Raw genomic sequence first — 54,241 nt, 5'->3', positions numbered from 1 at the left:
TGAGAAACGAAAATCGAGGTCCTCGCACACCATACGCCACAAACCGGACCGAACCATGATGGGCTCCGCCTCCATCCGAATCAGAATCGCATCGATCGCACCGACCGGAAAAACCAACCCCGCCGCTTCCACCACCGCCGTCACGCATGTACGTCTACCGCAATCCAACCTCCGTGTCCAGAGGCCACAAGTCGGGCAGGGTCAGCTCCCGGCTGACCCACTCCTGTGCGGCATTGGTGTTCGCCCTTCTGCTCTTCTCGCAGGTAGCGATAGCGAGCCCACCGAGACTCTTCCCGTGGTCCGGTGACACGCAGCCGCTGGGCGTTAGAACCCCGCTCGTCCTCATTCACGGCCTGTCGTATGTCGGCGCGCAGGCCTACGAACGCGTGTGGGACGACTTTGTCACCTACCTTCACAATGACACACGCCTACTCGACGACTACAAGGTGTACTTCTTCGCCTATGACACGGTTGACCCCCTCTTTCCTGGCTTTCCTGGCGGGGCCTTGCTTCCCAGCGATCCCCAACACATCGGCGAGTTGGGGGCGTCCCTGCTAAGGCAAATCGTCGCGTTCGATCAACCGGCCGTCCCGTACGGATTCAAGGAACGCCCCATGGTGATCGTCGCACATTCCATGGGCGGTCTTGTCGCGCGGTCGTTCATGCAAGAACAGCACTTCACCGAAACGGACCCTGGCGGGGTAAGGACCCTGCGGCTAATCACCCTGGGCACGCCGCACCATGGCACGCCACTGGCGAACTTCGGCTATGCCGCGGGGCCTGCGCAGAATCGGCTCTTCGGGGCTGGACAGGGATTCCTGGCCGATATGCGCTGGGACGAATACGACCTGGTGCAGGTTCTGGGCACGAACGACTGGCTTCGTTGCTTGAACAATCACTCCTCTATCCATCGCTTCGATGACACGAGCGCAGCGTGCAACGGAGACGATGGATTCTACTCAAAGATCGTGGCCTACGGAGCCGAATCAACCAACTTCTCTGGTGATCTGCAGCAGGGAAGCCTGTGGCTTGGATGGGGTTTCCCGCCGGGTCTAGGCTACCTCTACTTCGACACCGATGGGGCCGTACCAATCGAGAGTGCGACATTTCGCACTTGGCCGATCATGCAGAGCCGCGAGTTCCAAGATTGCGACCACAACGAGCTGCCTTCCAAGAGGTGTCCAGGCGTCTTCAGTTGGCTGGAAGAGGACCTCCGCAATGCCCGGCCTGTCCTGTGGCAGAATCGACCACCTTTCCGCTCGATGGTGGCTGGCCATCACTACGACGTGGGTTGGCGCGTCAACTGGGGACGCTGGGTAACCCACGCTGATGTGCATTGGAGTACCGCGGCTTCAGGTGCGGATCCTGCAGACCCGAATGCCCCGTGTTCCGACTCTGTCACGCCTGGATGCCACACAACGTCACAGGCGACCGAGCAGAACCCGCAATCGCCCGGACTGTTTCTGAGCACAATCACCGCGCCGGGTGTCACTCAACCAACTCGCTTCCTATATCGGGTCCACGTCGTGGTAGACGGCGTCGACCTCTGGAGCGAGACCACCTGGGGTTGGTCCTACCCTTCGCCGCCACCAAGCCCCGGCGTTCCGGTGGTCCAGCTAGATCGCAGCTCAATCATCTTCGATGCGCAGGTCGTGAATACCGCGAGCGCATTGAAGATAGTCCAGGTGACGAACGTCGGCACCGCGGATCTGCAGATCGACGGAGTGAGCCTGACCAACACCGGGGACTTCCTCATGGCGGCTGATGCATGTTCCGGCCGCACGATCTCACTGCAGGACACATGCCGTATTGCGCTGCAGTTTTTGCCCAAGACAGCCACCTACCGCACTGGCACGTTGACGATCAGCAGCAACGCGGCGACTAGCCCGGACCACGTGTCGTTGGGCGGGAGCGGTGTGGCGCCAGCGGGACCGCAGGTTAGCCTGAGCAGTTCGCAGCTCACCTTCGGGAATCAGCAAATCGGTACACCAAGCGCGGCACAAACGGTGGTCGTCAGGAATGTTGGTACACTCCCGCTGGCTGTGACGGAAGCTACTATCGTCGGCACGCACGTCAGTGACTTTCAGAAGACCTTCGATACCTGCACCGGCTCGACGATCAACGTTGGGGCAGCTTGTTCGGTTGCGGCGATCTTCGTTCCTACCGTCATCGGGAATCGGACTGCTGCACTTCAGTTCTCCGATAACGCGCCGGGTGGCCTACGGTCGGTCGCTTTGACAGGCACGGGTACGAGCCCGACGGGGGCCGCGGTGACGCTGTTTCCAACAAGCCTCGGGTTCGGTGATCAGGAAGTGGGGACCACAAGCCCGACCCAGACCGTCACGGTGCGCAATGTCACGGCGAGCACTATGACGATCGTAAACATCTTTCGCGGGGCGGGCGACCCGGACTTCGATGTCACGAACGGACCCACCTTGCCGCTGTCGCTCCCTTCCGGCGGCGCAGCAACCTTCGGGGTGGTATTCACGGCGCAAGCTATGGGCGTTCGGAGCGGTTACATCACGGTCGCCTACAACCCAGGCGGTGGGCCGCAAACGGTAAGTTTGCCTGTTCGTGGGACCGGAATCGCCGGACCGTCGGCCCCTGCGCCAGCCATCACCTTCAGCGTGAGTGGTCTGGCCTTCGCCAGTCAGCTGGTTGGAACAACGAGTGGTACGCAGAACATTACGGTCAGGAACACCGGCACCGCCGAGTTGCGCATTACGAACATCTATCCTGCCGGTCTGAACCCGACGGACTTCGATCGGGATCCAAATTGCATGGGCAATTGGGCCCCGAACGCGACTTGCACCATGGGCGTTCGCTTTCGACCTCAAGCAGGCGGAACGCGCAGCGCGAACCTCATCTTCGAGAGCAATGCCAGTGGGAGCCCGCACTCAATTCGGTTGAGTGGAACCGGCACACTGCCTGGAAACCCAGCGGCCACACTCAGTCCGCCGAGCCTAGACTTCAACGGTCAGCCGGTTGGCAGCATGAGCAGGATCCAGCGCTTCGACCTCACCAACAACGGCCTGTCGCCCCTCCACATCACGAGCATGGTGCTGACCGGAGCCAACACTAGCGACTTCAGTGTTTCCTTCTACACCTACAACTGCGGCTGGGTCACCCCACCAACGACGTTCGGTGTGGGTGTGACCTGCTCGCTTGACGTACGATTCACGCCGACCGGCTCAGGGCCGCGGACAGCCTTTTTGACGATGACGGATGACGCCCCAGATAGCCCTCAAGATCTTCAGCTGACTGGAATGGGGACATCCCCCGTTACCACTGGCCCAGTAGTGGAATTTCCTGTCCCCACTTCGAGCGCCAAACCCTTCGGCATCACGTCCGGCCCCGACGGAAATCTCTGGTTTACGGAAGCCGACGCCAACAAGATTGGGCGGATCACGCCGAGTGGCAGCGTTGTCGAATTTGCCACGTTGGCTGATTGCCCAGGGCGGGCGAGCACCGGGTTCCCCTGCTCCATTACTACTGGCCCCGACGGGAATCTGTGGTTCACGGACGACAACTGCGCCCAGATTGGTCGCGTTACTCCGTTTGGTGCGGTCACAAAGCTCGATTTGCCTACTGCCGGCAGTGGAGCAAGGTTCATCGTCACCGGTGCAGACGGGAACCTGTGGTTCTCCGAGGGCTTCGGGAACCGGGTTGGACGCATTACAACATCGGGGGTGATCACCGAGTTCTCGATTCCAACGGGAGGCGCGAACCCGGCAGGGATTGCGCTCGGCAGCGATGGCGACATCTGGTTTGGCGAGCAGGGAGCGAAGAAGATTGGTCGCATCAAGACCGGCGGCACGATCGATGAGTTTCCCCTTCCCGGGGCGCAGGGTGGGCCCCACGCTCTCACCTTGGGTCCAGATGCGAACGTCTGGTTTGTTGAGCAGGGCCAGTCTCCGGGAAACGTGGGCCGGATTACGCCCGACGGAAGTTTCGCCGAGTTCCCAGTCTCGCTCGTCTCGCCATACCTGAGCAGCCCGCTTGGGATCGCGTCAGGGCGAGACGGCGCAGTGTGGTTCACCGAACAGGAAGCGAATCTCATCGGTCGTCTTACACCGGATGGGCAACTGGCGGAGTTCCAGATTCCCACTACCAACAGCAACCCGCTTGGAATCACCAGCGGGCCCGATGGGAATATTTGGTTTACCGAGGGCGTTGGCAAGATTGGCCGCATCACTCTGCCTCTCACTCCAGCTACAACCTTGAACGCGAGCGCGCTGCAATTCGGTACCCAACTGGTGGGCACGGCCAGCGCGCCCCAGTCGTTGATCGTAACGAACACCGGCAACGGGACGTTGAACATCGGCACCGTGGCGCTCGGGGGGAGCAATCCAGGAGATTTCTCAATCGTCACGAATGGCTGCTCAGCGGCGAACCTTGCGCCGGGTGGCAGCTGCGCACTGAGCGTACGGTTCCTACCGGGAACTGTTGGTAGCCGCAGCGCCAGCGTCACAATCAACCACAATGCACCGGGCAGCCCGCAGATTGCGCTCCTGAACGGAACAGGAGTGGCGGCTTCTCCCACCCCCACTCTGACCCCGTCGCCGACGTCACCGCCAACAGCGACGCGAACGCCCAGCAACTCTCCCACGGCCGTGTTTACGAGAACGCCCACGACCACTCCGACCGCTACGTCGACAAGAACCCCCACAAAGTCTCCAACATCGACCCGCACGAGGACGAACACGCCAACCCAGACAGGCACCCGCACGCCAACGCCGACACCGTCCTCGACCTTGACACGCACGATCACTGCGACGCGAATCCCTTCGCCAAGTCGTACGCCCACGTTCACTCTGCGCCCCACGCGGACACACACGCCGACGTTCACCTCCAAGCCATCGGCAACACCGACGCGGACTGCAACGAAGCGCCCGACTTCGACGCCGACTCGCACGCCTACGGCAACCCACACACGGGCGCCGTCGATGACGCCCACGCTCACGCCAAGTCGACGACCGAGCCGCACACCTACCGCGACACGAACGCCCTTCGGGTTCTGCGGGCAGGCGCGAGGGACTTGCACGCCCGGGCCCACCAACACACGACGCCCGTCGCCAACCCCAACGCCGTCGTGGACTCGCCGGCCCACGTTTACGCAGACGGCCACGTGGACCCGCCGGCCTTCCGCAACGCCGACGCGCACGTTCGTTGGCTACTGTGGAACCGCCCATGGCACCTGCACGCCAACACGAACCCCGACGGCAACGCCGAGTCCTCAGGCATGACGCACACGGAGCCGGTCGCGCCGCTGCCGGCTGCGGGTCTGCTGCAGTGCTGTTTCGCGGTGGAACCGGCGGCGGCGCCCGGTTCGTACCCGATTACCGATCAATGCGAGGCGGTGGACGAGTTCGGCAACCTCGTGCCCGTCACTTGCGGTCCGGGTGCAATCACGATCGAAGAACCGACCCCGCCGCCATCGCCATCCGAAACGCCGGCAGCGACGGAGACAGGGACCGTTACGCACACGCCCTCGCCGACGTGGATCGCCACCACCACGGTAACATCGACACCAACGATCATGCCGACACCGACCGCAACCGGGCCCCCTGCGAGCACCTGCGTCGGCAACTGCGATGACGATGAACAGGTCACCGTCGACGAGTTGGTCAAAGGCGTCAACATAGCCCTCGGCTCGCTGCTGCTCTCTGATTGCCCATCTTTCGACACTGACGACAGCGGTACCGTCACCGTGGATGAACTCGTGCGGGCGGTGAACAATGCGCTGATTGGATGCGGGGGGTGAAGAAGGTCTGGCGTTCGGCGTCGGGCGATGGGTGCCGGCTACTGGCGAGGCACGTAAGTCGGCAAGCGGAAGGGGCAAGGGAGACAGGTGAAGGGTGATGGGGATCAGGGCGATGCGGTCGGCAAATTGAAGGCGTGGATTGTGGGATCGTGGCCGCACTTGCCTGGCCCGAAGTGAACCGGTAGCCTTGCTCGGGATGAAGTCGCTGGAGCTTCCCGCGGAGCTTTTCACCTGCACCCCGGAAGGGACGTGGCGCTTGGCCGGTACCCGGGTGTCCGCTGCGAGTGTTATCCACGGGTTTTGGGCCGGCGCTACCCCGGAGCAGATGTGCCAGGATTTCCCCTCCCTCTCCCTCGGCCAGGTATACGCCGTGGTCGCGTACTACTTGTCTCACCGCTTGGAGCTTGATCGGTATCTCAAACAGGAACACCGGGTTGCGGAGCGGCTGCGGCGACGGCTCAAACGGCAGCACCGCGGCTTCCTCGCGGATCTGCGGCGGCGCATGCTGGCGCGCCGGCGCACCCAGGCACACGCGGCGTGAGCGCGGTCCGGTATCTATTCGACGAGGACTTCAACGGAAGGATTGTCCGCGGTCTACATCGGCGGGCGCCGCGCCTCGACGCACAGACCGTGCAAACCGCGGGCCTCGCACAAGCGCCGGACGCCGATGTCCTGCAGTGGGCCGCAGCGAAACGTCGGGTGCTCGTCTCTCACGACCACCGAACGATGCGAGCACGCGCTGAAGAGCGGCTTGGCCGCCAGCTGCCCATGACCGGTCTCGTTCTCGTCCCGCAGGAGTACCCAATCGGCCGCGCTATCGACGACCTCGCGCTTATCGCCGAGGCCACAGCCGCCAACGAGTGGGATGGCAAGATCGTGTTCCTGCCGCTGTGAGTGGGGCACAAGCCCAGGATCATCCCGCACGCCAACGGCATCTTTCACGGCCACCAGCATCCCCTCTGTGGCAGCCATTCCGTGGATAAACCCCGACGCCAATGATCACGCCGGTGTCGAGTGTCGGCGTGCATCGGCGACCATGGCTCCAGCAACACCGTCACCGTCGATGAGCTGGTGAAGGGCGTCAACATCGCCCTCGGCTCGCTGCTGCTCTCCGACTGCCCGTCTTTCGACACTGACGACAGCGGCACCGTCACCGTGGATGAACTCGTGCGGGCCGTGAACAACGCGATGAGCGAATGTCTGTGAGGAAGTTGGGCTAGGAGTTGCACGAGCCGCTCCCGGGGGGGCTCTTCGGGCTCGTCACAGTGAACGCTGGTGCCCGTCCTCTCGCAGGAATTCTACGCCTGCGGCTGCTCCAACTCACTCCACTGGAGCCGTGGACCGTCGAGCACGATTGGAAGGATATTGAGAATGTTGCGACCGAGAATACCGTACTCCTGGTCGATCAGCAGGAACTGCCCCCGAAACGTACGTTCCATGAGGGTGAGCTTCAAGTGCACCGCGGAGGCGAAACTCGTCCTTCCATCGAAACCGACAAGCTCGTACTGCTTACCGGGAATGTGCGCAACACCCAGCCGAGTCGCAGCGGCACGCGGAATCAACGTAACATCAGCCCCCGAGTCAAGCAGCATAGGCACCCTCGCCCAGGTCGCGCCGGTTTCGCCATGACTCAGATCGACCTCCGCAACCGGCGCAGGAGGTACGAAGCGGTTGTGGTCATACGCGGGCATCGGATCGCGTTCCAGTCACTTCCATTGTGAAGTCAGCTGCGTCCTCAGGGTGCGCAAGGCGAGGGCTCAGCATCCGTGGTGCCGTAGCAGATGCCGCGTCCGGGACGATGACGTATACCCTCGCGCCGTCCGGCAAGGCGGTGGTGCTTGTCAGACGGATCAGCCCGTGGTCGACGACGCCCTCAATTGCGATGACACTCATATGCAACCTCTCCGGGTGTGGCTTGATCGATCTCCTGGGATCGTACACAACACAGTATAAGCGCTGGCCAGGACCAGCGGCAAGCGGTATGGCTGTTTGTCCTCTCGGCAACGGTGCCATTCTCCTTCGCCGGATTCGCGGTTGTCAAACCGGCGATGTGCGCGCGTTCTCATGCCGCCTCCGCCAGCGGCTGACTCTCGAAGCGCAACTGATCGCCGGCGCAGTCGATGAGCACGCGACTGTTGTCGCGCACCTCGCCTGCGAAGATCTTGCGGCCGAGCGCCGTCTCTAGTTCCCGCTGCAGCAACCGCTTGAGCGGCCGGGCGCCGCACGACGGATCGTAGCCGGTGCGGGCGAAGTATTCGCGCGCCGCATCGGTCAGCTCCAGCACGCCGGCCACACCGAATTGCATCGGCGACTGCAGCGCGGACAACATGGTCACGGTCGACGAGCTGGTCAAAGGCGTCAACACCGACCTCGGCGACTGTCCCGTATTCGACGGCAACGGCGACGACGTCGTCACCGTCGACGAGTTGGTGAAGGCGGTGAACAACGCGCTGAGTGTGTGAGGGGGGTGACGAAACCGGTCGCGTGCTCGGTGTCGGGTGACGGAGGCTGCCGGGGCTGGAGGCTACTACGCGGCCTCACCGCGGAGTTCCAGGCTGAGATCTACCCGATCATAGGGAACAACCGGAGCCTTCGCTTTGCCGCGCGCGCCGCTCGGGCGAAACTCCACGAGGCCGACGCTCGCGAGATAGCCGAGGTCTTCGTTGACGTTCTTGGGCTCGCGCTTCACCATCGCTGCCAGCTCCCGGACCGACTGCGGCCGCTTCTCCCCGATCACCCACAGCAGTTCGAGCCGCTTTGGAGTCAGACATCGCCGAAAGGTGGCAATGTCCCGAAAGTAGAGCGCGTCCTCAGCCGGCGGTTTCTTGCCGGCTCCGAGGCGTCTGAACACGTCCCGGAGTTCTCGCTTGTTTTCCGCCCAGTCTTTGATGCCGATCTTGATGCGGCGCACTTTCATAACTCGCCTCGCAATACTGCCTCTACGTCCGCCACGAAATCGTCCCAGAGCTGCGCGGGGGTCGTGAACCGGTACCGCCGCTGCCGGCCCCTTACGTGACGATGGTGGGACTTGCCGGGATGGATGTCGTAGAGGACAATCACGTCGTTCGTCTTCGGGTTTCCCAAATAGCAGCGGTAGCGAATTCCCTGCGGATAATGCGGACCACCGCGCACCTCTCGAATGATCACCTCCAACAGAAGGTCGTCCGTGAGCTGAACCTTGCGATGGAAGGGCCCTTCGGAGAGGTCGATCATTTTGATGGTATGCTATACCCATACAGGTTTTGGGACAAGCTTCCGCAACACCAAGTCAGCCGCCGCCGAGTTGGCCGAGGGCGGCAACATCGCCCTCGGCCAGCAGCCGCTGGATGATTGCCCGTCTTTCGACACTGACGACAGCAGCAGCGTCACCGTGGATGAACTGGTGCGGGCCGTGAACAACGCGCTGACGGGATGCGGGGGAGGAGACAGTACGCACGCAGTAGGCAGAGGGCAGTAGGCAGGTGGGCAATCGGCAACGAACTGGCACAGAGCCGAGGCCGCTCTCCTCCCGAGAGTTCGCGCCCCATGATCGCTTCGATCTCAGCAATCAGCATGCGAAGTTGCGGCACGGAATACTCGGCGTTTGAGGGCACGGCCAGGCGATGTTCGCCATGGACCATGAAGTGATGGCGCGTGCCCGCATACGGTCCGTCGAAACCAAGGGCGCGGAGTCGCCGAACCAAATCGCGCCGCTTACACGGTGTCCATCGAACTCAAGCTCGGTCACGGCAAGGGACGCAATTTGTCATCTTCCAGGCGCGGCGCCACTTCTTCAGCTGCTTCTCCCGCACGATTGCGGTCTCTGCGCAGCCCTGCGCTTCGTAGTAGATCAGCTTGTCAACGCCATACTTGGGAAAAAACCCTCCACTACCTTACTCTTATGCTGCCACACCCGGCGTTGCCAGCTCTGAGGTCACCCCAATGTACAGCGTGCCGTTCCGTTTGCTGGCCAGGATGTAAACGACGCTTGGTCGAGGCGTGGGCGGAACTCCATCAGGCCGAATTGCTGGCGGACTGGCAGTTGCTTCAAGCTGGGCGCAGGCCGCGGCCGATTGCGCCCCTGGCGTAGGGAAGAAATGATGGAGCATCGCATTTGTCGCGTCGACTCGTTCGAGATCGTCGGTCCGTACACGCTGCGCGTTCGATTCGACGACGCGACCGAACAGACGATCAACTTCGAGCCGGTCCTCGCTGGTGAGATCTATCAGGCACTCCTTGATCAGGCGGTGTTCAGGCAGGTGCGCATCGATCCCGAGGTCCACACGCTGGTGTGGCCGAATGGTGCCGACTTCGACCCCGAGACGTTGCATGATTGGCCCCAGCATGCGGAGCAGTTGATTGAGCTGACGCGGCGCTGGGGAGTCAAGGCTGCTTAGAGACCATCGCACGAATGCGGCGACGTCGATTCGTCACAAGGGGCACGCCCGAGGCATCGTGTGAAGGTGAGACCTGCCTGGCCGCGCCGCCGCCGGGCGGACCCCGTGGTTGAGGGGACGGTCATCCTCGAGCTCAAGTCCGTGGCGCATGCCACGGCCGCTCGCCGCGAACAGATCCAGCCCTGCTTGCGCCTGACGCAGTGACAGCTGGGGTTTCTGCTCAACTTCGGCGAGGCCCGGAGGTCATGCGCCGCTGTGGCTCCACGCCGCGTCCGCCGGAAACCGAGTTCCGGGGGCGGCAGAGACGGAGCTGCCGGCGGGCAGCGTTGCCCCGCCGCTGATCCCCTCACCACTTGTGAAAAGCAGCGCTAAGAGCGCCGCTCCAGCGGCACGTAGTCGCGCACGGCGTGCCCGGTGTAAACCTGGCGCGGGCGGGCGATGCGCTGCTCGTCGTCGAGCAGCATCTCGGTCCATTGCGCAATCCAGCCGGGGGTGCGCCCGATCGCGAACAGCACCGGGAACATGTCGGTCGGGAAGCTCATCGCCTGGTAGATGATGCCGGAGTAGAAATCGACGTTGGGGTAGAGCTTGCGCGACACGAAGTATTCATCCGCGAGCGCGATCCGTTCCAGCTCGACGGCGATGTCGAGCAACGGATTGCGCCCGGTGACCTCGAGCACTTCGTCGGCAATGCGCTTGATGATCTTGGCGCGGGGGTCGTAGTTCTTGTAGATGCGATGGCCGAAGCCCATCAGCCGCACTTCGCCCGCCTTCACCCGCTTGATGTAGGCCGGAATGTTGGCGACGCCGCCGATCTCTTGCAGCATGCGGACCACCGCCTCGTTGGCGCCGCCGTGCAGCGGGCCGTACAATGCCGCGGTGGCGGCGGCCACGGCCGAGAACGGATCGGCGTGCGAGCTGCCGACGCAGCGCATCGCGTTGGTCGAGCAGTTCTGTTCGTGGTCGGCGTGGAGGATGAAGAGCACGTCGAGCGCGCGCTCGATCACCGGATTGGGCGTGTACTTCAGCTCGGTCTTCTTGAACAGCATGTTGAGGAAGTTGCCGGCGTAGCTGAGGTCGTTGTCGGGATAGGCGTAGGGCATGCCCACCGAATGCCGGTAGGCGAAGGCCGCCAGAGTCGGCATCTTGGCGATCAGACGGTGAGCCTGGGTCTTGCGCGAGTCGTCGTCGAAGATGCGCTTGGCATCGGGGTAGAAAGTCGACAGCGCGCCCACCGAGCTGACCAGAATACCCATCGGGTGGGCATCGTAGTGGAAGCCGTCGATGAACTGCTTGATGTTCTCGTGCAAGATCGTGTGGGTGGTGATGTTGTGCGTGAAGGCCTTGAGTTGCGCGCCCGCGGGTAGCTCGCCATTCATGACCAGGTAAGCAACCTCGAGGAAGGTACTCTTCTCCGCCAGCTGTTCGATCGGGTAGCCGCGGTAGCGCAGGATGCCGCGGTCGCCGTCAATGTAGGTGATCGCGCTGCGGCAGGCGGCGGTGTTACCGAACGCCGGGTCGTAGCTCATCAGTCCGGGGCTGTCGGCGTCGTTCTTGATCTGGGCCAGATCCGCGGCGCGGACGGTGCCGTCCTTGATGGCAACGGTGTACTTCTTGCCGGTACGGTTATCGATGATCGTCAAGGTGTCTTCAGGCATCGCAACCTCCTTTACCTTACTCTTACTGTGTTTTAAGGACAGGACAACTATGCCGGCGAATTTTCATGCAGCCCGGCACGCCACTGTGGCGGCCATCCCCCTGGAAGCACTCGAGGCGCGGCGCGATCGCAGCTTTAGGCGGCTGCCGGCGTTGCAGGTGCGCAGCGCCCGGCGGGCGTTGGGCTTCATCGAGGAGGTCGGCTTGGCCTCGTTGTTTGCCGCCCGCAGCTTGAATTTGCCCTGCTTGTGGGTGGCGGTGTGTGGGCGGCGCGACCCGCGGTTCCCGCAGCACAGCCACCACGATAGCGAGGTGGGCCTGGCCTGGGAGCTGAAGGACCAGCTGCCGGCGGCCGGCAAGGTGTTCTACGGCAAGTTGATCCGCAAGAAACCCACGTTCGTGGCCTGGGACATCTTTCCGGCCGTCTATCGGCTCTTCGGGCCCGAACAAGACTATCTGCGGGCGTACCGCGACGGGTTGCTGTCGGCGGCGGCCAAGGCCGTGCTCGACTCGCTCGACCGCGATGGTCCGCAAGACACCTTTGCCCTCAAGCTGGCGAGCAACCTGGCACGCCCACGCCAGCGGCGCGTTTTCGATGCCGCCATGGCCGAGCTGCAACAGCGGCTGTATGTGTCGATGCGCGAGGTGCGCTACGATCCCTTCACCTACGTTTGGGACCTGGTGGCGCGGCGCTACGGCGAGCGTGTGGCTCCGGCGCGGCGGCTCGGACTGGAGGCGGCTGCGGTTGCCCTCGCCCGCCGCTACCTCCAGGCAGTCGTCTACGCTAGCTTCAATGACTTGGCCGGGGTGCTGGCAAGCCGCCAGCTCGCCACCCGCGCCGTCGCCAGCTTGCAGCACGAGGGGGTAGTGCGGAGCGACTGCCGCATCGAGGGCTTGGGCGGCAAGTGGCTGGTGGCCAGCCCGACAAGCCGGCACGGGTCGTAGCCGCTTTCTTAAGCTTCTCCGCGGTGGCTGGCGTTGGGCCATGCTTCACGCTCGCGGCCGCCAGCTCTGCAGCACGCGCATGTAGTTGCCGCGCATGAGGGCGCCGGGGTTGGGGCAGCGCTCGAGATTCATGCTGCCGCGCATTTGCGCCAGCGATTCGTATTCGTGAGCTTCGAGCCACTGGCGCATGCCGCTGAGCACTACGCCCAGATGCGCGGGGCCGTGCCGCAACAGCGCCGAGACCAACTGCACCGCGTGCGCCCCGGCCATCACCGCCTTGAGGGCATCCTCCGCCGAATGCACTCCTCCAGTCACTGCCAGTGAGGCGCGCACCCGCCCCGACAGAATCGCCAGCCAGTGCAGGCGCAACAGTAGCTCGTAGGGCTCGGAGAGGTGCAGGCGCGGAATCACGTCCAACTCCTCGAGGTCGATGTCCGGGTGATAGAAGCGGTTGAAGAGCACCAGGCCATCGACACCCAACTGGTCGAGCTTGCGCGCCAGATGCGGGATGGCCGAGAAGAAGTGCGCCAGCTTGATCGCCACCGGGATGCTGACCTCGCCCTTCACCGTGCCGGCGATCTCGTACACCCGCTGCTCGACGCTCTCGCTGGTCTCGGCCGGATCGGTGGCGACGTGGTAGACGTTGAGTTCGAGCGCATCGGCCCCGGCCTGCTCGATCAGGCGCGCATACTCCAGCCAGCCGGTCGCGCTGTGACCGTTCAAGCTGCCGATGACCGGCACGGCTACCGTTTCCTTGATCCGCCGGACTTGGTTGAGGTAGCGCTCGGGGCCAAGCGAATACTCGTCGGGGTGAGGAAAATACCACAGCGCCTCGGCGTAGGACTCGGCGTAAGACTCGACGTGGTGGACAAAGCCCAGCTGGTCCTGCTCGATCTGCTCCTCGAACAGCGAGTGCATCACGATCGCCGCCGCCCCGGCGTCTTCCAGGCGCTTCACGGTGTCGAGGTCGTCCACCAGCGGCGAGGCGCCGGGCATGAGCGGGTGGGGTAGTTCCAAGCCGAGGTAGGTCGTGGATAGATCCATGGCTTCTCCTTCGTGAGCGGCGCGCCCTCCCTCACGGGTCGCGCTTCACAGGCACGGCGAGCTTGGACAAGTGCTCGTAGATCGCGAACCTCCTGCTAACCTCCTCCTGGGCGGCCGCCAGCAGTTGGCGAAAGCGGGCCGGGTCTTGCTGTTCGACCATGCGGAAGCGGGCTTCGTTACCGACGTAGTCGGCTAGCCTCGCTTTGGGCGCGGCGCAGTCGAGCTGTAGTGCCGCCTCGCCCGCAACCAGCCGGCGCGGATCGAAGCGGTAGAGCGGCCAGTAGCCGGAGTTGACCGCCAACTTGTGCTGCTCGGCACCGAAGGCGAGGTCGTAGCCGTGGGCGATGCAGTGGCTGAAGGCAATGAGCAGGGAAGTGCCGGGATAGGACTCGGCCTCTTGGAAAGCGCGCACCGTTTGCAGGTCCTTGGCGCCGAAGGCGATGCGCGCGACGTAGACGCTGCCGTACGACATCGCCATCAGGCCGAGGTCTTTCTTGGGGTTGCTCTTGCCGGCCGAGGCGAACTTGGCGGCTGCGCCCAGCGGGGTGGCCTTCGACTGCTGGCCGCCGGTGTTCGAGTACACTTCGGTGTCGAGCACCAGGATGTTGACGTCACGGCCCTGGGCCAGCACGTGATCGAGGCCGCCGAAGCCGATGTCGTAGGCCCAGCCGTCGCCGCCGACGATCCACACGCTCTTCTTCACCAGATAGTCGGCGAGCATTTCCAAGCGGCGCGCCTCGGGCCGAGCGATGCCGGCCAACTGCCGGCGCAACGCGGCCACCCGTTGGCGCTGGGCCGCGATGCCGGCCTCACTGCTCTGGTCGGCCGACAGCAGCACGCGCACCAACTCCTCGCCCAACTGCGGCGCCAACTGTAGCAGCAGGCCGCGCGCGTGCTCGTGGTGCTGATCGAGGGCCAGCCGAAATCCCAAACCGAACTCGGCATTGTCCTCGAACAACGAGTTCGACCACGCCGGACCGCGCCCGTCGCGGTTGGTGGTATACGGGGTGCTCGGCAGATTGCCGCCGTAGATCGACGAGCAGCCGGTGGCGTTGGCAATCAGCGCGCGATCGCCGAAGAGCTGGGTGAGCAGCTTGATGTACGGCGTCTCGCCACAACCGGCGCACGCCCCCGAGTATTCGAACAGCGGTTCGAGGAACTGCGACTGTTTGACATCGATGCGCATCTCCGTGCGGTCGGGCTCCGGCAACTCGAGGAAGAAGGCGTAGCGCAGCCGCTCAGCCTCGCGCAGCGGCGCCTGCGGGTGCATGTCGATGGCCTTGTGCTTGGGATTGGACTTGTCTTTGGCCGGGCACACCATCACGCACAGGGTGCAGCCGGTACAGTCCTCCGGCGCCACCTGCACGGTGTATTGGAAGCCAGCGGGAAACTCGTGCGCGCGGTAGTCGGTGGCGAGAAAGCTGGCGGGCGCCGCCGTCAGGTGCTCGGGCGCGTACACCTTGGTGCGGATGGCGGCATGCGGGCACACCAGCGCGCACTTGTTGCACTGAATGCAGATGACCGGGTCCCACACCGGGATTTCGAGCGCAATGTTGCGCTTCTCCCACTTGGTGGTGCCCAGCGGCCAGGTGCCGTCGACCGGGAAGGCGCTCACCGGCAGCAGATCGCCCTTGTTGGCGAGCATTACCGCGGTGACCCGGCGCACGAAATCGGGCGCCTCGTCCGGTACGATTGGCGGCAGGCTGTGGCTGGCGGTTGCGGCTGCCGGCACGCTGACCTGGTATAGGTGCGCCAGGGTGTGGTCGACGGCGGCGAAGTTCTTCTTGACGATGATGTCGCCCTTCTTCTCGTAACTCTTGCGGATGGCGTCCTTGATGTGGGCGATGGCCTGGTCGCGCGGCAGCACGCCGGAGATGGCGAAGAAGCAGGTCTGCATCACCGTGTTGATGCGCCGCCCCATGCCGGTGTCTTTGGCGACCTTGTAGGCGTCGATGACGTAGAACTTGAGTTGCCGGTCGATGAGTTGCTGTTGCACCTCGCGCGGCAATCGGTTCCACACCTCATCCGGCCCGTAGGGTGCGTTGAGCAAGAACATCGCGCCGGGCGCGGCGGCTTCGAGCACGTCGTACTTCTCGAGGAAGTTGTACTGATGGCAGGCGACGAAGTTGGCGCGCCGCACCAAGTAAGTCGAGCGGATCGGCTGCGGGCCGAAGCGCAGATGGGAGATGGTGATCGCCCCCGCCTTCTTGGAGTCGTAGACGAAGTAGCCTTGCGCCCAATGGCTGGTTTCCTCGCCGATGATCTTGATCGAGTTCTTGTTGGCGCCGACGGTGCCGTCGGAGCCGAGACCGAAGAACACGGCGCGCACGACATCGTCCGGCTCGATGTCCCAGTCGGGATCAACCGCCAACGAGGTGTGGGTCACATCGTCGACGATGCCGACGGTGAAGTGGCGTTTGGGTTCGTGCTTCTTCAGCTCGTCGAACACCGCACGCACCATGGCGGGGGTGAATTCCTTGGAAGACAGCCCGTAGCGCCCACCGATCACCGCTGGTTCTCTTGCCCCTCGTCTCAGGCCGAGGTCTTGGGCCTCGCGTAGCGCCGCGACGACATCGAGGTAGAGCGGATCACCCAACGCCCCCGGCTCCTTGGTGCGATCAAGCGCGGCGATTGCCCGCACCGACGCCGGCAGCGCAGCGGCAAAGTGTTCGAGTGAGAAGGGGCGAAACAGCCGCACCTTGAGCACGCCGACTTTCTCGCCGCGCTCGCACAGCCACGCCGCGGTCTCGTGCGCGGCCTCCGCGCCCGAGCCCATCAGCACAATCACGCGCTCGGCCTCGGGATGTCCGGCGTAGTCGAACAACCGATAGGCCCGCCCGGTCAGCGCGGCGAAGCGGTCCATGCTTTCCTGCACCAGCCCGGCACAGGCCAGGTAGAAGGGATTGGCGGCTTCGCGTGCCTGAAAGAAGGCGTCGGGATTTTGTGCGCTGCCGCGCAGGACCGGGCGGTCGGGCGTGAGCGCGCGCCGGCGGTGGGCCGCGACCAGCTCCTCGTCGATCATCGCGCGCAGGTTGTCATCGGTCAGCTCGGTGATCTTGCCGAGCTCATGCGAGGTGCGAAAGCCATCGAAGAAGTGCAAGAACGGCACGCGCGCGCGCAGCGTGGCGGCGTGGGCGATGCAAGCGAAATCGTGCGCCTCCTGCACCGAGCCGGAGCACAGCAGGGCGAAGCCGGTCTGGCGGCAGGCCATCACGTCGGAATGATCGCCGAAGATCGATAGCGCGTGCGTCGCCAGGGTACGGGCCGACACGTGCATACAGAACGCCGTCAGTTCGCCGGCGATCTTGTACAGGTTGGGGATCATCAGCAGCAGGCCCTGCGAGGCGGTGAAGGTGGTGGTGAGTGCGCCCGCCTGCAGGGCGCCATGCACGGCGCCGGCGGCGCCACCTTCGGACTGCATCTCGGTGACCAGCGGCACCGCGCCCCAAATGTTGGCCCGGCCGCTGGCTGACCACTCGTCCGCCAATTCCCCCATCGGCGACGAGGGGGTGATGGGATAGATGGCGATCACCTCGCTAAGCCGGTGCGCCACCGAAGCGGCGGCCTCGTTGCCGTCGCGGATGACCATGCGTGATACGGGCTGTTCGGACATCGTGTGCGGCCTCTTCTGCCCCGCTGGGTTTTCCACTATCAGATTCCGGCGCGCTGTGCAGGTGCGCTAATCGTGCCCGCGGGTGAGGCGCTTGATTTCTTAGGGTTCGCTCCGCTGCCGCTCCACCGTCTTCGCAGGCGCGGGAAGAATCCGGGCTTGTACTGGCGGCGGTGGCCAGTTAACACGGGCGGCATGAGGCCAGTAGGGCAGCGCCGCCGGTGGTCCGGTCTGCTCGCGATAGGAGCCATAGGTCTGGTTCTGGCGGCGGCAGCGAGTGCGCCCGGCGCGGAAACCGATGGCGCCCGGCTATATCGGCTCTATTGCGCCTCGTGTCACGGGCCGCAGGGCAAGGGGGATGGGCCGGATGCCGTCATCTTCGCCGCCGCGCCGCGCAATCTACACGAAGGCTTCTTGGGGAAGTATGCCACCGACGAGCTGGTCGAGCGTATACGCGAGGGGCGGGCGCTCAACTTGGCGTTCGACCCGACCGCGCTGCGGGCGCGGGCCAGCGCGGTCGAGGAGGTCGTCGCTCACTTACGCCGCTTGCCGGCCATCGACTGGCCGCGAGTCGAGCCGGGGTGGCAGCTGTACGTGGAGCGCTGCGAGATCTGCCACGGCCAGACCGGCCGGCCGGGGGCCACGCTCCCGCCCGGGGTTCACCCGCCGCGCGACTTATCCGATCCCGCTTACCAGCGCTCGCTCAGCGACCGGCAGCTGGCGGTGGTGGTTCGCCACGGGCGCAAAGGCATGCCGGCGCTGGCGCCGCAGGTGACGGAGGCGGAGGCGAAGCTGCTGGCCGCCTTCGTGCGCGTGCTCTCGCCCGGCTTTGCCGAGTACTCGCGCAGCTGCGCCAACTGCCATGGCGACGATGGGCGCGGGGTCAAGAACCTCGGCGAGGTCATCAAGCTGCCCGAAGTGGTCTTCGACCGCCAATACTTCAAGCAGCGCGACCCGGAGCAACTGCGCAGCCGAGCCTGGCACATGCTCGCCCAGCAGAAGCCGGCGATGCCTCACTACCGTTGGACGCTCAGCGAGGCGCAGGCACGGGCGATCGTGGAGTTTCTCAAGCTGAGCCGGTAAGCGCCTCACCCTTCATGCGCCGGCTGGTACGCGTGGTTGGGCTCCGCGGCGGCGGGCTGCGCTACCAGTCGCTCGATGGCATCGAAGAGTGCTTGGGTCTCGATCGGCTTGGAAACGTAGGCGTCCATGCCGGCCGCAAGGCAGCGTTCTTGGTCGCCTTTGAGCGCGTGGGCGGTGAGCGCGACGATCGGCAGGTGCTGGCCCGTGGCCCGTTCGCGGGCGCGGATCTCGGCGGTAGCTTCAAGGCCGTCCATCCCCGGCATCTGCACGTCCATCAGCACGAGGTCGAACGTCTCGCGCTCCAGCGCCGCCAATGCCTGCCTGCCGTCGCCGGCCAGCGCCACCGAGTGGCCGTGCTTTTCCAGCAGGCGCACGGTAAGGCGTTGGTTGACGATGTTATCTTCGGCCAACAGGATGTGCAGCCGCGCCGCCGCCTGGGCCGCACCGAGCGGCGGGGCGGCGCGGGGTGCGGGTGGAGCCAGCTCCGCGCCGGCGGGCGACACGGCCACGGCGAAATGGAACGTGCTGCCGCGGCCGACCTCACTCTCGACCCAGATCCGCCCGTCCATCAGGGTCACCAACTCGGCGGAAATGGCCAGTCCCAAGCCGCTGCCGCCGTACTTGCGCGCCGTCGAGCCGTCGACTTGCTCGAAGGCATTGAAGATCGCCTGGTGTTTTTCCGGGGGGATACCAATCCCGCTGTCGGTGACGCTGAAGTGGAGGCGCGACGAAGCGGCCGGCGCCGGTGCGGGTTCGGCGCGTACCACGATGACGCCGCTGTTGGTGAACTTGATGGCATTGCCGACGAGGTTGACGAGCACCTGACGCAGCCGGCGGGCGTCCCCCACGAAGCGGTCGGGCAGCGCAGCCGCCACCTCCTCGCGCAGCTCCAATCCCTTCTCCTCGGCGCGTGCGCGCAGCATCTTGACGGTCCTGGCCACCAGCTCGCGCAGGGAGAACGGGTACGCCTCCAGCTCGAAGCGGCCGGCCTCGATCTTGGAAAAATCGAGGATGTCGTTGACGATCGCGAGCAGGGCATGGCCGCTGTCGCGGATGGTGAGCAGATCCTCGCGCTGCCCTTCGCTCAGCGAAGATTCGAGCAACATCTCCGTCATGCCCAGGATGCCGTTCATCGGGGTGCGGATCTCATGACTCATGTTGGCGAGGAATTCCGACTTGGCGCGGTTGCCGGCCTCGGCGGCGGTCTTGGTCTTGATCAGTTCGCGGTTGACGGCTTCGAGGGTTTCGGTGCGCGCCCGCACCCGGTCTTCCAGCGTGCGGCCGTGGCTTTCCAGTTGGGCATGGCTGCGCGCCAGACTCGCCACCATGGTGTTGAACGCACCCGCCAAGGCGCCGAACTCGTCCGACGAAGCGATCTTGACCCGCGTGTTCAGCTCGCCGCCGGCGATGGTTTCGGCGGCTTGCGCCAGCAGCTTGAGCGGGCGGGTGACCGCGGTGGCCAACCACGCCGCGCTGAGAATGCCGATGGCGGTGATCAGCAGGGTAACCGAGATGGCGGTGACAACAACGCGGCGGCGAATCTGGTGCAACGACGCTGTCGATAACCCCAGCAGTACAGTGCCGATCTGGTGCTGCTCGGCCGTGGCCCCGGTGGACGTGCGGCCGCTGAAGAAGCCGAGTTCTTCCCGCTGCGGCCGAGCGGCCGCGGTGTAGACGGGCGCTTCGAATTGCCACACCAGGGCGCCGAGGCTGCGCTGCCCGTCCGGCGCCGCTGCTGGCGCGGCCGCCTGGGATGGACCGGCGGGAACGGGGCCAACGGAGGCAAGGTGCACGCCGGCGGCGTCGAGGAAGCTGCAATACACGACATCGCGCTGGCTGCGCCCGCGTTCGCCGAGTTGTTGCAAGCTGTCAACGTCGCCGCTGAGAATGCCCAGCTCGGCATCGTAAGCGATGTATTCGGCCATCGTTTCCCCGCGCACGACCAGCCGGTTGTGCAGCTCGGTGAGCTCGCGCTCGACCAGCATCCAGCTCAGCACGCTACAGGCCGCCACCAGCAGGGCGGATATGGCCAACGCCAAACGAGGCGCGAAGCCCCAATGCGATCCCACCCAGCCCGGCAACCACCGCAGGCTCACCGCACTACCTCGCTGGCTTCCGCCTCGACGGCGGCGGGAAGGGTGATCCCCAAATGGCGTGCGCTGCGCAGATTGAGCGCCAGCGCCACCTTGCGCGGCACGGTTGCGGGAATGCTGGCGGCATCCTCGCCGCGCAACACACGCAGCGCGCTCTCGCCGGTCTGCGCTCCGATGTCGGCGTAGTCGCAGGTCAGCGCCGCCAGCGCCCCGGCGCGCACGTGGGCGGTCGACAGCCCGAACAACGGCACCCGGTGCCGCAGCGCCTCCAAGATGAGCGGTGAGGTCGTTTGTGGCGTGAAGACGTGGCTGTCGGCCACGCTCCAAATTACCTCGACCTGCTCCATCAAGGTGTTGAGAGCGGCCACCGCACGGGCCGAATCCTCGACCGGCAGCGCGACCAGGCTAAAGCCCTGCTGAGCGGCGACGACGCGCGCGGCCTCGATGATCGGCCCGGTCTCGGCCGGATGATAGAGCACGCCGACCCGACGCGCGCCGGGAAACACCCGCCGCAGTTGGGTGAACTGCACCGCCAGGGGCACGTCCAGTGTGGCGCCGCTCAGCTTACGCCCGCCGGCAGCCGTGAATCCGCTCTGCTCCGGGTAGAGCACCATCGAGAAGATGATGGGTGTACTGGTCGCCTCGGCCAGGGCCGCCGCCGTCGCCTGCGAGCCGATGGTGATGATCAGCCGGGGATTGGCGCGGCGCACCTCGGCCAGCAATGCCGCCGCCGCGGCCTCGTCGCCGTCGAGGTCGAAGGTGATGATCTCGGGCGCCGGCAACCCACGCCGAACCGTTTCCAACACGGCGTCCGTGGCCTGGTTGAAAGGTAGGACCGAACTGCTCTTGATGATGGCAATGCGCGGAAAGAGGTCAGCCAGCCCCACGTGCGCCGCCAGCACCATCGCCAGCAGCACCAGATTGCTCACACGCCAGCGCACGGTTGCCTCAGAAGCCGTATTCCAGTTGCAGGCGGAAGGTGAAGCCGTCTTGTCGGATCCGATCCTGCACGTGTTCCGATCCGCCCGGGTCGGAGTAGCGCTGGTCAAAGAGGTTGTAGAAACCAGCGCCGACACCAAGGCCGCGCACCGGCGTCTGGTAGCGCAGGTGTAGGTTGGCAACGGCGGCAGTGCCGACTTGGCGCCCGGCCAGCGTTTGACGCGGCCCGAGCAACTGCAGCTCGAAACCGGTGTCGATTCCGGCCGGCCACGTAAACAACGCGGCGACATTGCCCAGGTGCTTGGGCGAATTCGGCAACAGCTGACCGCCGGCGGCGCGCACCTCTTGCAGGCTGTAGCTGGCGCGCAGGTTGACGGCATCGCTCAGCGGCACGCGCAGCTCGAACTCGGCGCCGTTGGCGCGGGCGGAGGCGAGATTCTGGAATTGCACCCGCACCAGGTTGGGATCACCGGTGTCGACGTAGGCTTGGTCGATTAGGTCCGACATGTCGTAGTGATAAAGGTCGACAGTGGCCTGCGTGCGCCGCCACAGCGTTTGCTCCCAGATCACCTCGTAAGTGGTAATCCGTTCCGGCTTGAGTTGCGGGTTGCTGAGATAGCCGTAGTCTTGGCTGAGGATTTCGAAGTACTGCTCGTAGACGCTCGGCGGCCGGAAAGCGCGCCCATAGAGCAGCTTGAAGCGGGTGTCGGCCAGCGGACTCCACAGCGCGGCGGCGCGGGGGCTGACTTCCTCCAAACGGTCGTAATAGCGGTCGAAGCGCAGCCCGCCGACAAGAGTGAGCTGGGGCAGCACGACGAATTCATCCTGGGCATACAAGCCCCAGGTGGTCAGCGAGCGGCGGTCATCGACGAAGTGCTCACCCGAGGGCAGCACGAAGTTCTCCATCGTCGCAGCCGGATGGTAGGTGAACTCGCTGCCGGCGATCAACGAGTTACCGGGAAATAGCTCGCGTTGCGCTTGCACCTCGCCGCCCAGCCAGTGGCTGGTGCCGAAGTCCTCACTGGTGACACGGTCGGCACCGCTGCCATAGGCGTAGGTGCCGTGGTAACGCAACCCATCGTAGAAGACGCGGCTGGTGACCAGCACGCCGAACCCCGGCTCCTGGGTATAGCGCAACTCGGCAAAGTCGCGCCCGTCGACGGTCTGGTTGTCCGGGTCATTAAAGGTCGCCGCGTACGATCCGGTCGGGAGATACTTGTCGCGGCGGTTGACGCCGCCTTGCAGCGACAAGTTGCCCGAGCGCGCGCTCAGGAAGAAATTGAGGGCGCGCTCGGCGTCGGCCTCGCGCGCCACGCCGTTGTTGGTCGTCGGGTCGTTGTACTCCGGGTAATAGAGTTGCCGGTTGCCGTCGAGTTCGAGCACCGAGCCGCTGGCGAACACGTCGAGGCCGTTGCTGAAGACGTGGCCGAGGGAGACCTGGCCGCGTTTGCGCCCGAGGCTGCCGGTTTCCACCACCGCGTGCGCACCGGGTTGCTCCTGGCCGGTGGCGGTAACGACGTTGACCACGGCAAACACGGCGTTGCCGCCGTAGAGCGCCGAGCCCGGGCCGCGCACGACTTCGATGCGCTCGACCGCTTCGAGATCGATGCCGAACTCCGGGCCGACGTAGCCCATGCCGTAAACGTCGTCGTTGTAAGTGTGGCCGTTGACCAGAATCAAGATGCGGTTGTTGTAGTCGCTCGGGCGCAAGAAGCCGCGGGCGCCGATGTAGCTGTAGTTGCGGTCGTAGCTGCCGTAGAAGCCGCGCACCGAGCGCAGGGCCTCGGCCAGCGTGCGGTAGCCAAAGCGGCGAATCTCGGCGCGCGTGATGACCGTCACCGAGGCCGGCGCTTCAGCCAGCGATTGGCTGTGCTTGGCCGCGGCGGTGACCTGCGGCTCTTCAAACAACAGCATCTCGGGCCGCGGTCCAGCCGCGGCCGCCACCCCCGCCGCTGCGCACATCACCTGCCCCAACAGCATGAGGCGGACACACGGGTGGGCAATCGAGCGAAAGGGACGCAGGCTCATGCGGCTAGCCAGCAGCAGCACCCATGCCGGATGATGTGCGCAGGCTTTTGCGCCGCCCGCCGACACAGCGAGCTGGCGAGCGGCGTCATCGGCTGGTCGAAATCGGGCAGTTCGCTACCGGGTGGTCAGGCGACCAATCACTCGATAACCTCACTTCTCGCCGACCGCCATCAGCGCTAGGCGCTCGGCCTCGTGCATACCGCGGCGCAGGGCGGCACAGCGGTCGAGAACCTCGACGCGATGGCGAGCACCCAGCCTCTCGGCGACGGACTGCGGCGCCATGACGTAGGTGGTGGCCGCGGCTGAATCACGGATGGCGGCCTCGAACCCGTCAACGGCATCCGTGCGCACGAGCGGCGCGTTCAGATAGTACGCGATCTGATGCTCCGGCAGCTGCACCAGGTACAGCGGTTGCGAGGGTGGAATGATCCGGTTGGCGCGTTCGGCCAGCTCGGCGTACGGCCGCCACGAGTCGTGCGCGGCCATCAACCAGCCCTGAACGAGGACGCCGGCCAACCCGGCGGTGGCGAACCAGGTGGCCAGCTGCCAGTGTACTTGGCCGCGCCGCTCCAGAAACAGCGCCGCCACCAAGCCGATGGCAACCAGCCCGACAACAGCAGCAGCGCGGCCGGCGAGCGCCGCCGGCAGTAGCCCATAGACCGCGGTGACTCCGGCCGCGCTACCGCAAGCTATCACCAGCAACTGGAGCGCGAGCCGCGGCCGGGCCTCGCGCTGGCGCCAGGCGGCGTACGCGCTCACCCCTTGGCCGGCGAGCACCGCCAGTGGCGGCAACGCCGGCGCCAGGTAGTGCCAGTGCTTGAACGCACTCGCAGTGACGAGCGCCAACCCGGAGATGAACCAGGCATTGAGAAAGCCGAGAAGCTCCCGCCGCTGCGAGTCGCGGCGCAGCGCGAAGTAGCCGATGGCGCAGAACACCGTCCACGGCAGCATGAGCCACAGCACGGTGTACAAGTAAAAGAGCGGGGACGACTCGCCGCCCATTGCGCCATGGAAGCGGCCCCAGTTGTCCCGCAGCCAGCGCTCGAGCACTGCCGGCTGCTCCCGGTAGGCCAAGATCGGCCACGCGCCCAGAAGCACCCCGGCCAGCGCCAGACCGGCGGGATCGACCAGGAAGCGCGCCGTCCGGCGCTGTCGCAACACCAGCAGCCCAACCGGGATCCAGATGAAGGCGAGGCCGATCGGGCCCTTGGCGAGAAAAGCGAGCCCGCTGGCAAGATAGAACGCCCGCGCCGCCCACGGTCGGGCGCGGTACTCGCCCGGCGTTTCCACCTTGACGAGGTTGGCGCGCGCAAACACCGATAGCGCCGTAGCCACCGCGGCGCACAGCAGCATGTCGGGAGTGGCATCGGCCCCCAGCTTCAGCGAGTAAACCGTGGTCAGCTGCACCACGCCGGCCAGCAGCGCCGGGCGACTCCCCAACCAGCGCGCCGCCAGGCTTGCGACGGCTAATGCCGCCACCACCGCCGCCACCGCGCTCGGCAGCCGCGCCACCCACTCACTGTGACTACCGAACAGCGCCATTGCCAGCGCGATGGCCCAGTGCATCAGCGGCGGCTTGTGACCACAGAGCACGCCGGCAAAGGTCGGCACCAGCCAGCGCCCGGTGGCCAGCATCTCTTTTGCCGGTTGCGCCAGCCAGACTTCGTGCGCACTGAGCGTCCGGCCGCCGGCGAGAATGATCAGGTAAAGCGCGGCGCCGTAGGCCACTATGAGCAGCGCGGCCGGCCAGCTGAGGCGCTCGCGCGCGACTGGCCGCGGCGCCGGCTCTACCGCGAGCACCGCTCCTCCCGCTGTACCCCGACCGCCACCCACATGCCGGCCAGAGATAACAGCGCGAACCACGCCGGCAGCCCCCAAGCCAGGGTCAGATCACCGAGCGCCTTGCCGATCACACCCTTAGCCGTCAGTGGGCCGGTTATCAGCAACCCGGTCAGAAGCGCGCCCAACCACAAGTTCCATCGCTCCACCACGAGCCGGGCGATGATGAATGCCGGCAGCAGCACGACCACGTAGTGCGCCTTGCTGCTCTGGGGGCTGAGCAGCAGCATGAGACAGACGACCGCCCCGGCCTCGATCCCCAACCGGATTTCGCCGAACGCGCGCGGCGCTCGCTCAGCCGCAGCGGGGCGCGCCACCAGAGCGGCCGGCTTCCGAAACCTCCACGCACTGAGGGCGAGCAGAAGCGCACCGGTGCTGTAACTCAAGACCGCGGCCCAGCTCCCGTGAGTTGGCGCGATCGCAGGCCGTGCCTCGAGCACTTGACTCGACAGCGGCAGACCGAAGCGCAGCAGGCGATTGAAGAAGCCCGCCAGCGATTGGTTGAGCAATACGTCGGTAAACCAGTGCCCGGCCGCCCACTGCCCCGAACTCAGGCAGTTGAAGTACCAATCGGCAAGGTAGAGCCGGCCGTTCGCTTGCGGCCACAACACGTCTGGCATCAGGTTCAGCAAGACCGCCACCGTGACGAGCACGGCGGCAGCGCGGCGGTAGCCACGCCAGGCCAGGTAAGGAGCAAACAAAAGCGGCGGGCCCTTCATGGCGGCGGCGAGGCCGAGGCAGACGGCGCCGCTGATTTCATGACCGCGCCAGAGCCGCCGGCAGCCTACGAACAGCAACGCCGCGATGACCATGTCGAACTGCTGATTTTCGAGCGGAGCCACGAAGAAGCGCGCGGCGAGAGCGAAGCCGAGCAACCAGATCGCCGGCCACGGCGGCGGGAGCGGACGCCGCAGACTCGGGCCGCCGGCGAGCTGCCAGACGCAAACGAATGCCGCGATGGTGGCGACGATGTTGACCAGGTACCAAATAAACAGCGACACTGCCGGTGACAAGCCCGCCCAGGGGACAGCCAGCATGGCCATGGCGGGCGGGTACATGTAACCCTCACCGTGGATCGGCTCACCGGCGCGCAGCGCCCGGGCGGCGCGCACGAAGCAGCTGTACCACTGGCTCTGTTCCGGCTGGTGCATGAAGACGAAGCCGTAGATCACAAAGAAGACCACCCCGGCCAGCGGCAGGAGCAATGCTTGCCGCAGACTGCGACTCTCCGGCGCTGTGGTCATCGCGGCGGTGCCGCCCCGTCCCCGCTCAGGCGGCCGACGATCACCTGCATCTCGGCGGCCCGGTCGCGGCTGCGCGCCACGGAAATCACCGCCACCGGTTGCCAGGCGAAGCTCGGCTCGATCCGGCGGTCGTCTGACCGGTAGAAGCAGAAGAACGTTTCAGGCTTCGCCAGCTCAGCCGCGACCCCGGGGTCGGACCACTCCAGCAACGCAATCGGGTCGCGGTAGTAGTACGCGAACAGGTGATGAATCGGCCCGAGGCTGAGCAGCCGATGGCCGCGCGGCAACTGCTGCTTGAGCCGCGCCACGCTCGCTTCCGTGTCAACGCTAGTGTTGGCGAGAGCGTTCACGACCACGCCCGTGTAGCTCAGGCCGAGGAAGAGCGCCACCGTGACCAGCGCAGCCAGGCGTGGCGGCGCGCCGCCGCGCGTCGTCTTGCGCATCACCGCCGCCGCCGCCGCGCAGAACGCCGCGTACGTCAGGGCCAGCGGCCACGGCTGCGCCCAACGGAAGAGCGCGGGAGTCGTAACCAGGCTGACTCCCAATACCGCGGCACCGCAGAGCGCCATGCCGCCCGTCATGATGCGAGCGAAGCGCTGCCAAGCCGAGGCCGCCCATGTTGCCTGCGCGCCCGCCCGCTCCACCACCACGGCGGCCAAGAGCGCTGCGATCGGATAGAGCGGCATCAGGTAGCGCGGCCGCGCCCCCGGCGGCAGCCAGCAGGTGACAAACGCGAGCGTCAGGGCCAGCAGTAAGAAGCGCGCCTGGGGCAGGCTGGCGCTCAGCTCCGCCCGCGCGCGGGGCACCACGTAGCAGGCGAGCAGAGCCGACCACGGCAACGTGGAAACCAGCACTTCCAGCGGAAAGCTGATGCCGTGGCCGGCAATGCGCGCGACGCCGGCCTCGGTGAAGCGTATGCCGACCTCGTTGAACCAGATCGCACGAACACCGTCCCAACCCACGGCGCGCGCATGCATCAGCTGCCACGGAGCCAGCAGTGCAACGAAGACGACCAGCCCGGCGGCGTGTGAGCGGCTGAAGAGAAACCGCCAACGGCCCTCGAGCAGGAGAAAGAGCCCGGTGCTGCCGATGAAGTACAGCGGTGCTTGCACTCCCTTCGTCAACGCCCCCAGCGCCGCTAGTCCGTACCCGACCATCCAGGTGACGGCCGGCGGCCAGCCGCGCACGTAGCCGAGATGCCACAACAGCAGCGCAGCACTGACCATGAAGCTGAAGAGCGCCTCGGTTTCCCCGAGCCGGCCGAGTTCGAGCACCTGCCCCATCGTCGCGAACGCCAGGCCCGCAGCGAGCCCAGCGAGCGGACCCATGAGCGCGCGAGCACAACCGTACAGCAACGCACCGGTGCCGATCACCGCCAGCACGCTGGGGAGCCGAATCGCCAACGGGCTGAGCCCGCCGGTCAGGCGCGCGCTGCCCGCGATCGCCCATTTCTGCAACGGCGGCCGATCGTGGTACGGCTGCCCCTGCTGGCGCGGCACGATCCAGTCGCCGGTGGCCATCATTTCGGCCGCCACCCGTGCGCGCCGCGATTCTTCGCCGCGCAGACTCGGGCTGGTGATGCGCGTGCAGTAAATGGCGGCGATAACGGCCACCAGCCAGAGCAGTTCGCGCTCACGCCACCACCGACGCGCGCGTGCCGGATCACGCCGGTACAAATGCTCAACGATCGCCGCCCCCGAATAGATCGGCACCAAGGCGTGGAGCACGCCCAGCACCTCGCCCGGCAGCAGGCCGGCGGCCACGCTGTCGTTGCACACCAGCACGCCGATGAGCGCGTAGTTGAGCACCCCGCCGCGGTGACCGATACGGCTGCGGCCGGCGGGCGCGGGCCAATTTCTCGTCTGACTCAGCCAGAAGTCGCCGGCGTAGACGCCGAAGGCGGCCGCGACCGCCGCCGGCACCCACCATGGGGTTACCCCACGCGCTACGTAGGTTGCCAGCGCGGTGAGGACGAACAAGATATCCGCTCCGTGATCGAGCACCCGGCCCCGAATGCTGGTCGCGCCGGCCCGCCGCGCCAGGTGCCCGTCCAGCAGATCACTGGCAGCGATGATGAAGAACAGCAGAAGCGCGCCCCAGCGCGCGCCGGCGGCGCCGGGCGCCCGCCACGCCAGCACGGCGAACAGCGGTGTCACCACCACCCGCAGTGACGTCAGGGCATCGCCGGCATGGTGCCAAAGTCGACAGCGCGCCGCCATCGCTACTGCTGCCGCCGCTCCTGTTCTCGGTGCCGCCCAATGGCGGCCGCCTGTTCGGCCAAGGCGCGCTGCTCCTGCGCCAGCGCCGGGCGCAGAGCGCGCCAGTCGGCCTCGCTAACGCGGGCCGCATCCACCTGCCGCAGCAGCGCCTGGTAGCGATCGAGCAAGGCGGCAAAGGCACGATACGACTCGCGGCCGGCATCGCGCTCGAACTGGCGCAGGAAGGTACGGCCCCGCTGCGCCGGGTAGTTGAACTCGGCCATGTCGGCCGCCGCCGGCGTGCGCCCGGCCTCGGCCAGCGCGCTGAGCTTGTCGACCATCTGTATCAGCACCGTCACATGGACCGTCAGAATGTCTCCGTAGCTGCGCCACAAGCAGCCCGCTAGCGCGACCACCAGAAACGCCGAGAGCACGCGCCGCATGCGCGGACCATAGCCGCTTGTCACTACCGGCACAATTCAATCCCGCCGGGTCGCCCCCGCCGTTGGGGCCAGCGTCGGGGTGCGCGACAAATTTGTGGGTAACGTGGTTCGGTGTTATGGCCGTCATTCCCGCGAAAGCGGGAATCCAGTTTGGCCTTTGGCGCTATGGACAAGCAGTTCTGCGTTTACATCCTGGCCAGCAAACGGAACGGCACGCTGTACCTTGGGGTGACTTCACAGCTGGCAACGCGGGTGTGGCAGCATAAGAGCAAGGTAGTGGAGGGTTTTTCGGCCAAGTACGGCGTTGACAAGCTGGTCGACTTCGAAGCGCACGGCTGCGCAGAGACCGCAATCGTGCGGGAGAAGCAGCTGAAGAAGCGGCGCCGCGCCTGGAAGATGACAAATTGCGTCCCTTTCGGCCATGGGCCTCGGCCTGACAGTACACAGTACTGTCAGACTGGTGAGTATTTGCCCGGTCGGCTGCACGTTACCCACAGATTTGTCGCACACCCCGCCGCGGGCGAGTCTCGCCGGGGAACTTTTTTCGCCTGCGAGTTTCTGTTAGGTCCTGTGCGTTCGATGAGTTGGACGGAACTCGATACAGTAGAGCAGTCAGCGGGTGCGCGGTCGGCTGACTTCCTCGGCATCTGCTTGCCCCGGAGCTTTGGGGCACCGGAGGCCGAGTGGCGGGCGGTGCGCCACGGCGCCGGCGTGCTCGACGCCCGTAATCGGCAACTGCTGTCGCTAATTGGCGGCGATCGGGTCGCCTTCCTTCACGGGATGATCACCAACGACGTGAAGCGGAGCACCGCCGGTAAAGGCGTTTACGCGGCGCTGCTCACCATCCAGGGGCGCATCGTTTCGGATCTGTACGTCTACGCCTTGGCGGACCGGCTGCTCCTGGATGTGCCGGCCTGGCGGCGCCAGGCGGTACGCGAAGCACTCGATCATTTCATTATCGCCGACGACGTCGAGTTCGAAGAAACCGATCTAGCGCCGCTGCTGGCGATCGAGGGTCCGGACGCCGCTGACGTGCTGGCGGCCGCCGCTGGGCAAGCGCCGGGCGAGCCGGCACCCTTCGACCACAGCGAGATCACGATTGCCGGGGTAAGCGCCCGCTGCGTTGCGGTCAGCCAAACGGGCGAGCCCGGGTTTCGGTTGCTAGGACGGCCCGGCGACGCCGCGGAGTTGTGGCGGCGGTTGTCGGCGGCGGGAGCGTTGCCGGTTGGGCTCGACGCGCTCAATGTGTTGCGCCTGGAAGCCGGCATTCCATGGCATGGCGTCGATATGGATGCCGAGACGCTGGTGATGGAAACCGGCTTGGAGACCGCGATCAGCTTCAACAAGGGCTGCTATCTCGGCCAGGAGGTGGTCGAACGCGTGGCGGCGCGCGGGCACGTGAACCGTAAGCTGTGCGGCCTGGTCGGGGACGGTGAGGTGCCGCCGCCCGGCGCCCCGCTCTTGCACCATGACCGGGAAGCGGGCCACCTTACCAGTGCCGCTCACTCGCCTGCCCTCGGCCGGGTCATCGCGCTCGGCTATGTTGAGCGCACGAGCTGGGCTCCGGGGACGGTGCTACGCGCCGGCCGCCAACACTTGACCATTACCGCCCTGCCGTTCTATCGACGAGGCGACTAACGAACGTTCACCAGCGGAGGAGATGTATTCATGGCCAACCAACTGGGCAAACGCTACCTGTGCGAAGCCTGCGGCACCGAGGTGCTGTGCAACAAGCCCGGCCCGGGCGCAGTCGAGTGCTGCGGGCAGGAAATGAAGATCAAAGAGGCCAAGCCGCTGCCGTCGAGCGACTAACGGTCGCCCTTGCGCGTGGCTGCTCGAGCCGGCATTTGCCGGTGCGGCGGCCACCCCGCGCTCTCGGACACCATCCCAATGCCATCTTCCACACCCGCGGTGCTGTACGAGAAGGACGGTCCGGTGGCAATCGTGTCACTGAATCGCCCCGAGGTGCTCAACGCTTACAACGTCGCCATGCGCGACGGCTTGTTCGAGGTCTTGGCGGCGGTGCGTGACGACCCCGAGGTGCGAGTGATGGTGTTGCGCGGCAACGGGCCGGCGTTCTCGACCGGCGGCGACGTGCGCGAGTTCGGCGCCGCCCCGTCCCCGGTGGTGGCGCGCGCGGTGCGCTTCCAGCGCGACGTCTGGGGCACGCTCAAAGCCCTTCCCCAACCGACCATCGCCGCGGTCCACGGCTACGCCGTCGGCGGCGGTTTCGAGATGGCGCTGCTCTGCGACATCTGCATCGCGGCCGCCGATGCCCGTTTCGGGCTGCCGGAAACCGGCCTGGGGATGATTCCTGGTGTGGCCGGCACTCAAACCGCCACGCGGCTGTTCGGTGTGGGCCGAGCGCTTGATCTCATGCTCACGGGGCGGCGGTTGAGTGCGAAAGAAGCACTGGCGTTCGGCCTGGTGGCAGGCATAGTAGAGCCGGCGCAGTTGCGCGCCGCGGCCCTCGCGCTGGCGCATCGCCTGGCGGCGCTCGCACCGGCGCTGGTTGCAAAGACCAAGCGCGCCGTCAACGAAGGTCTCGATCAGCCGCTGAGCGCCGCTCTCGCACTAGAGGCCCGGCTGGCGGAGATGGTGCCGGCGCACCACTGAGGCCCGCAGAGGAGGTTTCGTGAACACGTCCAATTTCGTCAGTATTCCGGCGATGATGTTTGCCGACCAGGAGATCCTGGTCTTCGAGAACGAGCGCCGCACGTACGGAGAGTTGTGGGAGCGTATCCAGCGCTTGGCCAACGCGCTCGAAAGCGTCGGAGTCGGCCGCGGCGATCGGGTGGCGGCGCTGCACACCAACTCGGCCCACTACGTCGAGGCCTACTTCGCCGCCGCCGCCCTCGGCGCCGTGTTCATTCCGGTGAACTATCGCGCCAAGCTGCCCGAGCTGGAGTACATGCTCGCCTCCGCCGACACCAAGGTGCTGTTCGTCGGCGATCGTTATCTCGAGGCCGCCCAGCATATGCTGCCGAGATTGCCGACGATCAAGACCTGCATTGCCATCGAAAGCCGGCAGGCGGGCATGTTGCACCACGACACGCTGGTCGCCGAGGCCGCGCCCGATTTCACCGAGCGTGAGATCGAGGACGATGACACCACCATCCTCATGTACACCAGCGGCACCACTGCCCTGCCCAAGGGCGTGATGCTGACGTTCAACGATTTCACCGCCTATGTTACGGCCAACGTCGAGTTGGCCGACGGCACGCCGCGCGGGGCCTCACTGCTGTGCGTGCCGCTCTACCACATCGCCGGCGCCACCAACGTCATGACCAACCTCTTCACCGGCCGCAAGCTGGTGCTGACGCGGCAGTTCGACGCCGCCGAGTGGCTGCAGACGGTCGAGCGGGAACAGGTCACGCACGCGTTCCTGGTGCCGACGATGGTCAAGCAGCTCATAGATCACCCCGAATTTCACCGGTATGATCTCACGAGTTTGCAGAACCTGTCTTACGGCGGCGCGGCCATGCCTTTCCCCGTCATCCGCCGCGCCCTCGAGATGTTCCCCAAGACGGTCGGTTTCGTCAACGCCTTCGGACAGACGGAGACCACCTCGACCCTGACCGTGCTCGGCCCTGATGACCACCGCCTCGAAGGCGAGCGGGCACAGGTCGAACTGCGCCTCAAGCGGCTGGTGTCGATCGGCAAGCCGCTGCCCGACGTCGAGGTGCGCGTGGTCGATGACGGCGGTCAGCCACTGCCGAGCGGCGAAGTCGGCGAGTTGTGGGTGCGTACGCCGCGCGTGATGAAGGGCTACGCCACCAATCACGGCACCAAGGCCGCCTCGGCCTTGGTCGAGGACGGCTGGCTGCCGACGCGCGACATGGGCTGGATCGACACCGACGGTTACATCTTCCTGGCCGGGCGCAAGGACGACATGATCATCCGCGGCGGCGAAAACATCGCCCCGGCCGAGGTCGAGTCGGTGCTGTACTCGCACCCGGGCATCGAGGAAGCCGCGGTCATCGGCATCCCGGACCTCGAGTGGGGACAAAAGGTCTGCGCGGTAGTGGTGCCGCGCCCGGGCACAACCCTGTCGGCCGGCGAGGTGACCGAGTTCTGCCGCCAGCGCTTGGCCAGTTTCAAGAAGCCCGAGGTCATCCACTTCATGGACGAGCTGCCCAAGAACCCGATGGGCAAGATCCTCAAGAAGGATTTGCGCGGTCAGTTCGCGAGCTGAGGTTGAGCAGCGAGCACGGCAGCCTCGGGCAAACTCGGGCAGCGACAAACAGCAAGGATGACCCGTAAGGCAACATCAAAGCCGGCGGCCGCGCCGCTGCTCTTCAGCGTGCGCGACAGCATCGCGTGGCTGACGCTGAATCGCCCGGCGGCCGGCAATGCCATCACCCAGCCGCTGGCGCAACAACTGATCAGCGCGGCCGAAGCCATCGAGCTGGACGACAGCATTCGTTTGGTCGTGCTGGGGGCGGCCGGCAAGTCGTTTTGCGTTGGGGTCGAGGACGGCGGCGCGTGGGAGCGGCGTTGCCGCTGGGTGGCGGCCATCGGCAGCCTTAGCGTACCGGTCATCGCGGCCGTCAACGGCGATGCCATTGCTGAGGGTTGCGAATTGGCGCTCGCCTGTGATCTGCGGTTCCTGTCGCCGCGCGCACGCTTGCAGCTGCCGCAGTTGGCGCACGGCCGGCTGCCCTCGCAAGGCGGCACCCAGCGCCTTCCCCGCATCATCGGCCGCATGCGTGCGCTCGAGTTGTTGCTCAGCGGGCGTGCGGTAGAGGCCGCCGAGGCCGAGCGGATCGGGCTCGCCACCCGGGTGTTGGCAGCAAGCAGCTTCGCCGCCGACTTGCGCCGGGCGGTGGCGCAATTGGCCGCCCGCGGTCCGATCGCTTTGCGCTATGCCAAGGAAGCGGTGTTGCACGGGCTCGACCTCCCGCTCGACCATGGCATCCGACTTGAGGAAGACCTCTATGTCTTGCTACAGACAACCGCCGATCGCGCCAAAGGCGTGCGTGCCTTCTTGCAAAAGCGGCGGCCGGCGTTTCGCGGCGATTAACCCGAGGCCGGAACGATGAACTCGTTCGGCTGTGAACGTAGAGAGAGGAACGATGGCAAACCAACTAGGCAAAATGTACATCTGCAGCAAGTGCGGCTCCCAAGTCATTGTCACGAAAGCGGGTGCCGGCACGATCAAGTGTTGCGGCCAGGAGATGGAGCAAAAGAAGTAGGCGGCCGCCGGGCGCCGCGGCGCCCGGATGCACAATGACCAAGACCGTCAACCTTTCGCTGGCCGCGCCGCTGGCCACCTACTGTGTGCGCGCGCACAACATCGCCGCGCACGCCGAGAACAAGATTCACGATAACGCCGTGGCCAGGCAATACGGCTTCTCCGGCGGTTTGGTGCCTGGCATTTGCGTCTACGGCTATCTCACCCGACCGCTGGTGGCGCACTTTGGGCTGGCGTGGCTAGCTCGCGGCAGCGCCAGCGTGCGCTTGCTGCAACCTTGCTACGAGGACGAGGAAATCACCGTCCAGGCGTTGCCGCTGACGCGCCACCCCGGCGAACCGATCACCTTCGAACTTACAGCCGAGCGGCCCGACGCCACTGTTTGCGCTCGCGCTACGGCCGCATTTGCGGCCACCGCCGTACCGCCGCCCGGACTCGAGCACTACCCGCTTGCGGCATTGCCCAGCGAGCGGCCACCAGCCTCGGCGGTCGCGCTCGCTCCGGGCAAGGTGCTCGGCACCGTCATGCTTGAACTCGACGCGGTGCAGTGCGCCGCTTTCGCCGGCAGTGTCCGCGACGATCTCGCGCTCTACCGCGGCCCCGACGGCGTAGCCCATCCGGCGCTGCTGCTCGGTCTCGCCAATCAGGTCCTGGTGCAGAACGTCAAGCTCGGCCCCTGGATTCACACCGCTAGTGAGGTCACGCACTACTCGCTGGCGCACTACGGTGACAGCGTCAGTGCGCGCAGCCGCGTGCTCGAATGCTACGAACGCAACGGGCACCAGTTCGTGGTGATCGACGTCCTGGTTGCCGCCGAACCGCACCGCCCGCTCCAGCGCATTCGTCACACGGCGATCTACCAACCGCGGGCACTGGCACAAACGGCGCCGTAAGCGCCGCCGGGGCCACCTTTGCTCTGCGGCTCCGCTTGGGCGGCGCGACGCGGGCTACACGGAGAGCGTGCGGCTGACTTCTTGCGAGCGCCAGAACAACACCTCGGCGCCCTGTTCGAAGACGCGGAAGCGCTCGTCCTTGGTCTGACCCAGGTGATAGCGGTGAAAGATTTGCTGTAGCACCACCGCCATCTTGAACAAGCCGAAGACGTAGTAGTAGGGCACGTTGGCGACGTCGATGCCGCGGCGGCGGCAGTAACGTTCCACCGCTTCACCCCGCGTCATGAAACCCGGCACCATCGACGGCATCACAACCTGGCCGGGGTCGGGGATTGGGTCATCGGCTTCCAGCCACGCCACCAGCAGCGTGCCGAGGTCGGCGAGCGGGTCGCCCATCGTGCACATGTCCCAGTCGAACACCGCTTCGCAGCGACCCGGGTCTTGCGCATCGAGCATCATGTTATCGAGCCGCCAGTCGTTGTGCAGCAGCGCCGGCGCCGGTGATGGCGGCAGGTGCTCGCCTAGCCAGCGCGACATCTCGTCGGCCAGTGGCACCTCCTTCGTCTTGGCGCGCTCGTAACGCCTCATCCAGCCGTCGATCTGCCGGCGCATGAAGCCTTCCGGATTTCCCAGCGTGTGCAGCCCGACCGCCGCCGCGTCGGTGCTGTGCAGGTCGGCCAGCGCGTCGATGACCACCTCGCTGATCCGCCGGTTGATCACCGCATCCTCGCCGCCGCCGAACTGTGACGGAATCGCTCGGCGCACGACAATGCCGCGACGCCGCTCCATGATGAAGAAGGGCGCACCAATGATCGTCGGATCCTCGCAATAGACGTACGCACGCGGGGCGTAGCGGTAGCCCCGGTACAGTACCGAGAGCACGCGGTACTCGCGGCCCATGTCGTGCGCACCGGGCGCCACCGGCCCAAGCGGCGGTCGGCGCAAGACGTACTCCACCTCGCCGTAGCGCAGCAGGTACGTCAGGTTGGCGTGACCGCCGGCGAACTGGACGACTTCCAGCTCGCGCTCGGATTCAGGCACACGGCCTTTCAAGTACTCCGCCAGCCGCGCGTGATCGAAATCTTCACCCTCACGAATGGCGATGGTCTCCGGGGGATCCGTGGCCGCCGTCGCTGCACGCTGCATCTGCGCCATAGCCGAACCTGTTCTTCGCCTCCGTTCTTAGAACCAATCCATCGACTTAATCAACGCGGGGCGAGCCACGCCTCACTCGCCGCCGGCACCACCGTGTCCGGCCTGCCACTCGGCGCGGGTGTTCACGCGCGGAAACGGCTCCTCGGGCACCGGCACGCCGAGCGCGGTGCACAGCGGCAGCCAACCATCTCCCGGTTGCCACTCGATCAGGCGGTGGGACGGGACCGCTGCCCGCACTGCGGCGTAATGACGCTCGTAGGCGGCGATGGCAGCGGCGCGATCGTTCAATGCCAGGGTGAAGCGGGTACTGAAGACGGCATCGATCATGTTCCGCCACGGGCCGGTCTCGCGCACGCTCACCGGGAAAATTGTCTCACTCGCGCTTTGCCACCACGCCTGGGGATCGCGCGCGGACAGCAGCACCAGCGCCTCGGGAAACGCGGCGCTCAGCTCGGGCCAGAACGACGCTGCCGGCCAATCGACGGTGGCCGCGTAGTCCGCCAGCAGTGCCCGCCAGTCGGGCATCGTACCCCGAGCCGCCGCGTGCCACGCCGGCACGTGTTCCGGGTGCGCGAACACCTCGATCATGTGGTAGCAGCGCGCACCCAGCAGCTGCTCCAGCGCGAGCTTGAGTGACATCGTCCCGGTGCGCCCCAGTCCAGCGCCAATGACCCGTAGCTCCATAGCGCTCCTCCGATCCCACCGACCAACCCGTCACCGCTCAACCCGCGAGCGCGGATCGCACCCCAGGCGATATCCAACGCGGCTGTTTCGCATTCGCAACGGGCATGTCGGGCAACGCTAGTAGCATGCTGCCCCGGGACACCCAAGGGGACCCTTGGGCGCATCATCCCCGCAGTGGTTGATCGCACTGATGGCGACCTTGCCGGTGGCGGGGGCCACGTCGGCGAGATTCCCCCTCTCCAAGAGGCGGAGGACGCGCACGCCTCACAGTAGCGAGTCGCCCGGTAGCAAGCTGGCGGCGGTTGCAGTCAGGCTCCCAGACGGGCGATAATGTAAACCATGACGCGGGCCGAATTCGAAGCACTCCCAGCCGACGAGACGAAACAAATCACCGGAGACATCTCCTGGAGCGATGCCGAAGACCAATCGCCTGCCGTTGAGCGGAGCCTGGCGACTTGGACTCTGGTACCTCGAACTAAGCTTGCTTAGGCTGGTCGGCTTCAGCGGGGTCTACAGCAATCTTGAGTTTGTCGTAGGGCTCGTCGGTGCCGGCGAAGTAGGCGTGGCGGCCTAGTTGAACAGTGATCAGCGTGAGGGGTTTCCCCCGGACCCTTTCCCGACCCTTGCGGGTTGTTGCAAGGTACGTAAGGACTTCGCTATGGTCGTAGCTTGTTGCTGGCAATAGCCAAGGCAGGCGCTAGAGCGGAAGGGAGACATGGCTGGCCAATGGAAAGAGGTCGTCCGGCTGACCTTCAAGGGGGACCGGTTTCGCGATCATGCGCTGGATCTCACGGCTCTGGCCGAGTTGACCCAGTTCCAGCGGATGGTCGCCGAAACCGCCAAGGCACTGTGGCGAACGGCCAATCCGGATCGTGAGAGACTTCCGAAACGGTTCGAAGACCGTACTCGCTTGTGCCTGCGGCGAATCGAAGAAGGCAGTGCGGTGGCACCGCTGGAAGTGCTGATCGACGAACCTCAGTACGAACTGTATGAGCGTGAGCCAACGGAGGTCGACGAGGCAATTGCGCTGGCTTGGGATGTCGTTCGCGCGCTCGATCGAGATGCGCCGCTCCCCGACAAGTTTCCCCGGTCGCTGATCCCCGAATACCTAAAGTGGGGACAGGGACTCACTGACGACGAGAGCGTCGAGATTACGGCGCGCGGTAGAGAACCGACGCGGTTCACAGCCGTGTCGCGATCCCGCTTGGCCAGCTTCGCCGAACCTGAGCACGAAAGCTTCATCGATGTAACCGGCGAAGTGCTCGAAGCCGACGTCCGCCAGCGACGGTTTCAGCTGTGGCTGGACGAACGGACCAGCGTCACGGTTCCCTTTTTCCCGGATCAAGAGGAACAGGTTACAGATGCCCTGAAGGGTCACAGGACTCGTCGGCTCCGGGTAACGGGAAGCGGAGAGGTGTCGGCGCAGGGCAAGGTCTTGCGGATCACGCGCGTGGACCAACTACATCCGCAGCCGATCAGTGAGCCGAGCTATGACAGCGCTGCGCCTCCCGTTGAAGACGTGCTTGCTGGATTGGCTGCAGAGGTTCCCCCCGAGGAGTGGAGCAAGCTACCAAACGACCTTAGCGATAACCTGGACCACTATCTCTATGGCTGGCCTCGGCAATGAGGCTGGTGTTCGCGGACACACTCTACTGGGTTGCCATCGTCCGACCGGGCGATCAATGGGCGGATGCCGCCAAGCGAGCACGCGCGGCTTTGGGGCCAGCCATCATCGTGACGACTGACGAGGTGCTCACCGAGTTCTTGACGAGCCTCGCCGCGGGCGGCGAGCAGCTTCGCCGGCAAGCGGTGCGCATGGTGCGTGCGATCATGGAGAATCCCAACGTGAGAGTCCTACCCCAGTCGCGCGATTCCTTCCTCCGAGGTGTGGATCTGTATGGGCAACGCCTCGACAAGCAGTACAGCCTTACGGACTGCGTGTCGATGAACGCGATGTCGTTGGAATCCGTGACGGAGGTGCTGGCCAACGACCACCACTTTGCCCAAGAGGGCTTTACGGTACTCATGCCCACCAAGGAACCGGAATGAAGGACGGCCGCGGGTCGCGCAATGCGGTGCGACGCGAGACCCTGAAGAAACTACGTGGCGTGCCGCGACCGCTGGCCCCCGTGTACCGCACCCGGCGACCGAACCAATCCATCAAGCTGCACGAAGGTCCCCTTCAGATCACTCAAGGTAAGAATTGCGTGGAGGGGAATGGCACGATCCGGCTCGAATGGCTCCCGTTTCCTCGCATTGGATTCACCGTCACAACGCAGGCCGCTTCGCCATTCCTCAGCACGGGGCCAGCGATCATCAATGGGCCAACGATCAATCTTTGCGTCCCGGCGAACATCGACCACTTCCGTGGGGCTGCGAGTACCCGGATTGCTGGAAACATATTCCACCCTGTACGCCACGGTTCTGGGAACGGCCTTCGCCGACTTCTCATCCACTTCGTCAACTTTCGTGAGTTCATCGGTACTCCGGTAAGGCGCGTCACGCCGAAGTCCGTGACCTCGTCGAGTGACAGACTGGTCTTGGAAGCCGAGGGATGGAAAGTCACGATGGATGCCGTGCGAGGATTCGAGCAGCTTCAGGAGGCAACCTGCGCACAGAACGGCTACGCAATAACTCACCTCGCGAGCGTCGAGCGGTCGGACGGTGGCTCCTTCCCGATCACTGAGGCGGACGACTTCCTGGGCGGCCTGAACTACTTCCTGTCATTCGCCCGCGGCTTCTGGAGTCCCGGGATCTTGCGCGTAGCGTACGACGCGGGCGGTTACCGAGTCTGGTCCGAGTGGGCCGCTGGGCGGGCCACTCCTCATCGTGCCGTTCTGTCTTGGACCGACGTGCACCATCCGGAGTCGTTAGCTGGGGCTTTCCCGGGATTTATGGCCAAATGGACCGATCCCAACTGGAGGGAGGCTATCAGGCTTGCGATCCACTGGTACGTCGAAGCAAACGTGAACGCAGGCTCGCTCGAAGGCAGCATTGTCAGCACACAGGTCGCACTGGAACTGCTGTCGTGGATGCACTTCGTTGTGGGTCAAGGCACCCCCGAGAAACCGTTCGACAGGTCCCTCTCTGCTGCTCAGAAGCTCAGGGGACTCCTCACGTGCCTGGGTATTCCGACGGCGGTTCCACCGCTGCTCCCCAATGTCGCGGCGCTACCCTTCGATAAACCATCCGACGGCCCCGAGCGGTTCGCCTTCGTGAGGAACAGCCTCGTGCACCCAAAGCGGAGCGAGGAGTTCAAGGAGAAGCTCAACAAGGCAAGGTCTCTAAGCGCCTTTGAAGTGCGCGAGGACGCCTGGCGACTTGGGCTCTGGTACCTCGAAATGAGCTTGCTGAGTCTGTTCGGCTTCAGAGGAGTGTACAGCAATCGGTTACAACGGGGCGGCTATGTTGGCGCGGTGGAGTCTGTTCCCTGGGCCAGGCCATAAGCGTCGGTCGACAAGGTGCGCTGCCGCGGTGAGCAGCGCGTCCTAACCAGTACTCCCCTTACTGTGCCGGACTTCGCCTGGCAATCCGGCCGCGGTCACGAAGGAGCGCTGCTCTTCGGTCGGATGTTCTTGCGCTTGTCCTCGTGAACGACGGCGTCCACCGCAACGGCGTTGGTGCCTGCGCGCCATCGTCAGCTCACTTTGGAGTGCGGGAGCTTGCTCCCGCTTGGGCCGGGGTTGTGGGGTGGTCTGCAAGTCGCTTGGCCCGCGCGAAAGCGGCGAGCCGCCGCACTCCAGAGGGGACTGCATACCCGATTTGTATGGATTCCATGAGAACATTGTCTTGGACGGCGGCAGGGAAGAAGTGCTCTAATCCGGTCGCTGGCTAAGCGCCTCGCACGAGCACTGCCGCGGCGTTGGCGCCGTCGAAAGGATCTGGATGATGGAAACCGCTGTCGCACAATCGATTGCTCCGAAGGTTCTCCCCGACCGCACCCCGACAACGCGCAAAGAACCGCCCGCGGTCCGGGAGCGGATACCGCTCGATGAAATCGACAAGCTCAACGCGTTGAGCCCCAGGATCGAGCAATTGCGACAGGCGTACTTCGACGCCCGGCCGAGCGTGGACGGCGAGCGCGCCTGGCTCATGCTCGAGTCGTACAAGCAGACCGACGGCGAGCATCCCTCCAAGCGGCGGGCAAAGGCTTTCGCCAATGTCCTCCTGAACATGACCATCGCGATCCGCGACAACGAGCTGCTGGTCGGGGGCTCGACGCGCTACCTGCGCGGCGCGCTGCCGAACGTCGAGCTGGCGCCGCTCAACCTCGCGTGGATCTTGAATCAGCACGAGCCGCCAACAACCGCGTCGCCCACCACCGAGGCAGTGCTGGAGCCGGAAGACAAGGCCCGGCTGCTGGCCGCCTGCGATTACTGGAAGGACAAGTACGTCGCCAAGCGCGCCGAGGAGATCATCACGGCGCTGGACGGCGGGCTGTGGAAGAAGGTCGGCGAGGCCCGCATGGGCATGTGCCAGCCGTACACGCCGATGTGCTTCACGCCGGGCGCGGACTACGACAAGGTGCTGGCCATCGGCTTCAACGGCGTTATCCGCGAAGCCCAAGACCACATCGCGCGCATCAAGGCCAGCGTGAATGGTAGCGGGCTGAGCGACGAGGACAACGAGAAGATCGAGTGGCTGGAATCCGTGATCATCGTGGTCGAGGCGATGATCGCCCACGCGCGCCGCTATGCCGCCCGCGCCCGCGAGCTGGCGGCAACGGAGCAGAACGCGGAGCGCAAGCGCGACCTGGAGCGGATCGCCGAGGCCTGCGAGTGGGCGCCGGCAAATCCGGCCCGCAGCTTCCATGAGGCGCTGCAGACCTACTGGTTCATCGCCGTCGGGCACGACATCGAGAAGGCCAACACCAACGCCTTCATCGGCCGCTTCGACCAGTACATGTGGCCGTACTACGCCCGCGACATCAACGAGGGCCGCATCACCCGCCAGGAGGCGGCCGAGCTGATGGGCTGCATGTTCATGAAGTGGACCTCGATGGAGCCGTTCATGTTCATGGGCCTGCTCGGCAAGCGGTTCCATCAGGAGATCGCCCAGTCGAACTACTTCGCCAATGTCACTCTCGGTGGACAGGGCCGCGATGGGCGCGACGGCGCCAACGAGCTGTCGTGCCTGATCCTGCAGGTGGCCAAGCAGCTCAAGACGCATCAGCCCCACATCTCCATCCGCTACCACCGCGCCATGGCGCCCGAGCTGCTGCAGAAAGGCATCGAGTGCAACCGCGATCACGGCGCCGGCATTCCCGCCTGGTTCAACGATCGCCTCGGCACCGAGTACCTGCTCGATCGCGGCGTGCAGTGGGACGATGCCCGCGACTGGGCGATGGCCGGCTGCATCAATACCTCGTACCCGAAGAGCTTCGCCTGGGTGCGCAACGCCGTGGTCTCGTTTGTCAATCACGCCAAGTTGATCGAGATCACGCTGAATAACGGCGTCGATCCCCACACCGGCGTCAAGCTCGGGATCGAAACCGGTGATCCGCGCGGCTTCCAAACCTGGGACGAGCTCTACGACGCTTACCGCAAGCAGGTGGATCACTTCTACGAGTACAGCCTGAACAACTTCCGCGCCATCGAGAAGGTGTACTACGAGGACTCGAACTACTTCCCGTTCATCTCCGCCTTCCTGCAGGACTGCGTCGGCGAGGGCAAGGACGCCACCCGCGGCGGCGGCCGTTACCAGCAGCTCGAGGCGTGGTGCTTCGTCGATCGCGGCTTGCAGGACGCCAGCGATTCGCTGATCGCGATCAAGAAGGTGGTGTTCGAGGACAAGAAGGCCACCATGGCCGACGTGCTCGAGGCGCTGAAGGCCGACTTCGAAGGGCACGAAGCGCTGCGGCGCGCGCTGCTGGCGGCGCCGAAGTACGGCAACGACGAGGACGAGCCCGATTCGCTGCACGTGAAGATGTGGAAGTACACCATCGACAAGTGCCAGTCGTACCGCGACGGGTTTGGACGGCGCTTCACCATGTTCCGCCAGGGCGCGGCCTGGTCGACCTGGGCCGGCAAGGCCACCGGCGCGCTGCCCAACGGGCGCAAGGCCGGCACCTCGCTGGCCGACGCCTCCGCCTCGCCGCAGCAAGGTTGCGATGTGAAAGGCCCGACGGCAACGATGAACTCGGTCACCAAGCTCGACAACATGTTCATCGAAGGCCCGCTGCTGAACATGAAGTTCGCGCCCGGCATGCTCAAGAAGAAGGAGGGCGCGCACAAGTTCGCCGAGCTGATGGGAACGTACTTCGACAAGGGCGGCTTCCACGTCCAGTTCAACATTCTGGACAAGGCGACGCTGCTGGAAGCGAAGAAACACCCCGAGCAGTACCGCAACCTGGTGGTGCGCGTGGCCGGCTACAGCGCCTTCTGGGTCGAGCTGACGCCGGCCGTCCAGGACGAGATCATCAGCCGCACCGAACAGGTGCTGTGAGCGTACCGCAGGGGCGGCCGGCGGCCGCCCCTGCGCGTCTTGGCGACAAACCCAACCCGAGATACAACCATGAGCGTGGGGACCAGCCCGTATCGACTGTCTGGCGCTCAACCGACGGAGCCAATCGGTTCCGCCAGCCCATCCCCGCGCGTGGTTGACGGACTGTTCACCGAAGACCTCGAAGATCGCGTCGTCACCGGCCGCATCTTCAACATCCAGCGCTTCAGCACCGAGGACGGCCCGGGGATTCGTACGACGGTTTTTCTCAAGGGCTGCCCGTTGCTCTGCCCCTGGTGCGCCAACCCGGAATCACAGCTGAGCATCGCCGAAGTCGGGCACAGCGATCCGCTGTGCGATCACTGCAACCGCTGCGTCGAGGTCTGCGACCGCAAGGCGATCGCCCTCAACTCCGCCGGCGGCGTCATCATCGACCGCAGGCTGTGCGACAACTGCGCCAAGTGCGTCGAGGTGTGCGGGCCGCGCGCCCTGCGGGTGCTCGGCGACCAACGCACGCTCGACGAGGTGTTGGAAGAAATCAAGAAGGACCAGGCGTACTATCGCAACTCGGGCGGCGGCGTTACTTGCTCCGGCGGCGAGCCGCTGGCCCAGGCGCGCTTCGTGGCCGCGTTGTTCAAGCGCTGTCACGAGGCCGGGTTCCATACCACGCTGGATACCTGCGGGGCGGCGCCGAAGCGGGCGCTCGAGCGCGTGCTCGATTACACCGACCTGGTGCTGTTCGACCTCAAGATCCACGACCGCGCTGCCCACACGGCGATTGCCGGGCGCTCGAACCAGCAGATTTTCGCGAACGCCAAGTACGTCGTCAGTCGCGGCATTCGGATGATCGCGCGCATGCCGCTGATTCCCGGCTACACCGACTCGGAGGAGAACGTCAGCGCGATTGCCGGCTTCATTCGTAAGCTGGGCGCGCACGTGCCGGTGAATTTGTTGCCGTATCACCGCTTCGGCATGAACAAGTACGCCATGCTGGATCGAGCCTACGAGCCCGGCGACCTCAAACCGCCACCGCCCGAACGGGTGCAGAAGATCGTCGATCGCTTCCAGTCGCTCGGCCTCGAGTGCGAAGTCGTCACCTGAGCGCATCGGCAGAGGCCGAGTGCAGCGAGGGCAAGGATATCGACCGGGATCGAGGACTGTTCCGCTTTCTCTGCGAGAAGGTTGGGTGAGGGCGTGCGGGCGCGGACACTACTTGGATAGCGCCGCTGTCGCGGTCGTTGGCGGGGCGACGCGCTTGGCGGGCTCGATCTTCGCCAGCCTCGCCAGGTTGAGACCGAGGATCTTGGATCGGATCTCATCGGTGATCTCGGGATAGCCCCACTGCTGCCGCAGCTCTTTGGGGATCTGCAGGGTGCGAATGAAGTCGACGATCCGCTTGGTTTCGTCGAACGGCATGTCCAGGCCCATGACGATCTTGTCGGGGCCCGCCCACTGCAACGCCTCGCCGATGGCGTGATAGCCCCGGTGCGGTGCGCGGGCGTACCAGCCGACGATGCCCGACATGCTTAGATAGAGGTTCTTGTGTTTGCCCGCCAGGCCGATGAGCTCCTCGGTGTACGGCCAGCCCATGTGATAGGCGATGACCTTCAGCTCGGGGAAGTCGATCAGGATGTCGTCCAGCAGCAGCGGCCGGGTGAGCCCGTCGGGATGGGGCAGCACGTAGGCAGTGCCGGTGTGGATCGTCACCGCGATATCCAGCGCGCAGCACTTCTCGTAAAACGGCCAGAGCCGCGGGTCGTTCAGCGGCCCGTCGTCTTCCGGCGCGTAGACCTTGCACAGCTTGGCGTTGCAGTTCTTCACGAGGTGCTCCAACTCCCAGATCGCGTGCTGCACGCCGCGCCGCAGGATCGGGCCGACGTTGCATTCAAGATACATGCGCTCCGGGTACGGCGCGATCTCCTGCATGATGAAGGCGTTAGACGACAACGGCGCCGTGTAGCCGCTGATGTTCATGGCCGGCTCGCGCAGAATAAAGGTCACATCGACGCCAGCCTGGTCCATGTACTTGATCAGTTCCGCCGCGCGCGGGCGAGGCATGTCGCCGCCCTCGGCCAGGTTCCGGTCGGCCCAGGTCCGCATCACGGCATCCACGCTCTGCCACCAGCGGTGGAAGTTCGGGAAGTACCCGATCTCCGCCAGCGTCGCCTCGTTCAGCAAATGGCATTCGGTCAGAGCAACGAAATGATCCGGGCGAGCCATGCGCGTTCTCCTCTCCGATCCCGTGCGAACGTTCCGGCGGCGGCGTCGGTTGCGGATGTCTTATCGGCGCGAAAGAGTCAAGCCCCTCAGCTCACAGCCCACAACGGGTGCATTTACCCAAGATTAGATTCCTTCAACCGGCAAGCGAATGGAGGGGTGCGGCCGCCTGCCCGCCGCTGCCCCCGGCGGCGTCGTCATTCCCGCGCTGGGCCAGGGGGTCCTCGGCACGCGCCCCGCGACGACGCCCGCAAACCTCCGCGCGTAACTCCTCAGCAACGGCCGCTGCTGGGAAGCCCGCTACTTCCGCGGCCGGCACGACGCGGAACGACGGGTTGGGTTCCGCGCCCGCTCGAATTGAGCGTCGTGCGTCGACCTAGCGCGGCACCGTCGCCACGTTCTGCAACTCGATCAACATGGCGCGATGGGCCTTCTGGACCGCGGCGAGTGATGGCCCGGCCTCGCCAAGCCGGGTCACCGTCGCCTCTAGACCGGGCGCCCGATCGTCGAGCGCCTTCGCGCTCTGCTCGTAGCACGCGCGGTGCGCGCGAATGAGCTTCGGATAGTCGACGGCGGTCGCGCGCCGCTCGCCGTAGGCCTTCACGAACGCGCCGGACTCGCGGACGAGAGGTCTTGCGCAGGGAAGATTGCGGAGCGCGGCGATGCTCCCGTAGAGCTGACGCTGCCACCGCACCATCTGCGGGATGTCGGCCACATCGCCGTCGTCCAGCTCGCGCATAGTCAGCTGCGCATCCAGGCGATTGAGCAGCGTGAGGTGCGCCATCGCGACATCTTCGGTTCTCCCCTCCCCCCGCCGCACCTCTTCGAGCTGTTCGCGGAGCCCGAACACGTCCTTGGCGCCGCCAACGGTCGCGTCGAGGATTTCCCGGAGTGCTGGAACACGTGACTCAAGCTCGGCGGCGTACCGTCTGGCGTCGATGGCCCCGACCGCGTCACCCTCGCGCCCGAGGGTGCTCGTGTGCTCTCGACCGAGCAACGCGCCCGCGCGTCGCACGATCGAGTTCTCCAGGCGCCGTGCGTCGGCGATGACGGCGTCCAGCGAACCGCGCCGCGCTCCGAGCGAGAAGCCGTTGACGGGCTCGCCGTCGACGATCTCGTAGAAGTGTACCAACGCGAGATCCCCGCGCCGGCCTGGCGGCGGGCGATACGTCAGTCCAAGCCATCGGTTTTCTCCCGGCATCATGTTGCGCAGGATGAGAACGTCATCCTGCTTGAACGCGCGGGCATCCTCCCCGACGACTTCGACGCGGGCCCCCTCGAATCCCGCGAGGTACCTCGGGTCGGTTCGGTAGCGGATCTCCATGTCGCGCGGAAAGGTCGCGGCGTTGTGGGCGATCGCGTAGAACCCGACGCTGCCCGACGCGCCGCTCGCGGGCGTCGTCGACAGTCCCATGTTCCGCTGGGCCTTGTTGTTGTCATTGAGGATCTTGGTGTCGGTGGCGGGCCACCCAGGTGCAAACCCGAGCAGACTCGGTGCAATGAACGGATCGCCGACGGAAGATATCTCGACCGCGAGACACAAGTGCATCGAGCTGACCGCATTCAGGTGCCAGGGGTAGGCAACCGTCGTGATCGGGCCCGTGACGCCCGGGTCGAAAATCGTCACGGGATCGGGCGCGGCGGACGAGACGTCCGGATCACCAGACCCGGCGTCGACGTAGTTGCTGCCAGTTCCGAGCTTCGACACCAGGAAGTGTGCTCGCACCGCCGCGTCGCCGGACGTCGGCGCCGAATTTCGGCGGATGCGCGCGAACGCCCAGTTGTCGCCGATGTTGCCGGCGCCGTTGCCGGCGTCTTCGTTCTGCGGCTGGCCGTTCATGAACGTCCCGGGCGAAGGGCCGCGTCGATTCCACACGTCGCTCGTCGCATAGAAGACCGGGTGGGTCGACGGCTGGGCGCCGTCATCGCCACTCGTGGGGCTGTCGGTCCAGTCGCGCACGTAGAAGTCCGACGCCGCCAGGACCGACGAATACACTCGGATTCCCGCAGCGGCAGGCAGGCCAACAGGGGCGGTCGCGGATGCCCACGCGCTGTAGAAGCGACCCCCGCCGCACCCGCTCCCGTTGTAGTCACCGTACTTGGGACATCCATTGCCAATGAGACAGTTTTGGCCCGCGGGGCAAGCCGGGGTAGAGAAGTCGCACGGCGCCCCAGAGCCGCTGCAGCGGCCGGCTGCCTGCGGCTGGACAGAGCAGCTCTCCGAATCCACCATGGCGCGAGGCTGACATGGCCAGCCACTGGCGCACTGCGGATCGGCATTGCCGGTCACGTTGCGCTCCGGCCCACCTTGCAACGCTCCACCTTCGACCGAGGCAGTCGCAACGTAGAAGTTGGTCCGGTCGTTGTTCGCGGCGGTCGCGGCGCGCCGGTCGTACCAGGAGACGAACGCATTGCCGCCCTCGCTGCACACCCAGGGCATGAAGCGGCGGGCAGTGGCCGCCGAATGCACGGTGACTGGTGCGCTCCACGTCACCCCGCCGTTCGTTGATTCACGGACGACGACGTTTTCGTTACCCACTGCCGTGTTGGTCGCGTAGGCGACGTACACGTGGTTCGAGTTCGTATCGTCCACCGCGACAGTATGGCTCGAAAGCGTGTTACCGTCGTTGCAGCGATCTAGCCCGGGCAGCGGGCACACGACGTTGGGGACTGCCGCGGCCACCGTGACGGGAAAACCGGTCTGCTGAGTCAGACCGGCGTCACACGCGCTGTAGCGGTTCACCATGATATTCGTGCCGCTGGCGTACACCACATACACGGTACCGTTGGGAGCCACCGCGGTCCTCGGGAAATCACCCGCGGCGATGGCCGCCGGCGCCGTCCAGGCGGCGCCACCGTTCGAGGAGCAGACGATCGACGGCGTGACGAAGCCGCTTCCGATGCCCCCGCACGTCGCAGGAGGCGGGCCAGCGGGTGTGAAATTCCTCCACACCGAATAGACGCGGTCGCCGCCCCCGGCCGCGGCGTTCTGGGAGTCCGCGGCGATGTGCTCTTGGTCAGGGAAACACAGACCAGCACCGCTCTGTGGACAGAGGACCGCGTGGTTCAGGAATGCGAACGCACCCAGCGCTGGTGGGGTCGCGGAGCTGATGCCGGTCGAACACCCCGTCACGCCGCCGGCCGCGGGGGTGCCGTTCGGGAACCCGATGAACCCGTAATAGAATCTGCCGCTTGCGCCGACCGCGAGCGACGGATCGCCGTCGCGCGGAAAGTTCGCAGGAGTCCCGCCCGCGACGGGCGTGAACGTCGCTCCCCCATTCGTGGAGAAGGAGTAGCCGGGGTTGGCGGCGATCACGACGTTTTGTCCGTTGTTCGACACCGCGATCTCGAGCTCGCCGATACCGTTCTGCACGTTGACGGGCAGCCCCACGGGCGGCGTGCCCTCATCACGGAACTTGACGGGCGTCGGATCGAAGGGGAGCGCATCCATGCGCTCGTCTTCCGGCTCGGGTGTCTTCCGGAGATCGTCGAGGCGCCGCCGCGTCTCGTCCGGGACGCTCCGCGCGCTGCACACGAGCCCGCGCCCGATCGCCAGAGCTTCGTCAATGAGGTTTTGATCTGCCTCGAAAGCGAGCGTCGTCTCGAGCCGGACGACGCGTTCCCCGACCGCGACCGCCGTTGTGGCCCAGTCGGTCTGTTCCTTGCCCAACTCCGGACGGTCTTGACCGCGGACCGGGAGATTCTCCCGGTAGCGCCGCTCGAATGCGGGCCACCCACACACCTCGATGAACCTGCCCCGCTCCGGTCGCTCGCTCGCGATCTCAGCCAACCGCCGAACCGCCTCGTCGTGATCCCGGCGTGTCTCCGTCGTCATCAACGTACGCGCTGTCGTTCCCTTCACGGGTTCCAGGACGACGATCTCGGTGGCATTCGAGTAACGCACCGCCGCGGGTTGCCATCGCGGCGGCCGCCGGATCGCGATTCCCTCCGTTATCTCCAGCCGTTGCCCGTGCGGCTCCGGCTCCTGCTTCACCAAGCGACAGGACGCGGCGATCGGCAGGAGGCAGAGCAGGTAGAATACCATCGGCGTTCGACGTCGGCTCATGGATTCGACTCCTCTGTAGCCCGGGATTGCACGTCCGCTCCCGGCGACGTTATTCAGCGTGGATTCATCGGCGCGCAGGCCTCGATCCCGCAACGAACGCCCCACTCGACGCACGTCCCGTTCCAGCATCCGTAGCAGCTCACCGGCACCGCTCCCGCCGGACACCCTGGTCGAGGCGCGGTGCAGGTGTGCGGATCGCGCGTCGCGTTGCAGACGTCGTCACACCAGTCCCCACGGCCGTCACCGTCCGTGTCCTGCTGGGTCATGTTCGGCACGTCCGGACAGTTGTCCGCGCTGTCGGCGACGCCGTCGCCATCCCGATCGAGAAAGGCGTCCGCGCTCGTGACCTCGTGGGGCCGCGGCATGGCTTGCCAGACGACATCGCCGAGATAGAAGACAGCAACGACTACGACCGGTCGTGCAACAAGGTTCATCGCTTCCTCGGGAGCGCGTTTAACGCTTCTAGTACTGCCTCACCTACTCTCTTGTCAACAACACGACATCGCACTCCGCTCGCGGTTGCGCGAGACGAGGACGCGACAGATGGTACGCGGGGCGGCGGGGCTTCAGTGCCGGCCCGGACGGGCCGGGTAGCCCGGGGACCGGGCGGGGCGCCCTCCCTCCGACTGGGCTTTTAGAGCAGACTCCGGCGGGCTTGGCGCCGTTGTTGCCACGGTTTCAAACGCCGGACCGGTCGATCTCGATCTGATCAGACGGCGTCGTGAGGGGGACCTACAAGCTTGTCGCACGCTGCCCGTCGGCGGACATCCTGGACGGCACTGCTGTTTTTCTGGTACGCACAGCACGCCAGCCTGTTGGAGGCGTGCAATCCGCAAGCTGCGTCACTGCGGGCGCAGAAACGAAAGGAGGATCACACATGGAAAACCTTGACCAGCTGCGCGCCGCGCTGCGCCAGTTGCAGGATCTCGAAGCGATCAAGACGCTGAAGGCCCGATACTGCCACCTGGTCGATGCGCGCAACTGGAACGAGCTAGAGGGCCTCTTCACCGACGACGCGGTCTGCGACTACGGCTTCTTCGGCTCGTACCACGGCCGCAAGGAGATCGTGGGTAACTTCTTCCGCGAGCTGGTCAGCTCCGCCTCGTCCTTCATGGCCCACATGGTGCACAACCCTGTCGTCGAGGTGCACGGCGACGAGGCGTCCGGGTCTTGGTACCTCACCGCGCAGACCACGATCCAGCCGATGAACCAAGCCGTCTGGGTCATGGGCATCTACCAGGATCGCTTCCGGCGCGTCGGCGGCACGTGGAAGCTGAGCTCCCTCAAGTTTGAGTTCAAGTATTACACGCCGTACGAAGACGGCTGGGCGAAGACGCCGATGTGGGAAATCCCGCAGAGCTGAGAGGGGCCGTCATGAAGTTCGCCATCCGCGTTCCGGCGATTTTTCTCTACCCGTCCATCACCAGCCCATGGGAAGCACAGGTCACCGCTGTCGACACCCTAAGGTTCGCGCGCAGGGCCGAGGCTGTCGGCTTCGACTACCTCTGGGTGTCGGAGCACATCGTGCAGATCCCCGAGGTCGTGCCGTTCCAGGGGCCGCGCTTTTACGAGGCTGTCAGCGCCGCGGGCGTACTGCTCGGCGCCACCAGCCGCGTGCGGCTGCTGACCTACATCGCTGTGCTTCCGTATCACAATCCGTTGATGTACGCGAAGCAGATCGCCACCGTCGACGTGCTCTCCGGCGGGCGCCTGACACTCGGCCTGGCCTCCGGCCACTTGCAGAAGGAGTTCCAAGCCCTCGGCGTGTCGTTCGCGGAACGCGGCCGGCGCAGCGACGAGTACCTGAAGATCATGCACGAGCTGTGGAGCAGCGAGCTGGCCAGCTACCGCGGCGAGTTCTACTCCTTCGAGAACGTCATCTTCGAACCAAAGCCGACGCAGAAGCCGCACCCGCCGATCTATCTCGGCGGTGACGCCAAACCGATCCAGCGCCGCGCCGCACGGCTCGGCGACGGCTGGATCCCGTGGTTAACGCTGCCGGAAGAGATTCCCGACTGCATGGCCTACATCAACCAGCAGCGCGCGAAGGCGAATCGCACCGGGCCGTTCGCCCTGATGATGTTGCTCGCGGACTTCCCGCCCGAGGACCGCCTGAACCTGAGCCGGTTTCGCATCCCGAAGACCAAGGACGAGGTTATGAAGCTGCTCGACCGCTTGCAGCGCGCGGGCGCGAACGGCGCGATCGTCCATCTGCCCATGGGCACGCGCGATCTCAACGAGTGCATCGACTGGCTCGAGTGGTTCGCCACGGACATCATTCCGACGTTTCGCAAGTAGCTGCGAGTGAGGGGCGCGATGAACGAGCAGGCTGCGCAGGATTGGACCGACACCGTTGACGTACTCGTGGTGGGCTCCGGGGCGGGGGCGATGGTTGCTGCCATCACCGCCTACGACCGCGGCATGAAGGTGTTGGTGATCGAGAAGGGGGCGTACTACGGCGGCTCCTCGGCCATGTCCGGCGGCGGGTTGTGGATCCCCAACAACCACCTCATGCCCGCTGCCGGCATCGCCGACACGCCCGAGGACGCCATGGCGTATCTGCGGGCGACCACCGGCGGAGTGGTCTCCGACGAACGCTTGCAGGCGTTCATCAAGACCGCGCCCGAGATGCTCAAGTACTTGTGCGACCACACCCGGGTGAAGGTCGACATCCTGACCGAGTACCCCGACTACTACCCAGGCTCGCCTGGCTACTGTGCCGGCGGACGCAGCGTCGAGCCCTGCCGCATTCACGCCAAGGAGCTCGGCGGCGAGTTTCCCCAGCTGCGCCCGAGCGCCATTCAGTCGCTCATCGCCGAGCGCATCTTCATGACGATCAAGGAAGCGCGGACGCTGTTCTGCCGAGCGCCCGGCTGGATCGCACTGACCGCCAAGCTGATGAGCCGGTACTGGCTCGACCTGCCCTGGCGCCTCACGTCGAAGCGCGACCGCAGCCTCGCCATGGGCAACGCGCTCGCCGCCATGCTGCGCCGGTCGATGATCGACCGCGGCATTCCATTGTGGCTGCACACGCCGGCGCGCGAGTTGATCGTGCAGGACGGGCGCGTTGTCGGCGTTGCGGCCGAACGCAACGGGCAACGCCTGCGCATCCGTGCCACCAAGGGCGTGATCCTCGGCGCCGGCGGTTTCGAGTCGAATCAAACCATGCGGCAGAAGTATCTGCCCAATCCGACGCGCGCTGAATGGACCTGCGCCAACCCCGACAACACTGGCGATGTGATCGAACTGGGCATCAAGATCGGCGCCGCCGTCGATCTCATGGACGATGCGTGGTGGGGGCCGACGACGGTGGTGCCCGGCGAGGCACGCGCCCGCATGTTGGTGATCGAGAAGTCTCTGCCCGGCAGCATCATGGTCAACAAGCGCGGCGAGCGCTACGTCAACGAAGCGCTGCCGTACGTCGATGTCGTCAACGCCATGTACGCGCACAACAAGCCCGACACCCCGAGCGTACCGTCGTACTTGGTCTTCGACGCCACCTATCGCTACAAGTATCCGTGCGGTCCGTTCCTGCAAGGCTCCGTGCAACCCGACTGGAGCCTGTCCAAGCGGCTCAAGCAGGAGTATCTGAAGAAGGCCGACACGATCGAGGGCGTGGCCGCGTTGTTCGGTATCGACGCGGCATCGCTGAAGTCGACGATCACCAAGTTCAACGAGTACGCGCGGACCGGCAAGGATGCGGACTTCCACCGCGGCGACACGGTCTTCGATCGCTACTACGGCGACGCCACCGTGACGCCGAACCCGTGCCTGGCACCAATCGAGAAGCCGCCGTTCTACGCGATCGAGGCGTTTCCGGGCGAGTTGGGGACGAAGGGCGGGCTCAAGACCAACGCCAACGCGCAAGTGCTCACCGAGAGTGGCAGCGTAATCGCCGGCCTATACGCAATCGGCAACTGTTCGGCCTCGGCGATGGGCCGCACCTATCCCGGTCCAGGCTCGACCCTGGGCCCGGCAACCACATTCGGTTACATCGCTGCACGGCATGCCGCGGGGGGATAGCTCAAGGATCAGCAAGCTCTCCTCCACGTTCGTAATGAATGCCCCTATGCGAGCGCGGTTGTCTTGGAGAGCTGTCTGATTGCGTTGGTCCCGGCGTTCCCGACCGAGAGCCAGATGACTTCCGGCGGCGCGCGAGATGGGGTGATGGTTGCCGCCGGATGGCGGAAAGGCCCCGTTGAACTGAACCGCTGATCACTGACGGTGCTCCCCCACGTGTTATGGGGATTGTAGGGCGATTAGGGGTTCGATGGCAAGCGCACGGGGTGCTCAAAGGCCGGGGACCGGGCGCAGGGAGGCGACATCGGA

The 54,241-nt window shown here is 65.5% G+C and carries 44 protein-coding genes; 25 read left to right on the top strand and 19 right to left on the bottom strand.

Going from position 1 to position 54,241, the window contains the following annotated elements:
• Nucleotides 1–146 precede the first annotated feature (146 nt).
• The 5 genes from HY699_20380 (at nucleotide 147) to HY699_20360 (ending at nucleotide 6,970) form a co-directional block, all read left to right on the top strand.
• Nucleotides 147–5,246, top strand: coding sequence for a choice-of-anchor D domain-containing protein (locus HY699_20380; GenBank protein ID MBI4518167.1), 5,100 nt, complete (start codon nucleotides 147–149; stop codon nucleotides 5,244–5,246).
• Complete coding sequence (locus HY699_20375) at nucleotides 5,243–5,764, top strand: hypothetical protein (GenBank protein ID MBI4518166.1); 522 nt, start codon at nucleotides 5,243–5,245, stop codon at nucleotides 5,762–5,764. The genes HY699_20380 and HY699_20375 overlap by 4 nt, the downstream gene beginning before the upstream one ends.
• A 196-nt stretch (nucleotides 5,765–5,960) precedes the next feature.
• Nucleotides 5,961–6,305: a DUF433 domain-containing protein gene (locus tag HY699_20370; protein MBI4518165.1), complete on the top strand. Its 345-nt coding sequence runs from the start codon at nucleotides 5,961–5,963 to the stop codon at nucleotides 6,303–6,305.
• A complete protein-coding gene (locus HY699_20365) occupies nucleotides 6,302–6,658 on the top strand; it encodes a DUF5615 family PIN-like protein (protein ID MBI4518164.1) in 357 nt (118 codons plus the stop codon). Before HY699_20370 ends, HY699_20365 begins: the two co-directional genes overlap by 4 nt.
• A 120-nt stretch (nucleotides 6,659–6,778) precedes the next feature.
• Nucleotides 6,779–6,970: a hypothetical protein gene (locus tag HY699_20360; GenBank protein MBI4518163.1), complete on the top strand. Its 192-nt coding sequence runs from the start codon at nucleotides 6,779–6,781 to the stop codon at nucleotides 6,968–6,970.
• A 92-nt stretch (nucleotides 6,971–7,062) separates the two neighbouring features.
• Here the strand turns inward: HY699_20360 and HY699_20355 are convergent, their stop codons facing one another.
• The 4 genes from HY699_20355 to HY699_20340 form a co-directional block, all read right to left on the bottom strand.
• Nucleotides 7,063–7,356 (bottom strand): retroviral-like aspartic protease, encoded by a 294-nt coding sequence (locus HY699_20355; GenBank protein MBI4518162.1) that lies wholly within the window; start codon nucleotides 7,354–7,356, stop codon nucleotides 7,063–7,065.
• A gap of 470 nt (nucleotides 7,357–7,826) precedes the next feature.
• Entirely contained in the window at nucleotides 7,827–8,093 is a 267-nt protein-coding gene (locus tag HY699_20350) for a hypothetical protein (GenBank protein MBI4518161.1), read from the bottom strand.
• A 198-nt stretch (nucleotides 8,094–8,291) separates the two neighbouring features.
• Nucleotides 8,292–8,681: a hypothetical protein gene (locus HY699_20345; GenBank protein ID MBI4518160.1), complete on the bottom strand. Its 390-nt coding sequence runs from the start codon at nucleotides 8,679–8,681 to the stop codon at nucleotides 8,292–8,294.
• The gene (locus HY699_20340; GenBank protein ID MBI4518159.1) at nucleotides 8,678–8,977 is read right to left on the bottom strand and encodes a hypothetical protein; all 300 of its coding nucleotides are present in this window, start codon (nucleotides 8,975–8,977) and stop codon (nucleotides 8,678–8,680) included. Before HY699_20340 ends, HY699_20345 begins: the two co-directional genes overlap by 4 nt.
• Nucleotides 8,978–8,981: 4 nt before the next feature.
• Here HY699_20340 and HY699_20335 point away from each other — a divergent pair, with 4 nt between their 5' ends.
• Both HY699_20335 and HY699_20330 read left to right on the top strand, forming a co-directional pair.
• Nucleotides 8,982–9,221 (top strand): hypothetical protein, encoded by a 240-nt coding sequence (locus tag HY699_20335; protein ID MBI4518158.1) that lies wholly within the window; start codon nucleotides 8,982–8,984, stop codon nucleotides 9,219–9,221.
• A 622-nt stretch (nucleotides 9,222–9,843) separates the two neighbouring features.
• A complete protein-coding gene (locus tag HY699_20330) occupies nucleotides 9,844–10,140 on the top strand; it encodes a DUF2442 domain-containing protein (protein MBI4518157.1) in 297 nt (98 codons plus the stop codon).
• Between the two features lie 368 nt (nucleotides 10,141–10,508).
• On the opposite strand, the gene HY699_20325 is transcribed toward HY699_20330, so the two are convergent.
• Nucleotides 10,509–11,798: a citrate synthase gene (locus tag HY699_20325; protein ID MBI4518156.1), complete on the bottom strand. Its 1,290-nt coding sequence runs from the start codon at nucleotides 11,796–11,798 to the stop codon at nucleotides 10,509–10,511.
• Between the two features lie 49 nt (nucleotides 11,799–11,847).
• On the opposite strand from HY699_20325, the gene HY699_20320 reads away from it, so the two are divergent.
• On the top strand, nucleotides 11,848–12,741 hold the full coding sequence (locus HY699_20320; GenBank protein ID MBI4518155.1) for a hypothetical protein: 894 nt from the start codon (nucleotides 11,848–11,850) through the stop codon (nucleotides 12,739–12,741).
• Nucleotides 12,742–12,786: 45 nt separating this feature from the next.
• Here the strand turns inward: HY699_20320 and HY699_20315 are convergent, their stop codons facing one another.
• Nucleotides 12,787–13,785 carry a dihydroorotate dehydrogenase-like protein gene (locus HY699_20315; GenBank protein ID MBI4518154.1) on the bottom strand — a complete coding sequence of 333 codons (999 nt, stop codon included), beginning with the start codon at nucleotides 13,783–13,785 and terminating at the stop codon, nucleotides 12,787–12,789.
• A gap of 31 nt (nucleotides 13,786–13,816) precedes the next feature.
• Nucleotides 13,817–17,398 carry a pyruvate:ferredoxin (flavodoxin) oxidoreductase gene (nifJ, locus tag HY699_20310; GenBank protein ID MBI4518153.1) on the bottom strand — a complete coding sequence of 1,194 codons (3,582 nt, stop codon included), beginning with the start codon at nucleotides 17,396–17,398 and terminating at the stop codon, nucleotides 13,817–13,819.
• A gap of 192 nt (nucleotides 17,399–17,590) precedes the next feature.
• Here nifJ and HY699_20305 point away from each other — a divergent pair, with 192 nt between their 5' ends.
• Nucleotides 17,591–18,478 (top strand): c-type cytochrome, encoded by an 888-nt coding sequence (locus HY699_20305; GenBank protein ID MBI4518152.1) that lies wholly within the window; start codon nucleotides 17,591–17,593, stop codon nucleotides 18,476–18,478.
• Nucleotides 18,479–18,483: 5 nt separating this feature from the next.
• Here HY699_20305 and HY699_20300 read toward each other — a convergent pair whose 3' ends face one another.
• The 7 genes from HY699_20300 to HY699_20270 all read right to left on the bottom strand — a co-directional run bounded on the left by HY699_20300 (nucleotide 18,484) and on the right by HY699_20270 (nucleotide 29,286).
• Entirely contained in the window at nucleotides 18,484–20,574 is a 2,091-nt protein-coding gene (locus tag HY699_20300) for a response regulator (GenBank protein ID MBI4518151.1), read from the bottom strand.
• Nucleotides 20,571–21,512, bottom strand: a complete 942-nt coding sequence (locus HY699_20295; protein ID MBI4518150.1) for an ABC transporter substrate-binding protein — start codon at nucleotides 21,510–21,512, stop codon at nucleotides 20,571–20,573. Before HY699_20295 ends, HY699_20300 begins: the two co-directional genes overlap by 4 nt.
• A gap of 7 nt (nucleotides 21,513–21,519) precedes the next feature.
• Nucleotides 21,520–23,538, bottom strand: a complete 2,019-nt coding sequence (locus HY699_20290; GenBank protein ID MBI4518149.1) for a TonB-dependent receptor — start codon at nucleotides 23,536–23,538, stop codon at nucleotides 21,520–21,522.
• Nucleotides 23,539–23,688: 150 nt separating this feature from the next.
• Nucleotides 23,689–25,338 (bottom strand): glycosyltransferase family 39 protein, encoded by a 1,650-nt coding sequence (locus HY699_20285; GenBank protein ID MBI4518148.1) that lies wholly within the window; start codon nucleotides 25,336–25,338, stop codon nucleotides 23,689–23,691.
• Nucleotides 25,326–26,621, bottom strand: coding sequence for a DUF2029 domain-containing protein (locus HY699_20280; protein ID MBI4518147.1), 1,296 nt, complete (start codon nucleotides 26,619–26,621; stop codon nucleotides 25,326–25,328). Before HY699_20280 ends, HY699_20285 begins: the two co-directional genes overlap by 13 nt.
• Nucleotides 26,618–28,840, bottom strand: a complete 2,223-nt coding sequence (locus HY699_20275) for a glycosyltransferase family 39 protein (protein MBI4518146.1) — start codon at nucleotides 28,838–28,840, stop codon at nucleotides 26,618–26,620. Before HY699_20275 ends, HY699_20280 begins: the two co-directional genes overlap by 4 nt.
• Nucleotides 28,841–28,842: 2 nt before the next feature.
• Nucleotides 28,843–29,286, bottom strand: a complete 444-nt coding sequence (locus HY699_20270) for a hypothetical protein (GenBank protein MBI4518145.1) — start codon at nucleotides 29,284–29,286, stop codon at nucleotides 28,843–28,845.
• 141 nt (nucleotides 29,287–29,427) lie between these two features.
• Here HY699_20270 and HY699_20265 point away from each other — a divergent pair, with 141 nt between their 5' ends.
• The 7 genes from HY699_20265 (at nucleotide 29,428) to HY699_20235 (ending at nucleotide 35,349) form a co-directional block, all read left to right on the top strand.
• Complete coding sequence (locus HY699_20265) at nucleotides 29,428–30,900, top strand: GIY-YIG nuclease family protein (GenBank protein ID MBI4518144.1); 1,473 nt, start codon at nucleotides 29,428–29,430, stop codon at nucleotides 30,898–30,900.
• A 30-nt stretch (nucleotides 30,901–30,930) separates the two neighbouring features.
• Nucleotides 30,931–31,074, top strand: a complete 144-nt coding sequence (locus tag HY699_20260) for a hypothetical protein (protein MBI4518143.1) — start codon at nucleotides 30,931–30,933, stop codon at nucleotides 31,072–31,074.
• A gap of 78 nt (nucleotides 31,075–31,152) precedes the next feature.
• Entirely contained in the window at nucleotides 31,153–31,878 is a 726-nt protein-coding gene (locus HY699_20255) for an enoyl-CoA hydratase/isomerase family protein (GenBank protein MBI4518142.1), read from the top strand.
• A gap of 19 nt (nucleotides 31,879–31,897) precedes the next feature.
• The gene (locus HY699_20250; GenBank protein MBI4518141.1) at nucleotides 31,898–33,457 is read left to right on the top strand and encodes a long-chain-fatty-acid--CoA ligase; all 1,560 of its coding nucleotides are present in this window, start codon (nucleotides 31,898–31,900) and stop codon (nucleotides 33,455–33,457) included.
• A gap of 57 nt (nucleotides 33,458–33,514) precedes the next feature.
• Nucleotides 33,515–34,285: an enoyl-CoA hydratase/isomerase family protein gene (locus HY699_20245; GenBank protein ID MBI4518140.1), complete on the top strand. Its 771-nt coding sequence runs from the start codon at nucleotides 33,515–33,517 to the stop codon at nucleotides 34,283–34,285.
• Between the two features lie 52 nt (nucleotides 34,286–34,337).
• Nucleotides 34,338–34,457 carry a hypothetical protein gene (locus HY699_20240; protein ID MBI4518139.1) on the top strand — a complete coding sequence of 40 codons (120 nt, stop codon included), beginning with the start codon at nucleotides 34,338–34,340 and terminating at the stop codon, nucleotides 34,455–34,457.
• A 34-nt stretch (nucleotides 34,458–34,491) separates the two neighbouring features.
• Nucleotides 34,492–35,349 (top strand): hypothetical protein, encoded by an 858-nt coding sequence (locus tag HY699_20235; GenBank protein ID MBI4518138.1) that lies wholly within the window; start codon nucleotides 34,492–34,494, stop codon nucleotides 35,347–35,349.
• Nucleotides 35,350–35,403: 54 nt separating this feature from the next.
• Here the strand turns inward: HY699_20235 and HY699_20230 are convergent, their stop codons facing one another.
• Both HY699_20230 and HY699_20225 read right to left on the bottom strand, forming a co-directional pair.
• Nucleotides 35,404–36,495: a phosphotransferase family protein gene (locus HY699_20230; GenBank protein ID MBI4518137.1), complete on the bottom strand. Its 1,092-nt coding sequence runs from the start codon at nucleotides 36,493–36,495 to the stop codon at nucleotides 35,404–35,406.
• 81 nt (nucleotides 36,496–36,576) lie between these two features.
• The gene (locus tag HY699_20225; protein ID MBI4518136.1) at nucleotides 36,577–37,188 is read right to left on the bottom strand and encodes a sulfotransferase family protein; all 612 of its coding nucleotides are present in this window, start codon (nucleotides 37,186–37,188) and stop codon (nucleotides 36,577–36,579) included.
• Nucleotides 37,189–37,600: 412 nt separating this feature from the next.
• Here HY699_20225 and HY699_20220 point away from each other — a divergent pair, with 412 nt between their 5' ends.
• From HY699_20220 to HY699_20195, 6 genes are all read left to right on the top strand, one after another.
• Nucleotides 37,601–37,762 (top strand): hypothetical protein, encoded by a 162-nt coding sequence (locus HY699_20220; protein MBI4518135.1) that lies wholly within the window; start codon nucleotides 37,601–37,603, stop codon nucleotides 37,760–37,762.
• A 141-nt stretch (nucleotides 37,763–37,903) separates the two neighbouring features.
• A complete protein-coding gene (locus HY699_20215) occupies nucleotides 37,904–38,815 on the top strand; it encodes a hypothetical protein (protein ID MBI4518134.1) in 912 nt (303 codons plus the stop codon).
• Complete coding sequence (locus HY699_20210; protein ID MBI4518133.1) at nucleotides 38,812–39,237, top strand: nucleic acid-binding protein; 426 nt, start codon at nucleotides 38,812–38,814, stop codon at nucleotides 39,235–39,237. The genes HY699_20215 and HY699_20210 overlap by 4 nt, the downstream gene beginning before the upstream one ends.
• The gene (locus tag HY699_20205) at nucleotides 39,234–40,634 is read left to right on the top strand and encodes a hypothetical protein (GenBank protein ID MBI4518132.1); all 1,401 of its coding nucleotides are present in this window, start codon (nucleotides 39,234–39,236) and stop codon (nucleotides 40,632–40,634) included. The genes HY699_20210 and HY699_20205 overlap by 4 nt, the downstream gene beginning before the upstream one ends.
• Before the next feature lie 439 nt (nucleotides 40,635–41,073).
• Entirely contained in the window at nucleotides 41,074–43,632 is a 2,559-nt protein-coding gene (locus HY699_20200) for a hypothetical protein (GenBank protein MBI4518131.1), read from the top strand.
• Nucleotides 43,633–43,782: 150 nt separating this feature from the next.
• On the top strand, nucleotides 43,783–44,730 hold the full coding sequence (locus HY699_20195; GenBank protein ID MBI4518130.1) for a glycyl-radical enzyme activating protein: 948 nt from the start codon (nucleotides 43,783–43,785) through the stop codon (nucleotides 44,728–44,730).
• 108 nt (nucleotides 44,731–44,838) lie between these two features.
• On the opposite strand, the gene HY699_20190 is transcribed toward HY699_20195, so the two are convergent.
• The 3 genes from HY699_20190 to HY699_20180 all read right to left on the bottom strand — a co-directional run bounded on the left by HY699_20190 (nucleotide 44,839) and on the right by HY699_20180 (nucleotide 50,346).
• Nucleotides 44,839–45,849: an amidohydrolase gene (locus tag HY699_20190; GenBank protein MBI4518129.1), complete on the bottom strand. Its 1,011-nt coding sequence runs from the start codon at nucleotides 45,847–45,849 to the stop codon at nucleotides 44,839–44,841.
• Between the two features lie 373 nt (nucleotides 45,850–46,222).
• Nucleotides 46,223–49,912, bottom strand: a complete 3,690-nt coding sequence (locus tag HY699_20185) for a hypothetical protein (protein ID MBI4518128.1) — start codon at nucleotides 49,910–49,912, stop codon at nucleotides 46,223–46,225.
• Nucleotides 49,913–49,965: 53 nt separating this feature from the next.
• Nucleotides 49,966–50,346 (bottom strand): thrombospondin type 3 repeat-containing protein, encoded by a 381-nt coding sequence (locus HY699_20180; GenBank protein MBI4518127.1) that lies wholly within the window; start codon nucleotides 50,344–50,346, stop codon nucleotides 49,966–49,968.
• Nucleotides 50,347–50,789: 443 nt separating this feature from the next.
• Between HY699_20180 and HY699_20175 the strand changes: the two genes are divergently transcribed.
• The 3 genes from HY699_20175 to HY699_20165 are packed head-to-tail and all read left to right on the top strand — an operon-like array spanning nucleotide 50,790 to nucleotide 53,935.
• Complete coding sequence (locus tag HY699_20175) at nucleotides 50,790–51,275, top strand: nuclear transport factor 2 family protein (GenBank protein MBI4518126.1); 486 nt, start codon at nucleotides 50,790–50,792, stop codon at nucleotides 51,273–51,275.
• 11 nt (nucleotides 51,276–51,286) lie between these two features.
• Nucleotides 51,287–52,210 (top strand): TIGR03619 family F420-dependent LLM class oxidoreductase, encoded by a 924-nt coding sequence (locus HY699_20170; protein MBI4518125.1) that lies wholly within the window; start codon nucleotides 51,287–51,289, stop codon nucleotides 52,208–52,210.
• A gap of 18 nt (nucleotides 52,211–52,228) precedes the next feature.
• Complete coding sequence (locus HY699_20165) at nucleotides 52,229–53,935, top strand: FAD-dependent oxidoreductase (GenBank protein MBI4518124.1); 1,707 nt, start codon at nucleotides 52,229–52,231, stop codon at nucleotides 53,933–53,935.
• The last annotated feature ends 306 nt before the right edge of the window (nucleotides 53,936–54,241 follow it).

Source organism: Deltaproteobacteria bacterium, assembly GCA_016210005.1.
In the GTDB taxonomy this organism is placed as follows: Bacteria; Desulfobacterota; Binatia; order HRBIN30; family JACQVA1; genus JACQVA1.
The sequence above is the reverse complement of the archived record's forward strand: the minus strand, read 5'-3'. Positions and strand labels throughout refer to the sequence as shown.

Bases quoted from the DNA above. Each gene is read 5' to 3' on its own strand.
- HY699_20320 (MBI4518155.1), top strand. From the start codon at position 11,848: ATGCCGGCGAATTTTCATGCAGCCCGGCACGCCACTGTGGCGGCCATC.
- HY699_20315 (MBI4518154.1), bottom strand. From the start codon at position 13,785: ATGGATCTATCCACGACCTACCTCGGCTTGGAACTACCCCACCCGCTC.
- HY699_20220 (MBI4518135.1), top strand. From the start codon at position 37,601: ATGCCGAAGACCAATCGCCTGCCGTTGAGCGGAGCCTGGCGACTTGGA.
- HY699_20230 (MBI4518137.1), bottom strand. From the start codon at position 36,495: ATGCAGCGTGCAGCGACGGCGGCCACGGATCCCCCGGAGACCATCGCC.
- HY699_20215 (MBI4518134.1), top strand. From the start codon at position 37,904: ATGGCTGGCCAATGGAAAGAGGTCGTCCGGCTGACCTTCAAGGGGGAC.
- HY699_20175 (MBI4518126.1), top strand. From the start codon at position 50,790: ATGGAAAACCTTGACCAGCTGCGCGCCGCGCTGCGCCAGTTGCAGGAT.
- HY699_20200 (MBI4518131.1), top strand. From the start codon at position 41,074: ATGATGGAAACCGCTGTCGCACAATCGATTGCTCCGAAGGTTCTCCCC.
- HY699_20255 (MBI4518142.1), top strand. From the start codon at position 31,153: ATGCCATCTTCCACACCCGCGGTGCTGTACGAGAAGGACGGTCCGGTG.
- HY699_20375 (MBI4518166.1), top strand. From the start codon at position 5,243: ATGACGCACACGGAGCCGGTCGCGCCGCTGCCGGCTGCGGGTCTGCTG.
- HY699_20180 (MBI4518127.1), bottom strand. From the start codon at position 50,346: ATGAACCTTGTTGCACGACCGGTCGTAGTCGTTGCTGTCTTCTATCTC.
- HY699_20210 (MBI4518133.1), top strand. From the start codon at position 38,812: ATGAGGCTGGTGTTCGCGGACACACTCTACTGGGTTGCCATCGTCCGA.
- HY699_20345 (MBI4518160.1), bottom strand. From the start codon at position 8,681: ATGAAAGTGCGCCGCATCAAGATCGGCATCAAAGACTGGGCGGAAAAC.
- HY699_20265 (MBI4518144.1), top strand. From the start codon at position 29,428: ATGGACAAGCAGTTCTGCGTTTACATCCTGGCCAGCAAACGGAACGGC.
- HY699_20190 (MBI4518129.1), bottom strand. From the start codon at position 45,849: ATGGCTCGCCCGGATCATTTCGTTGCTCTGACCGAATGCCATTTGCTG.
- HY699_20165 (MBI4518124.1), top strand. From the start codon at position 52,229: ATGAACGAGCAGGCTGCGCAGGATTGGACCGACACCGTTGACGTACTC.
- nifJ (MBI4518153.1), bottom strand. From the start codon at position 17,398: ATGTCCGAACAGCCCGTATCACGCATGGTCATCCGCGACGGCAACGAG.
- HY699_20355 (MBI4518162.1), bottom strand. From the start codon at position 7,356: ATGCTGCTTGACTCGGGGGCTGATGTTACGTTGATTCCGCGTGCCGCT.
- HY699_20170 (MBI4518125.1), top strand. From the start codon at position 51,287: ATGAAGTTCGCCATCCGCGTTCCGGCGATTTTTCTCTACCCGTCCATC.
- HY699_20225 (MBI4518136.1), bottom strand. From the start codon at position 37,188: ATGGAGCTACGGGTCATTGGCGCTGGACTGGGGCGCACCGGGACGATG.
- HY699_20185 (MBI4518128.1), bottom strand. From the start codon at position 49,912: ATGAGCCGACGTCGAACGCCGATGGTATTCTACCTGCTCTGCCTCCTG.
- HY699_20305 (MBI4518152.1), top strand. From the start codon at position 17,591: ATGAGGCCAGTAGGGCAGCGCCGCCGGTGGTCCGGTCTGCTCGCGATA.
- HY699_20330 (MBI4518157.1), top strand. From the start codon at position 9,844: ATGGAGCATCGCATTTGTCGCGTCGACTCGTTCGAGATCGTCGGTCCG.
- HY699_20240 (MBI4518139.1), top strand. From the start codon at position 34,338: ATGGCAAACCAACTAGGCAAAATGTACATCTGCAGCAAGTGCGGCTCC.
- HY699_20350 (MBI4518161.1), bottom strand. From the start codon at position 8,093: ATGTTGTCCGCGCTGCAGTCGCCGATGCAATTCGGTGTGGCCGGCGTG.
- HY699_20370 (MBI4518165.1), top strand. From the start codon at position 5,961: ATGAAGTCGCTGGAGCTTCCCGCGGAGCTTTTCACCTGCACCCCGGAA.
- HY699_20335 (MBI4518158.1), top strand. From the start codon at position 8,982: ATGGTATGCTATACCCATACAGGTTTTGGGACAAGCTTCCGCAACACC.
- HY699_20340 (MBI4518159.1), bottom strand. From the start codon at position 8,977: ATGATCGACCTCTCCGAAGGGCCCTTCCATCGCAAGGTTCAGCTCACG.
- HY699_20205 (MBI4518132.1), top strand. From the start codon at position 39,234: ATGAAGGACGGCCGCGGGTCGCGCAATGCGGTGCGACGCGAGACCCTG.
- HY699_20275 (MBI4518146.1), bottom strand. From the start codon at position 28,840: ATGGCGGCGCGCTGTCGACTTTGGCACCATGCCGGCGATGCCCTGACG.
- HY699_20245 (MBI4518140.1), top strand. From the start codon at position 33,515: ATGACCCGTAAGGCAACATCAAAGCCGGCGGCCGCGCCGCTGCTCTTC.
- HY699_20260 (MBI4518143.1), top strand. From the start codon at position 30,931: ATGGCCAACCAACTGGGCAAACGCTACCTGTGCGAAGCCTGCGGCACC.
- HY699_20280 (MBI4518147.1), bottom strand. From the start codon at position 26,621: ATGACCACAGCGCCGGAGAGTCGCAGTCTGCGGCAAGCATTGCTCCTG.
- HY699_20290 (MBI4518149.1), bottom strand. From the start codon at position 23,538: ATGAGCCTGCGTCCCTTTCGCTCGATTGCCCACCCGTGTGTCCGCCTC.
- HY699_20235 (MBI4518138.1), top strand. From the start codon at position 34,492: ATGACCAAGACCGTCAACCTTTCGCTGGCCGCGCCGCTGGCCACCTAC.
- HY699_20380 (MBI4518167.1), top strand. From the start codon at position 147: ATGTACGTCTACCGCAATCCAACCTCCGTGTCCAGAGGCCACAAGTCG.
- HY699_20325 (MBI4518156.1), bottom strand. From the start codon at position 11,798: ATGCCTGAAGACACCTTGACGATCATCGATAACCGTACCGGCAAGAAG.